General features: G+C 56.4%; 49 protein-coding genes, 1 tRNA gene and 3 rRNA genes (1 of these 53 running past the window's edge). 15 read left to right on the top strand and 38 right to left on the bottom strand.

Annotated features, from left to right (window positions below):
* A protein-coding gene (locus ABVR31_RS00265) for a 4'-phosphopantetheinyl transferase superfamily protein (RefSeq protein ID WP_031279602.1) crosses the window boundary here: on the top strand, positions 1-623 show its 3' portion. It extends 142 nt beyond the left edge of the window; only the last 623 of its 765 coding nucleotides appear in the window; its start codon lies beyond the left edge, outside the window; it ends in the stop codon at positions 621-623.
* Positions 624-650: 27 nt separating this feature from the next.
* Here ABVR31_RS00265 and ABVR31_RS00260 read toward each other — a convergent pair whose 3' ends face one another.
* Positions 651-1964, bottom strand: a complete 1314-nt coding sequence (locus ABVR31_RS00260) for an NCS2 family permease (RefSeq protein ID WP_021506921.1) — start codon at positions 1962-1964, stop codon at positions 651-653.
* Between the two features lie 151 nt (positions 1965-2115).
* Here ABVR31_RS00260 and yieH point away from each other — a divergent pair, with 151 nt between their 5' ends.
* Complete coding sequence (gene yieH / locus ABVR31_RS00255; RefSeq protein WP_372771683.1) at positions 2116-2778, top strand: 6-phosphogluconate phosphatase; 663 nt, start codon at positions 2116-2118, stop codon at positions 2776-2778.
* 309 nt (positions 2779-3087) lie between these two features.
* Here yieH and ABVR31_RS00250 read toward each other — a convergent pair whose 3' ends face one another.
* The 15 genes from ABVR31_RS00250 to ABVR31_RS00180 all read right to left on the bottom strand — a co-directional run bounded on the left by ABVR31_RS00250 (position 3088) and on the right by ABVR31_RS00180 (position 16497).
* Positions 3088-4326, bottom strand: coding sequence for an MFS transporter (locus ABVR31_RS00250; protein WP_264441832.1), 1239 nt, complete (start codon positions 4324-4326; stop codon positions 3088-3090).
* A gap of 119 nt (positions 4327-4445) precedes the next feature.
* Entirely contained in the window at positions 4446-5180 is a 735-nt protein-coding gene (phoU, locus tag ABVR31_RS00245) for a phosphate signaling complex protein PhoU (RefSeq protein ID WP_021506924.1), read from the bottom strand.
* Between the two features lie 14 nt (positions 5181-5194).
* A complete protein-coding gene (pstB, locus tag ABVR31_RS00240) occupies positions 5195-5968 on the bottom strand; it encodes a phosphate ABC transporter ATP-binding protein PstB (RefSeq protein ID WP_021506925.1) in 774 nt (257 codons plus the stop codon).
* 44 nt (positions 5969-6012) lie between these two features.
* Positions 6013-6900, bottom strand: coding sequence for a phosphate ABC transporter permease PstA (gene pstA / locus ABVR31_RS00235; RefSeq protein ID WP_372771682.1), 888 nt, complete (start codon positions 6898-6900; stop codon positions 6013-6015).
* Positions 6897-7859 (bottom strand): phosphate ABC transporter permease PstC, encoded by a 963-nt coding sequence (gene pstC, locus ABVR31_RS00230; protein ID WP_058770723.1) that lies wholly within the window; start codon positions 7857-7859, stop codon positions 6897-6899. Before pstC ends, pstA begins: the two co-directional genes overlap by 4 nt.
* An 86-nt stretch (positions 7860-7945) precedes the next feature.
* Positions 7946-8989 (bottom strand): phosphate ABC transporter substrate-binding protein PstS, encoded by a 1044-nt coding sequence (gene pstS / locus ABVR31_RS00225; RefSeq protein WP_127833474.1) that lies wholly within the window; start codon positions 8987-8989, stop codon positions 7946-7948.
* A gap of 166 nt (positions 8990-9155) precedes the next feature.
* Positions 9156-9992 (bottom strand): hypothetical protein, encoded by an 837-nt coding sequence (locus ABVR31_RS00220; RefSeq protein WP_372771681.1) that lies wholly within the window; start codon positions 9990-9992, stop codon positions 9156-9158.
* Between the two features lie 16 nt (positions 9993-10008).
* Entirely contained in the window at positions 10009-10530 is a 522-nt protein-coding gene (locus tag ABVR31_RS00215) for a fimbrial protein (RefSeq protein WP_058758208.1), read from the bottom strand.
* Positions 10530-11012, bottom strand: a complete 483-nt coding sequence (locus tag ABVR31_RS00210) for a fimbrial protein (protein ID WP_072209953.1) — start codon at positions 11010-11012, stop codon at positions 10530-10532. Before ABVR31_RS00210 ends, ABVR31_RS00215 begins: the two co-directional genes overlap by 1 nt.
* A 1-nt stretch (position 11013) precedes the next feature.
* Positions 11014-11502 (bottom strand): fimbrial protein, encoded by a 489-nt coding sequence (locus ABVR31_RS00205; protein ID WP_072209954.1) that lies wholly within the window; start codon positions 11500-11502, stop codon positions 11014-11016.
* 20 nt (positions 11503-11522) lie between these two features.
* Positions 11523-12026, bottom strand: coding sequence for a fimbrial protein (locus ABVR31_RS00200; protein WP_058758209.1), 504 nt, complete (start codon positions 12024-12026; stop codon positions 11523-11525).
* A gap of 56 nt (positions 12027-12082) precedes the next feature.
* Positions 12083-12829, bottom strand: a complete 747-nt coding sequence (locus ABVR31_RS00195; RefSeq protein ID WP_058758210.1) for a fimbria/pilus periplasmic chaperone — start codon at positions 12827-12829, stop codon at positions 12083-12085.
* A gap of 24 nt (positions 12830-12853) precedes the next feature.
* Entirely contained in the window at positions 12854-15373 is a 2520-nt protein-coding gene (locus ABVR31_RS00190) for an outer membrane usher protein (RefSeq protein WP_372771680.1), read from the bottom strand.
* A complete protein-coding gene (locus ABVR31_RS00185; RefSeq protein WP_372771679.1) occupies positions 15373-15897 on the bottom strand; it encodes a fimbrial protein in 525 nt (174 codons plus the stop codon). Before ABVR31_RS00185 ends, ABVR31_RS00190 begins: the two co-directional genes overlap by 1 nt.
* Positions 15898-15963: 66 nt before the next feature.
* A complete protein-coding gene (locus tag ABVR31_RS00180; RefSeq protein ID WP_058758213.1) occupies positions 15964-16497 on the bottom strand; it encodes a fimbrial protein in 534 nt (177 codons plus the stop codon).
* Positions 16498-17088: 591 nt separating this feature from the next.
* On the opposite strand from ABVR31_RS00180, the gene ABVR31_RS00175 reads away from it, so the two are divergent.
* Positions 17089-17739, top strand: coding sequence for a LuxR C-terminal-related transcriptional regulator (locus tag ABVR31_RS00175; RefSeq protein WP_058758214.1), 651 nt, complete (start codon positions 17089-17091; stop codon positions 17737-17739).
* A 49-nt stretch (positions 17740-17788) separates the two neighbouring features.
* Here ABVR31_RS00175 and ABVR31_RS00170 read toward each other — a convergent pair whose 3' ends face one another.
* The 19 genes from ABVR31_RS00170 to ravA form a co-directional block, all read right to left on the bottom strand.
* The gene (locus ABVR31_RS00170; RefSeq protein ID WP_058758215.1) at positions 17789-18607 is read right to left on the bottom strand and encodes a winged helix-turn-helix domain-containing protein; all 819 of its coding nucleotides are present in this window, start codon (positions 18605-18607) and stop codon (positions 17789-17791) included.
* Between the two features lie 448 nt (positions 18608-19055).
* Complete coding sequence (gene glmS, locus ABVR31_RS00165) at positions 19056-20885, bottom strand: glutamine--fructose-6-phosphate transaminase (isomerizing) (RefSeq protein WP_372771678.1); 1830 nt, start codon at positions 20883-20885, stop codon at positions 19056-19058.
* 179 nt (positions 20886-21064) lie between these two features.
* Complete coding sequence (gene glmU, locus ABVR31_RS00160; RefSeq protein WP_031279605.1) at positions 21065-22435, bottom strand: bifunctional UDP-N-acetylglucosamine diphosphorylase/glucosamine-1-phosphate N-acetyltransferase GlmU; 1371 nt, start codon at positions 22433-22435, stop codon at positions 21065-21067.
* Positions 22436-22797: 362 nt separating this feature from the next.
* Complete coding sequence (locus tag ABVR31_RS00155; RefSeq protein ID WP_021508191.1) at positions 22798-23217, bottom strand: F0F1 ATP synthase subunit epsilon; 420 nt, start codon at positions 23215-23217, stop codon at positions 22798-22800.
* A gap of 24 nt (positions 23218-23241) precedes the next feature.
* Entirely contained in the window at positions 23242-24639 is a 1398-nt protein-coding gene (gene atpD / locus ABVR31_RS00150; RefSeq protein ID WP_021508190.1) for a F0F1 ATP synthase subunit beta, read from the bottom strand.
* 63 nt (positions 24640-24702) lie between these two features.
* Positions 24703-25569, bottom strand: a complete 867-nt coding sequence (atpG, locus tag ABVR31_RS00145; protein WP_021508189.1) for a F0F1 ATP synthase subunit gamma — start codon at positions 25567-25569, stop codon at positions 24703-24705.
* A gap of 52 nt (positions 25570-25621) precedes the next feature.
* Positions 25622-27163 (bottom strand): F0F1 ATP synthase subunit alpha, encoded by a 1542-nt coding sequence (gene atpA, locus ABVR31_RS00140; RefSeq protein WP_372771677.1) that lies wholly within the window; start codon positions 27161-27163, stop codon positions 25622-25624.
* A gap of 14 nt (positions 27164-27177) precedes the next feature.
* Complete coding sequence (atpH, locus tag ABVR31_RS00135) at positions 27178-27711, bottom strand: F0F1 ATP synthase subunit delta (RefSeq protein ID WP_021508187.1); 534 nt, start codon at positions 27709-27711, stop codon at positions 27178-27180.
* Positions 27712-27725: 14 nt separating this feature from the next.
* Positions 27726-28196, bottom strand: a complete 471-nt coding sequence (gene atpF / locus ABVR31_RS00130) for a F0F1 ATP synthase subunit B (RefSeq protein WP_021313757.1) — start codon at positions 28194-28196, stop codon at positions 27726-27728.
* A 108-nt stretch (positions 28197-28304) separates the two neighbouring features.
* The gene (gene atpE, locus ABVR31_RS00125; RefSeq protein WP_003849523.1) at positions 28305-28544 is read right to left on the bottom strand and encodes a F0F1 ATP synthase subunit C; all 240 of its coding nucleotides are present in this window, start codon (positions 28542-28544) and stop codon (positions 28305-28307) included.
* Between the two features lie 49 nt (positions 28545-28593).
* Positions 28594-29412 (bottom strand): F0F1 ATP synthase subunit A, encoded by an 819-nt coding sequence (gene atpB / locus ABVR31_RS00120; RefSeq protein WP_031279833.1) that lies wholly within the window; start codon positions 29410-29412, stop codon positions 28594-28596.
* A gap of 8 nt (positions 29413-29420) precedes the next feature.
* Positions 29421-29801 carry a F0F1 ATP synthase subunit I gene (atpI, locus tag ABVR31_RS00115; RefSeq protein WP_021508185.1) on the bottom strand — a complete coding sequence of 127 codons (381 nt, stop codon included), beginning with the start codon at positions 29799-29801 and terminating at the stop codon, positions 29421-29423.
* 713 nt (positions 29802-30514) lie between these two features.
* The gene (rsmG, locus tag ABVR31_RS00110) at positions 30515-31132 is read right to left on the bottom strand and encodes a 16S rRNA (guanine(527)-N(7))-methyltransferase RsmG (RefSeq protein WP_150361069.1); all 618 of its coding nucleotides are present in this window, start codon (positions 31130-31132) and stop codon (positions 30515-30517) included.
* A 48-nt stretch (positions 31133-31180) separates the two neighbouring features.
* Positions 31181-33070, bottom strand: coding sequence for a tRNA uridine-5-carboxymethylaminomethyl(34) synthesis enzyme MnmG (gene mnmG, locus ABVR31_RS00105; RefSeq protein WP_021508183.1), 1890 nt, complete (start codon positions 33068-33070; stop codon positions 31181-31183).
* A gap of 441 nt (positions 33071-33511) precedes the next feature.
* Positions 33512-33952 (bottom strand): FMN-binding protein MioC, encoded by a 441-nt coding sequence (gene mioC / locus ABVR31_RS00100; RefSeq protein ID WP_141496843.1) that lies wholly within the window; start codon positions 33950-33952, stop codon positions 33512-33514.
* Positions 33953-34106: 154 nt separating this feature from the next.
* Positions 34107-34568: a transcriptional regulator AsnC gene (asnC, locus tag ABVR31_RS00095; RefSeq protein WP_007893613.1), complete on the bottom strand. Its 462-nt coding sequence runs from the start codon at positions 34566-34568 to the stop codon at positions 34107-34109.
* Positions 34569-34673: 105 nt separating this feature from the next.
* Complete coding sequence (ovoA, locus tag ABVR31_RS00090; protein WP_372771676.1) at positions 34674-36812, bottom strand: 5-histidylcysteine sulfoxide synthase; 2139 nt, start codon at positions 36810-36812, stop codon at positions 34674-34676.
* Between the two features lie 71 nt (positions 36813-36883).
* Positions 36884-38344 (bottom strand): ATPase RavA stimulator ViaA, encoded by a 1461-nt coding sequence (gene viaA, locus ABVR31_RS00085; RefSeq protein ID WP_058770715.1) that lies wholly within the window; start codon positions 38342-38344, stop codon positions 36884-36886.
* On the bottom strand, positions 38341-39837 hold the full coding sequence (gene ravA, locus ABVR31_RS00080) for an ATPase RavA (protein WP_031279831.1): 1497 nt from the start codon (positions 39835-39837) through the stop codon (positions 38341-38343). The genes viaA and ravA overlap by 4 nt, the downstream gene beginning before the upstream one ends.
* Before the next feature lie 299 nt (positions 39838-40136).
* On the opposite strand from ravA, the gene kup reads away from it, so the two are divergent.
* Complete coding sequence (gene kup / locus ABVR31_RS00075; protein WP_021508177.1) at positions 40137-42005, top strand: low affinity potassium transporter Kup; 1869 nt, start codon at positions 40137-40139, stop codon at positions 42003-42005.
* A gap of 11 nt (positions 42006-42016) precedes the next feature.
* On the opposite strand, the gene qseC is transcribed toward kup, so the two are convergent.
* Both qseC and qseB read right to left on the bottom strand, forming a co-directional pair.
* Positions 42017-43348, bottom strand: coding sequence for a quorum sensing histidine kinase QseC (qseC, locus tag ABVR31_RS00070; protein ID WP_372771675.1), 1332 nt, complete (start codon positions 43346-43348; stop codon positions 42017-42019).
* Positions 43345-44007: a quorum sensing response regulator transcription factor QseB gene (gene qseB / locus ABVR31_RS00065; RefSeq protein ID WP_372771674.1), complete on the bottom strand. Its 663-nt coding sequence runs from the start codon at positions 44005-44007 to the stop codon at positions 43345-43347. The genes qseC and qseB overlap by 4 nt, the downstream gene beginning before the upstream one ends.
* 170 nt (positions 44008-44177) lie before the next feature.
* Between qseB and ABVR31_RS00060 the strand changes: the two genes are divergently transcribed.
* The 7 genes from ABVR31_RS00060 to rbsR all read left to right on the top strand — a co-directional run bounded on the left by ABVR31_RS00060 (position 44178) and on the right by rbsR (position 50543).
* Positions 44178-44573: a YgiW/YdeI family stress tolerance OB fold protein gene (locus ABVR31_RS00060; RefSeq protein ID WP_372771673.1), complete on the top strand. Its 396-nt coding sequence runs from the start codon at positions 44178-44180 to the stop codon at positions 44571-44573.
* A 172-nt stretch (positions 44574-44745) separates the two neighbouring features.
* The gene (rbsD, locus tag ABVR31_RS00055) at positions 44746-45165 is read left to right on the top strand and encodes a D-ribose pyranase (protein ID WP_021313542.1); all 420 of its coding nucleotides are present in this window, start codon (positions 44746-44748) and stop codon (positions 45163-45165) included.
* Between the two features lie 7 nt (positions 45166-45172).
* Positions 45173-46681, top strand: a complete 1509-nt coding sequence (gene rbsA / locus ABVR31_RS00050) for a ribose ABC transporter ATP-binding protein RbsA (protein ID WP_058758228.1) — start codon at positions 45173-45175, stop codon at positions 46679-46681.
* On the top strand, positions 46678-47649 hold the full coding sequence (gene rbsC, locus ABVR31_RS00045; RefSeq protein WP_021508172.1) for a ribose ABC transporter permease: 972 nt from the start codon (positions 46678-46680) through the stop codon (positions 47647-47649). Before rbsA ends, rbsC begins: the two co-directional genes overlap by 4 nt.
* A gap of 27 nt (positions 47650-47676) precedes the next feature.
* Positions 47677-48552: a ribose ABC transporter substrate-binding protein RbsB gene (gene rbsB / locus ABVR31_RS00040; RefSeq protein WP_021508171.1), complete on the top strand. Its 876-nt coding sequence runs from the start codon at positions 47677-47679 to the stop codon at positions 48550-48552.
* Positions 48553-48616: 64 nt separating this feature from the next.
* The gene (gene rbsK / locus ABVR31_RS00035; RefSeq protein WP_058770712.1) at positions 48617-49546 is read left to right on the top strand and encodes a ribokinase; all 930 of its coding nucleotides are present in this window, start codon (positions 48617-48619) and stop codon (positions 49544-49546) included.
* A 4-nt stretch (positions 49547-49550) separates the two neighbouring features.
* Complete coding sequence (gene rbsR, locus ABVR31_RS00030; protein ID WP_369597187.1) at positions 49551-50543, top strand: ribose operon transcriptional repressor RbsR; 993 nt, start codon at positions 49551-49553, stop codon at positions 50541-50543.
* Here rbsR and mdtD read toward each other — a convergent pair.
* Positions 50540-51943, bottom strand: coding sequence for a multidrug transporter subunit MdtD (gene mdtD / locus ABVR31_RS00025; RefSeq protein ID WP_021508168.1), 1404 nt, complete (start codon positions 51941-51943; stop codon positions 50540-50542). The genes rbsR and mdtD overlap by 4 nt on opposite strands.
* A 542-nt stretch (positions 51944-52485) precedes the next feature.
* Here mdtD and ABVR31_RS00020 point away from each other — a divergent pair.
* The 4 genes from ABVR31_RS00020 to rrf all read left to right on the top strand — a co-directional run bounded on the left by ABVR31_RS00020 (position 52486) and on the right by rrf (position 57623).
* Positions 52486-54027 (top strand): 16S ribosomal RNA (locus tag ABVR31_RS00020).
* Positions 54028-54115: 88 nt separating this feature from the next.
* Positions 54116-54190, top strand: a tRNA-Glu gene (locus tag ABVR31_RS00015).
* Between the two features lie 215 nt (positions 54191-54405).
* A 23S ribosomal RNA gene (locus ABVR31_RS00010) occupies positions 54406-57310 on the top strand.
* 197 nt (positions 57311-57507) lie between these two features.
* Positions 57508-57623 (top strand): 5S ribosomal RNA (gene rrf, locus ABVR31_RS00005).
* Together the 16S, 23S and 5S rRNA genes with 1 tRNA gene alongside form the textbook arrangement of a ribosomal RNA operon.
* Positions 57624-57671 lie beyond the last annotated feature (48 nt).

The raw sequence follows: 57671 nt of genomic DNA, 5'->3' as shown, positions 1-57671 counted from the left end.
CCCAGCTGATGTTGCGCGTCTATGGTATTCGTGACCTGCCACCGCTGATCGCCAGCAGCAGCGGTCGCCCCTGCTTTGCCGATCCTAATCTGCCTGACTTCAGTATCTCCTATGCCGGTAACATGGTCGGCGTGCTGCTGGCGGAAGAAGGCGGGCGCGCTGGCCTGGATATGGAAATCGTTCGGGCGCATAGCCGCCAGGCGCAGGATGCCCTCACGCAGGGGCTGTCATCGGGTGAAAAGGCGTGGATTAACGCCCAGCAGGATTTTATGGAAGCGGTGACGCAGATCTGGACGCTACGCCAGAGCATCCTCAAACTGACCGGCGAAGCCAACAGCGGTATTGATGCGCTGCGGCTGCATCCGGCGGCCGGCCGGCTGCGATCCAGCGTCTATCCCGATATTCAGGCGGTGTGTGATGCCGAGCCGACGCTGGTGTGGTCCTGCGCGCTGTCGCCCGGCACTGAACGTTTACGGCTGTGGGAGATTGATGCGCAGCAGCAGTGGCAGTCGCTGCGCGATGTGGAGATGAGCAAACCCAACATCGGGCCGCGCACCCTGCGCCTCACCAGCCTGCCCGGCGAGCGTGTCGCCAGCCAGCCGGAAGTCAGGCATCCCGGATAACCAGGCCACACCCGCGGCCTGTTGCGTTTAGTGCGCGTCGATAAAAGCGATTTTCAGCACAAATAGCAGCGCCACCACCACCACGCACGGGCTGATTTCACGCCAGCGTCCGGTACCGAGTTTCATCACGCAGTAAGAGATAAAACCGAGCGCAATACCTTCGGTGATCGAGAAGCTGAACGGCATCATCGCCGCCGTGACAAACGCCGGCACCGCTTCGGTGAGATCGTCCCAGCGCACGCGCGCCAGCGAAGCCGTCATCAGTACGCCAACATAAATCAGCGCGCCAGCCGCCGCATAGGCGGGCACCATGGCAGCCAGCGGCGACAGGAACATCACCAGCAGGAACAGGATGCCGGTCACTACCGCCATCAGGCCGGTACGGCCACCAATCGCCACGCCGGATGAGCTTTCGATGTACGCCGTCACCGAAGAGGTGCCGATCAGCGAACCGGTGACGGAGCTGATGCTATCCACGTACAGCGCCTGTTTCATGCGCGGAAAAGTACCTTTCTCATCGGTCAGGCCCGCTTTATCGGTTACGCCAATCAGCGTACCGGATGAGTCAAACAGATTGACCAGCATGAAGGCGAAGATCACGCCCGCCATGCTCACGTTGAACGCGCCTTTGATATCGACCTGGCCGACCACCGAGGTGATGGCCGGCGGCGCGGCGAACAGCCCGGTAAACTTCACGTCGCCCAGCAGCAGACCGATCGCGGTGGTCACGACGATAGAAACCAGCACCGCCGCGTGGATGTTGCGCGACGCCAGAATCGCAATGATAAAGAAGCCGAGCGCGCCGAGCAGCACGTTGTGCGAGGCCAGGTTGCCGACGGTCACGATGGTGTCCGCGTTGGGCACAATAATACCGGCGTTTTTCAGCCCCATCATGGCGATGAACAGACCAATACCGGCGGTGATGCCCACGCGCAGGCTGAGCGGAATATTGGCGATCATCCAGTAGCGTACGCGCAGCAGCGTCAGGATCAGCAGCCCCAGCGCGCCCCAGAAGATCGCGCCCATGCCAACCTGCCACGAGTAGCCCATCGCACCTACCACCACAAAGGCAAAGAAGGCGTTGAGGCCCATGGCCGGTGCCAGCGCCACCGGCAGATTGGCCACCAGCCCCATCAGGATGCTGCCGAACGCAGCAATCAGGCAGGTGGTGACAAACACCGCCTGGGTGTCCATGCCTGCGGCACCAAGAATCTGCGGGTTAACGAAGACGATGTACACCATCGTCAGGAAAGTAGTGAAACCGGCAATCACTTCGGTGCGTGCGGTGGTTCCGTGTTCCTGCAGCCTGAAAATACGCTGCAAAAGGCCCTGCTCGTTCATTTCGCTGTTCCGATGAAAAATTTATCGCCGCGTATCCTATAGACTTTAGCGCCGCAAAACACTGATTTTTCGCAACCGGTTGCCTGGGGTCGCTTTCTGCGCTGAGTGCGCTAGAGTGACAGCTTATTGTTTACTAAAAGGATGAGGCGCGATGTCAGTTGAATGTATCTTTTTTGATTGCGACGGCACGCTGGTCGACAGCGAAGTGATCTGCACGCAGTCCTACGTCAACACCTTTGCCCGTTACGGTATCGAACTCTCGCTGCAGCAGATGTTTGAGCAGTACAAAGGGGTGAAGCTTTACGACATCATCCGCGATGTGACGGCACAGCATCAGGTGACGCTGCCGCTGGCTGAGGTGGAGAGTGCCTACCGCGCGGAAGTGGCGCGCCTGTTTGATCTTGATCTGCAGCCGATTGCCGGCGCCAGAGCGCTGGTGGAGCGCGTGAAGGTGCCGATGTGCGTGGTGTCGAACGGTACGGTGAAGAAGATGGAGCATTCACTGGGGCTGACCGGCATGCTGCCGTATCTGATCGGACGCCTGTATAGTGGCTATGACATTAATCACTGGAAGCCGGATCCGGAGCTGATGTATCACGCGGCGGAACAGATGCAGGTGCCGATTGAAAAGTGCATTCTGGTGGATGATTCAGAGGCTGGTGCGCGGGCTGGCATCGCCGCTGGCATACCGGTGTTTTACTACTGTGCCGATGCACACAATCCGGTGATTGATCACCCGCTGGTGACGCGTTTTGACGATATGGCGCAGCTGCCAGCGCTGTGGCGTGCACGTGGCTGGGATTTGGTCAGGTAAGTGCGCGCAGCCCCCTCATCCCAGCCTTCTCCCGCCAGCGGGAGAAGGGGCCGATCGAGCGGAATTGAACAAAAGTGCCCACCCACATACCGCACCAGACAGTTCCCTCTCCCGCAAGCGGGAGAAGGGGCCGATCGAGCGGGTGTTAAGGTGAAGCACAGGTTTGTAAAACCGCACTGAACGGTTCCCTCTCCCGTTTGCGGGAGAGGGGCCGATCGAGCGGGTGTTAAGGTGAAGCACAGGTTTGTGAAACCGCACTGAGCGGTTCCCTCTCCCGTTTGCGGGAGAGGGTTAGGGTGAGGGGAAAAATCACCCAATCGCGCCCAGCGAATCCTCATTGCCCTGGTTTTTTGGCAGCAGGAACAGCGTGGCGACGATATCCAGCAGATAAATCAGCGCCAGCAGCGTAATCGCAGCGGTGAACGAAATATGCGTGGCCAGCATGCCGATCACCAGCGGGCCGAAACCGCCGACGCCGCGGCCGAGGTTGAACAACACATTCTGCGCGGTGGCGCGCGCCTGCGGTGGGAAAGTGTCCGAGATCAGCGCGCCGTAGCCGCCAATCATGCCGTTAACAAACATCCCCATGATGGCACCGGTAAACAGCATTACCGTCGGGTCGCGCAGCTGGGCGTAAACCACCACCATCGCCACGGCGCCAAACTGGTACAGCAGGAAAATCTTCCAGCGCGCAAAGCGGTCCGCCAGCACGCCGAACAGCCAGATGCCGAACGTCATGCCCACTACCGTAACGGCCGTCCACAGGCCGGATTTGGTCAGGCTGAAGCCGAAGCTGGAAGAGAGATAACTTGGCATCCAGATCATCAGGCCGTAATAGCCAAAATTCTGCACCGAACAAAGAATCAGAATGCCGAGGCTGGCTTTGCTGGTGGCGCGATCGGCAAACAGCAGTTTAATGCGCGCGGAAAAGGAGAGCTGCGGGGCTTTTTCCACATGGCGGGTGAAGGCTTCCGGCTCGCCCATGCTGCGGCGAATCACAAACGACACCAGCGCTGGCAGCAGGCCAACCAGGAACATACCGCGCCAGCCAATCACGCTCAGCAGCGGCGGCGTGATAAAGGCCGCCAGCAATACGCCGAGCTGCCAGCCGATACCGACCCACGCCGAGGCGCGGTTACGCTTCTCCTTCGGCCAGGCTTCGGCAATCAGCGCCATGCCGATGCCAAACTCACCGCCCAGTCCCATGCCGGCCAGCGTACGATACGCCAGCAGATCCCAGTAGCCCTGCGCCACGGCGCACAGCCCGGTGAACAGTGAGAACATCAGGATCGTCACGGTCAGAATGCGGATGCGGCCATAGCGATCGCTCAGATGACCAAACACAATGCCGCCGACCACCGCGCCGATCAGCGTCCAGGTCACCAGCGAACCGGCCTGCGACGCATCCAGCGCCAGCGACACGCTGATCGCCGGCAGCATAAATCCCAGAATCAGCAGATCAAATCCATCCATGGCATAGCCGCTGACGGCAGCCACCATCGCTTTCGCCGGCGTAACGGCGGTTTTGTTGTTATTTGCAGAGGACATAAAACAGCACCTGGCAGAAAAATGTGCGCCAAGTATAAAGAGAGCGGCAGGTTGAGAACAGGCAGAAATCAAGCGCACTGCCTGTCAGCCTCAGCGCTAACAGGCAGTCATCACGTCAATCAGGAGGGTTTATTGCTGCCGTCGTCGCCCGACAGCAGTTCATCCAGCTTGTCACCGCCCACGTGTCGGAAATCCTGACCTTTCACGAAATAGAAGATAATTTCGCAGATGTTCTGGCAGCGGTCACCGATGCGCTCGATGGCGCGCGCGCAGAACAGCGCGGTGAGCACGCTGGGAATGGTGCGCGGATCTTCCATCATGTAGGTCATCAGCTGGCGCACAATACCTTCGTACTCTTTATCCACCTTTTTGTCTTCGCGGTAGATCTTGATGGCTTCGTTGAGATCCATGCGCGCGAAGGCATCCAGCACATCGTGCAGCATCTGCACGGTGTGATGCCCGAGCGACTCGAGGCTCACCAGCAGCGGCAGATGCTGCTGACCGAACTTCTCCAGCGCGGTACGGCTGATCTTCTCCGCCACGTCGCCGATGCGTTCCAGTTCCGAAATGGTTTTGATGATCGCCATCACCAGACGCAGGTCGCTGGCGGTAGGCTGACGCTTGGCGATGATGCGCACACAGGCTTCATCGATCTCCACTTCCATCATGTTGACCTTCTGGTCACCGTCGATCACCCGGCGCGCCAGTTCGCCATCCTGGTTATGCATCGCGGTGATGGCATCGGTAAGCTGCTGCTCCACCATGCCACCCATGATCATCACCTGAGTACGAATGTGCTCCAGCTCCGCGTTGAACTGACCGGAGATATGTTTGTTCAGATTTAAATTATCCATGTTTCTCTCCTGAATCAGCCGTAACGACCGGTGATGTAATCTTCTGTCTGCTTCTGCGCTGGCTTGGTAAACAGCGTGTCGGTGTCGCTGAACTCAATCAGCTCGCCCAGATACATAAACGCCGTGTGATCGGAACAGCGCGCCGCCTGCTGCATGTTATGAGTCACGATGACCACGGTGTAATCCTGCTTTAGCTCGGTGATCAGCTCTTCGATGCGTCCGGTAGAGATCGGGTCCAGCGCCGAACATGGCTCATCCAGCAGCAGCACTTCCGGGCGAATCGCGATGCCGCGCGCGATGCACAGGCGCTGCTGCTGACCGCCGGAGAGACTGTAACCGCTCTGGTGCAGCTTGTCTTTGGTTTCATTCCACAGCGCGGCTTTGCTCAGCGCCCACTGCACGCGCTCGTCCATATCGGCACGCGACAGCTTCTCAAACAGCCGCACGCCAAAGGCGATGTTGTCATAAATCGACATCGGAAACGGCGTCGGCTTCTGGAACACCATGCCGACGCGCGCGCGCAGCAGGGCAATATCCTGATGCGATGCCAGAATGTTGTCGCCATCCAGCAGAATTTCACCCTCAGCACGCTGCTCCGGATAGAGCGAGTACATTTTGTTGAAGGTGCGCAGCAGGGTGGATTTGCCGCAGCCCGACGGACCGATAAACGCCGTCACCTGGTTTTTGGCGATATCCAGATTAATGTTCTTCAGCGCGTGGAACTTACCGTAGTGGAAGTTCAGATTGCGCACCTGAATTTTACCGGCAGAAGGAGTTGCCATACTCATTGCTCATCTCTCATGTGCAGCGCCGCCGAAGCCGCGCCGGAAAATTAGTGTTTGCCTTTGGCGAAAATCACGCGCGCCACGATGTTCAGCAGCAGCACGCACAGCGTAATTATCAGCACACCCGCCCACGCCAGGCTCTGCCATTCGGCAAACGGGCTCATGGCGAATTTGAAGATGGTCACTGGCAGGTTGGCCAGCGGCTGCATCATGTCGGTGCTCCAGAACTGGTTCGACAGCGCGGTGAACAGCAGCGGTGCGGTTTCACCGGCAATGCGCGCAATCGCCAGCAGCACACCGGTAATGATGCCGGAGACCGAGGCTTTCAGCGTAATCGCCGAGATCATCTTCCACTTTGGCGTGCCCAGCGCATAAGCCGCTTCACGCATGCTGTCCGGCACCAGCCGCAGCATGTTCTCGGTGGTACGAATCACGATGGGCACCTGCAGCAGCGCCAGCGCTATCACACCGGCCCAGCCGGAGAAGTGCCGCATCTGCGCCACCACGATGGTGTACACGAACAGGCCGACCACAATTGACGGTGCGGACAGCAGGATGTCGTTAATGAAGCGAATCACTTCCGCCAGCCAGTGCTTGCGGCCATATTCTGCCAGGTAGATACCCGCCAGAATGCCCAGCGGCGTGCCAAAGAAGGTGGACCAGAAAATCAGCAGGCCGCTGCCCGCCAGGGCGTTCGCCAGACCACCGCCCGCGGTGTTGGGCGGCGGCGTGGATTCGGTAAACAACGTCCAGCTCAGGCCGTCGATCCCTTTCGTGACGGTGGTGAACAGAATCCAGATCAGCCAGAACAGGCCAAACGCCATGGTCAGCAGCGAGAGCGTCAGGGCAATTTTGTTTTTGGTGCTGCGCCACGCCTGCATTTTACGGCGCGAGGCTTCCAGCTCGGCGCGCGCCTGCATTTCAATTGCTGTCATGAACGGGCTCCTTCACTCTTCGCCAGACGCAGGATCATCAGTTTGGAGATCGCCAGAACGATAAAGGTAATCACGAACAGAATCAGGCCCAGCTCCATCAGCGCCGCCACGTGCACGCCGGATTCGGCTTCGGCGAACTCGTTCGCCAGCGCTGAGGTGATACTGTTGCCGGGCATAAACAGCGACGCGCTGTCCAGCTGGTAGGTATTACCGATGATAAAGGTGACCGCCATGGTTTCGCCCAGCGCGCGGCCGAGACCCAGCATCACGCCGCCGATCACGCCGTTTTTGGTGAACGGCAGCACGATGCGCCAGATCACTTCCCAGGTGGTACAGCCGATGCCGTAGGCCGACTCTTTCATCATCACCGGCGTCTGTTCGAACACATCGCGCATCACCGAGGCGATGTAAGGGATGATCATGATGGCGAGGATCACGCCCGCCGCCAGAATGCCGATGCCGAAGGCCGGACCGGAGAACAGCGCGCCGACGATCGGGATATTTGCCAGCACCTCGCCAACCGGCGTCTGGAAATACTCCGCGAACAGCGGAGCAAAGATAAACAGGCCCCACATGCCGTACACGATGCTGGGAATGGCCGCCAGCAGCTCAATCGCGGTACCCAGCGGACGGCGCAGCCAGTTTGGCGCCAGTTCGGTCAGAAACAGGGCGATACCGAAACTCACCGGCACCGCAATGATTAAGGCAATCAGTGAGGTTACGAGGGTGCCGTAAATCGGCACCAGCGCACCAAATTCTTCGTTTGGCGCATCCCAGGTTTTGGTCCACAGAAAGGAGAAGCCAAATTTCTGGATGCTCGGCCAGGAGGAGAAAATCAGGGAGACGATAATGCCACCCAGCAGCAGTAACACAATCAGCGCGGAGAGCTTCACCAGCGCGCCGAATATCATGTCGCCCTGCTTGCCCGGTGCTTTAAACGTCGGCTTAGTGGCAGCCATAGAATTCTCGATCTCAGAGGGTAATCAGGGCGGCAACAAGGCCGCCCATCAGGCTGGCCAGCGCGGGCGCTGGCCGGGTCATACACTTACTGGTACAGCGCTTTACCGGAACTGTCTTTGATGTTGGCTTTCCAGGCAGCACGAATCTGATTCGCTACGCTCTCTGGCAGCGCTGCGTAATCCAGCGCCGTGGCAGTTTTGCTACCGCCTTTGTACGCCCAGTCAAAGAACTTCAGCACTTCACTGCCCTTCTCCGCATTCGCCTGCTCTTTATAGATCAGGATGAAGGTGGTTGAGGTGATCGGCCATGCATCGTTGCCTTTCTGGAAGGTCAGATCCTGGGCAAAGGTTTTGCTCCAGTCAGCGCCTTTGGCGGCGTTAGCAAAGCTGGCTTCGCTCGGAGCCACTGGTTTGCCGTCGGCATCAACCAGTTTGGTGTAAGTCAGGTTGTTCTGTTTGGCGTAGGCATACTCTACGTAGCCAATCGAGCCCGGCAGACGCTGTACAAACGCGGCCACGCCGTCGTTACCTTTACCGCCCAGGCCGGTTGGCCAGTTGACGGTGTTGCCTTTACCGATTTTGCTGTTCCAGGTCTCGTTCACTTTAGACAGGTAGCTGGTGAAGACGAAAGAGGTGCCGGAACCATCCGCGCGGCGCACCACGTTGATGTTGGTGTCTGGCAGCTTCACGCCCGGGTTCAGTTTGGTGATCGCCGGATCGTTCCACTTTTTGATGGTACCGAGATAGATGTCGCCGACCGTTTTACCGTCGAGCGTCAGCTCACCGGATTTAACGCCGGGAATGTTCACCGCCAGCACCACGCCACCGATCACCGTCGGGAACTGGAACAGGCCATTTTTCTGCAGATCTTCCTCTTTCATCGGCGCATCGGACGCACCGAAATCCACGGTTTTGGCGATAATTTGCTTCACGCCACCCGAGGAACCAATACCCTGATAGTTGATTTTGCTACCGGTGGCTTGCTGATACTCTGCTGCCCACTTGGCATAAACCGGTGCCGGGAACGTCCCGCCTGCGCCTGTCAGGTCGGTGGCTGCAAAAGCAGAAACCGCGCTTACTGCGAAGGTGGCGGCGAGAATTCGGGCTACGGTGCTACGCATCAGTGTCATGTTCCCTCCAGGGGATTAAAAATCAGGCTTGACGCCGTTTTAGTAAGAGTCAGTGATTGCTGCTGGAGGCAAAATAGGACAGTTTGATGACAGTGAAATGTACGAATTGTGACAGTAATATGACAATCGCCGGCACGGCGATTGTCATCACTATAAAGGAAGCGGGTTACTGAATGGTGGCCTGCAGCAGGTAAACCTTGTCAAAGGTGCCGGCTTCGGGCGTCCCGATAGTTTGCAGTTTTGAGGCGAATACCAGCGGGCGGCCCGGTGCTGTAAAACCCAGCTGTAATCCGTCCGGCTGTTGTCCGTCCAGCGTTATTTGACTGACAATATTCTGGCCGAGATCCAGCTCGTTGGGCGCCGTAAAGGTCAGGGTGGCATCCTCGCTGCAGGTGACGTTAATGTTGACGCGCGCTTCGTTACCGTTGACGTCGTAAACGTCCATCGAACCATGGCTTAAATAATAGGGGCCGCCGAGATCGCAGCTGCCGGGGTCCGGTTCAGGATCGGGGCCGGGACCGGGACCGGCAGTTCCACATTCATTACCAAATTCCGGACGTGTCCAATAATCATGAGTAACTTCACTAATGCTAAAACAAATTTTATCAATAGGATCACTAGAATACGTGGCTATATTCGAATATCCAAGCCCCCATGATTTAATTGCCAATGCAGCTATTTCATTTACCGTGCCTTCTTTTTCGTTAATAGCTTTACTATCTACTCGAATAATATCACCATGTTTATACACTACCACCACCACAATATAAAAATAACCATGGGTGGCTTCAATATATGTATCATCGCTGCCGATAATCCCAGTAGGGGTAATATTAAAGCTACAGTACCCACTTCCTGGTTTATTATTGTTATTATTATCTGGGAAGCTATCGTAAGGACAGTACTCGCGAGGAGTAACAACAATGGGTATTTTAACACCTGCTTCCGTTCTTAACGGAAATAAAAAAACCAGAAAAAACAAACAACAAAAATTTATTTTCATTATGACTACCTAAAATCTAATGATACAGGATGGCAAAGGTGCCGGACGCCGTAAATAGCCCCCTGACGATATTTTTATTTTCGACAGCATCAGGTTCTGCGGCGATATAGCTGACAAAATCCAGCTGAGTCGTCCCCGCCTGCACGGCAAAGCTGGCCGGCTGGTTAAACGGCAGCGCCTGGCCCTGCGGCGTTTCCAGCCCGATGGCGATGCCACGCGCCTGGCTGCCGGCATCCGGCGTCAGCAGTCCGGGCAGCGCCGCGCTCTCGTTACCGCTGAAGGTGATCTCCAGTGTATTGCCGAGCGCGGGATCGCAGTTCTCGAGATGCAGGCTAAACGGCTTACCGCGCGTGCGCTGATTGAGATACAGGTATTTATCCGGCATTGCGCCGAGATCGATCTGTAGCTCTTCATCACCCGGCCGGATGGTGCAGGCTTCCTGCACCAGCGCGCCGGTGAAATGCAGGTTATCCGCCGCCTGCGCCGCTGCGTGCCCGACCAGCAGCCACAGCAGCGCCACGTTGATTAAAGGATTCATTACTGATACTCCGCCAGCAGGGTGGCGCTGGCTTCAAACGCCCCTTCCTGCAGGATGCCGTTAGGATCTTTCACCGGCACCGCCCACAGTGCTGGCGGGCGCAGCGGATCAAGGGGAATGCGCGTGTTGAGCGGCAGCGGCTTATCGTCAGCGGTCAGCCGCAGGCCCAAATCGGCCACGTTAGTTTGCAAAGCCGCGTTGTCAAAGGCAGTGGCCACGCCGTTCACCGCCAGCTGCAGCTGCATGGGCGGCGCCTCAGGATCGAGCGGCGGACACTCCAGCTGGTACTCCACCTGTTTGCGGTAGTTGACGCCGTCGATTTTGTTGACGCCGAGCTTATCGCCAAAATCAATTTCCAGCGTATTGCCGCCGCTGATGGTGCACTGCGGCGGCGGCACCAACACACCGTAAAAGCTCACCTCCTCTGCGCGCGCAGAGCAGGCGAGCAGCGCCAGCAACATTAGAAGCGTCAGCGGTTGCATATCAGATGAATTCCACTTTTAGCGTGGCGTTGCCGTTGAACGCGCCGGCCGTCAGCGTGCTGCCGGTTTTTTTCACCGGCACCGCCTGCAGTACCGGCAGCGTCGGATAGGTAAAGCTGAGCCAGGTATTGAGGCTCAGCTGGGTGCCGGAGCCGCTGCCCTGCAGCAGTTTGATCCCCAGGTTAGTATTATTGGTGGTCAGCACTTTGGTATCCCATGACGGCGCGGTGCCGCTGAACTGCATGCGCATGGTATTTTTCGGGTTATTTTTACAGTCCAGGGTAAAAGTCACCGGCTTGATATAATTGACGCCGTCAACTTCGGTAGTGACCACCTGGCTACCAAAATCCACATCGATCGGTTTGGCTCCATTCACCTCACACGAAGGGGGTTCAACCAGCGTACCGTGAAACTGAGCCTGAATATCGAACGCGTGAACCGGTAATACAAACGCGTTAAACAAGATCGCCAGCAAAATCAATTTATTCATTAGTTATCCTTTAACTGTGGTTATTGTAATTCAATTACCAGCAACGCCGTTGCAGTAAAATCCCCACTGGTTAACGTCGCACTCCTTCGCTTATAGGGCGCAGCCGTAATTTTCGGTACATCAGGATAGGTGAAACTGTACCAGCTATTATTCACCGCAAGGTTGTAATCATCAGGATCATAAAAAGCAATCCCGAGATTCGCTTTTGTAGTTGCCAGCAGGCTGGGATGAAAGCTCGAGATCGTCCCGGTAACCTGAATCCTCATACTATTACTGGGTATCTCATTACAATTCATAGTAAACGGGACCGGCTGCAGATAATTAAACCCATTTATTTCATCGATATTTACCCGGCCAAATTCAACGGTAATCGGCTGATTATTATTAATGACGCAGCCCGACCCGGCCTGAACGGTTCCACTGATTCTTATTTCGGTGGAAGCCGTCTCGGCGTGGCTGAATAAAGGCCCAGTCGCGTTCAGTGCGGCCAGCATCAGGGTCAGGCCCGTTAATTTACGCTTCATAATTTCGCCTGCTGCGCTCTGCGGTGATGAACGGCATCGTTTTCTCGTCCGCGTGATTACTGCTGGCGCTTTTCCGGCACCACACGGCAGTCGCTGGCGCAGCGGAAGGTCAGCGCCGGACGGCCACCGTAGTCGTTGATGTAGGTTAACACCGGCGCGTTGCCCAGCGCGCTGGCGCTGCCGCCCAGCTTAATGCTGCCCTTCGGCGGTACCATCAGCGGCGCAAAGCCCGCCACCGTTTTGCCTTCCTTGTGCGTCGTGGCATCAACCAGGGTAATGTAATACGGCGTCGGGTTGTGTGCCATGTAGCTATCGCCCTGACGGGTCAACGTCAGCTGTTCCTGCCACGGATTCTCCATCGCCTTACGGTCCGGCACGATTGCCGCCGGCCGGTAGAACAGCTTCACACGGGTTTGGAGCGCAATCTGCAGCACGTTGGGCTTTTCACTGCGCGGTGGGATTTCGCGCAGATTAAAGTAGTAAACGGTCTCACGATCCTGCGGCAGCTGTGCCGCCGCCGGCAGCGCCTGCACCTTCATCTGGCTCTTTTCACCCGGCTCGATGCGCTGCACCGGCGGCAGCAGCACCAGCGGGCCATTCAGCTTATTGCCCTGCTCATCTTCAATCCAGCCCTGCGCCAGATAGGGTAATTTCTCGTTCTGGTTACGAATGGTCAGGCTGACCGCCTTTTCATTACCGTTATAGATCACCCGGGTACGATCCAGCGCCACCGCGGCCAGCGCCTGCTGTGCGGTCGCCAGCGTGAGCAGCGTCGCCAGAACTGTTTTTACTGAGGTATGCATGGTTAACTTTGCCCCTTTAAAGAATTAAATTTTTTCGTCTTCCCGCAGGCACGGTAAAAGTAATCCGCTGTACAGGTCATCAGGCAGCGTGGCAGGCAGCGTGACGGAACACTGCACCTGGCCATTCCAGCTAACGTCCATCCGTTCCGCCGGATGGACACCGCTCAAATAGATGTTGCCCTGATCGTAAATGATGCCGGTTTCCTGCTTTTTACTGTTCATCACGCTGGCACCGAACGGCGGCACCGAGCCGTCTGCCAGGCGAATGATCGCCATCGCTTTAGCACCGGCAATTACGTTAAAGCGACGGTAGCCTATGGCGCCTTCAGTCAGGGTGGTTTGCACCACCGAACGGGTGGCTTCGGCGTTGTCATCCAGTTTGCCAAAGTCAATGCGGGCGCTGCTGCGGTAATAGCTGTTGACATCGCTGATCACCGCTTTACCAAAGCGGTTGGTGTATACCGGTGCACCAAAGCCGCGCACCGGCACGTCAGGCACGCCGCTGGTATCCACTAACAGTCGGGTTCCGCCCAGCATCATGTTGCGGTGCAGCGCGCCGCCTTCAGGGGTCAGCACCGCGCCGCCCTGGGCAGACACGCTCAGGCTGCTGTACTGCCCTTCCTGATAGTTGATGCTGGCGGTGGTATCAGCGATATCGCCGTGATGCGACACGTAACCGCCCATGCTGTTACCGCGCCGGCTGTGGCCTGCGCGCAGCTGATAACTGCTGTTTTCGTTAACGCGATCGTAATAACTGACGTCGTGACTGGTGTCATCGCGCTTCACATCAGCGCTGTAGCTGATATTGCTGCTGTTGCCGAACGGGAACGACAGCGAAATATAAGCGCCATCATCGGTGACTTTATTAAATTTGTTGCGATAGGCCGCCAGCGAAACGCTGACGTTTTTCAGGCGGCCAATGTCAAAGTAGCGCGACATCGACAGGCTGAAGTTATCGCTCGCCGGACGGTTCCAGTAGCTCTGATGGGTGTAACTGAGGTAAGCGGTAACACCCAAATCACGAAACGATTTGTTCAGCGTCACGGTGTACATCTCTTTGTTGCGCCCGTTACGGCGCGCATCACGCTGCGCATTGAGATAATCGCCCATGGTCATAAAGTTGCGCTGTGAGAAGCGGTAGCCGGCAAACGTCACCTGGCTGTCATACTCTTCAAACCGCTTGGAGTAGCTCAGGCGGTAGGAGCGACCGCTCTGGGTACCAGTGTGCGGCAGCTTTGCCTGCGACTGGGTGGCGTCAAACGACAGCGCGCCGAGGAACAGCAGGTCACGCCCCAGCCCCACGGAAACCGCGCCGTAGCGCGCACTGGCGATACCGCCGCCGTACAGCGACCAGCCGTTATTGATCCCCCACGAATACTCACCGGCAGCAAAGGTTGGGCCGTTAATGTGATGGCGGAAATCCGACGGTCTGCCGGTGGCTAATTTGTAGCGCACGCGTCCCGGGCGGGTTAAGTACGGCACCGACGCCGTATTGACGGTAAATTTCTGTACCGTGCCGTCCTGCTCCTCAACGCGCACGTCCAGCGTACCGTTCACCGCATCGTTAATGTCCTGAATGCGGAACGGTCCGGTGGCGACGTGCGTTTCATAAATGACACGTCCCTGCTGGCTGATCACCACTTTGGCATTGGTTTTGGCAATCCCGGTTACCTCGGGCGCATAGCCACGCAGGTTCGGTGGCAGCATATTATCGTTGGAGTTCAGGCTGACGCCGGTAAAACGGAAACTGTCAAACACGTCTGAATAGAGGTAATTCTCGCCCAGCGACAGCTGCGCACGCAGGTGCGGCAGCGCGCGATAGGCATAAAAGCGGCTCCAGTCCCAGCGGGTGTCTGACATGCCGGTAGAGTTCTGCACGTGCGACGCCTGCCAGTCGGCGCGCACGCGCCACGGCCCAACGTTAGCGCCACTGGTGCCGTTACCGCTCAGGTTGTAATATTTGCTGCCGCTGGCCTGCTGACGGCTGGCCTGGGCATACAGGTTGTAATCAAACAAAACGCCGGGCACGCCCTCATCCCAGCGCGCAGGCGGATCCCAGTCTGGCGAGCTGTATTCCAGATAAGCCTGTGGCAGGTTGATGCGCAGCGCCGAGTTACCCAGATCGCCGCGTGCTTCTGCGCCTTCCAGGCTGCTCAGGGTCAGGCACTGGCCGTTATGCCACCAGCTGAGTTTCTTTTGCGCATCCGGGCGCAACCCCCACTGTTCCACCAGCGCAGGGGTAATACAGGCTTCACTGCCGGCAGGATCATTTTCGGGAGCTAAAAAGATGATGTCCTGTTCTGGCAGTTCACTCTGGTTGAGATACACCACCATCGGGTAAGTACCCGGCAGAATATAACCTTTCTGCGAAAACTGCTGAATATTGATATTCTCGCGTTCCTTAATATCCAGCATGTCGGTGTTAAATTGCAGTTCGGCGCTCAGAGCACAATCCGGCCGGAATAGGGCAACGCTGATTAATACGCTGAGAATGTGCGCACCAGATAAGCGGAAGCGCGGGCTATTATTCGCAACCTGATGCATTAGTGATAATCCATTTTCATGCGTACTGAGCTGTAATAATCACCCGCTTCAACCAGCGCTTGATGATTATGCTGAAAGTGTACGATATAGTTCAGCGCCATACCGGAATCATCCACGGTGTGGCTGCTTAAATAGTGCTGAAGTTGATGGGATTGCGCATCATCAATGCTAAAAGCAAGGCCGCGGCTTTTGCCGCTGACATTAAATAGCCCGTCACGCTTTTCACCATCAAAAGAAATGTCAAAGTTGCGCTTATTATAATTAATCAGTGTATCGCTCAGGATACAGTTGGTCAGGCGCAGCGAAAATACCTGCGTGGCATTACGCTGATCGCGCACCACATCGGTAATTGAGGTCTGTTCAAAATCAACCGTCTGATCCTGATTACCTGCATCAATGGTACAGGCGGAAACAATGATCGCGCCGCGCATTTTTACCCGACCATTATCATTATCACTTTCAGTGGCAAATACCGGAAGAGACAACAACGCTGAACTGAGGGCAAAAGTGATAAACGCTTTCATAATTTCCGCCTGATTATATCGGGCGTGTGAATAACCACACGCCACACCCCAGCTAAGGGTGCTGAATTACTGGTAGGCCAGAGAGAAGTCAGCGATAGACTGGAATTCACCTGGATTGATGGTGGCAGAAGCACCGCCGCCCTGCAGGAAGGCTGCGAAGCTCAGGGTGTTGTTACCATCCTGTAAAGTCTGTGCATCCGTTGCCTGGCCCAGTGCGATTTTCTTACCAGAACCGTCGGTGATGGCGATGCTGGCGCCGGTAGCAGTACCGGTCATGCCCAGCAGGTCTTTGTCATACTGTGAGCTGGCACCGGTGAAAGTGGTGGTAACGGTTTTCAGCGTCGCGGTATCGCAGTTTTCCAGTTTGATCTGGAAAGGACGCGGGTTAGAGCTACCGGTTTTGTTCGCGGTTTCCAGCTGAGCTTTAGATACCTGACCCAGTTCTACAGTCTGATCAACGGTTTCAGGGGTGATTGAGCAAGGCGCATCAATAATAGAACCGGTGAAGGTTACGGTACCTGCACCATTACCTGCAGCCTGAGCGCCTGCTACTACACCAAATGCCATTACAGAAGCCAGCATGATTTTGTTCAGTTTCATTTTTATAAATTCCCGTTTAAGTAAAGTGAGTCATCAAGTTTTATTTAAATCGCAACAGCAATGCCGTTTGCTTCGGCGCCCATTTTCGATAAACGAGAAAGTTAAGCAATACACATCCCAGATCAAAAACAACTATTCACAAACTCAGAGAGCAAAAACAATTATTGACAAAATTAACAACTTAACCGCCTGTTTTTATAGTGTTTTTACAATTTGTGATTCACAACCCCACAGGAATGGAATGATGCAGATCAGTTATGAGGGCATTAATCGCGCTGGGTTTTTTCGGAATTAAGCGGGGATATGTAAATAATAATCAAATTAATATTATCGCATTGTTAATTGCAACAAAAAACAAACACAACTCACCATAACATAAAACACGACAGGTCTGTTTTGCGGGTAATAACTTTAGTTACCTAAGGTGCAATTCTGGCAAAAAGACCAAACCGGTTCTGACTACTTTTTTTTATAGATGTGTACCCGGGCAAATGGATTTCCCGGCGCTTCAGCATTTATCACAGCTATTAACTTGTGTTAATTGCCGGGCAAAAACACTATGGAGCGGTAATTTCACCAAAAGGAATCCAGATGAAAAATTACCGCGTTGCTATCGTTGATTTCAGTGGTTATATGGCACCAGCCTTATATACCTTCACCAATAGCCACTTAAAGCACTGCAAAGTGAATATCTGGCATCATCCGGTTGAATTGATCGAGCTGATTGACTACTGCCGCAAATCGCGCAATCGACCGCATGCCGTCATCTTTTATTTTTCTGATGAAGCGAAAAACTTCGCGAAAGAGAAGAACTTCATTTTAAGCTTCTCAACGGCATGCCCGAGCATCCGGGGCGTCGTCTTTACCTCGATTGATAGTTTTGTTGCACGTAAGATGAGTGAACGCACCTTTTATTCTGTCATCTCCAAGCGCGAGCCGCTGACCACCGTCAATGAGATGTTGCAGAGCAGTATTCAGGGACAAACCGCACTCAGTCCGCGCCTGGAGCAGCAATTAAATGCCGATCCGCATCAGGATGCGCTGGCCCGCAAGATATCCAGCCTTTCCCGCCGGGAGCATACGGTGATTCGCGAACTGTTAACCGGTATTTCACTGAGCAAGATCGCCTATAAACATGCTATCAATGTCAAAACGGCAGCCAGCTATAAATACTCAGCTTTCAGAAAGCTGGGAATTGAGGGCAATTCAACGCTGGCCAAAATGAAATTAGAATGGTTTTGAGAGGAACTGCACACAGCTCTTCCCGCTGTGTGCAGTAAAAACGGGCTGGTTACTGATGCTGCAATATGATGATGTTCTGGCAAAGCGCCCTGACGCGATGAATATCGCTATCACAAAGAAAATAGCTAAATGCGTTAGCTTCTATCGCATCTTCAACGTAGACCTTCTTCATCTCTTTTTTGTTTTCCAGCAGGTGATTAAACGCTTCGTTCTGGTGTATTAACGACTTAGCCTGCGCGATTTTTGTACTGTCTCTGATGATCTTTTCGCTGACGTACAACTCTACATCATTGATTAAAAAGCCTTCCCGGATGAACACCTGCTCTTCGGCAACCCAGCGGTGAAAAGGCTGACTGTCCCACAATAGCCCTAGCGTTCCCAGCAATAAAACCGTGACCAGACACAGCTTTAATTTATTACGCTGAGCGGACTGGCGATACTGCTCGCAGTTACTGTCGGGTATTGCCACCGTCACTTTCTGCGCATCCCCGACGCTGACGCGCTGCAGGGTTTCCTCGTGGCGCTGTTTATCCAGTAGCTCCACGCTGACACCATAGCTGAACTGGTAGCCCACCCGCGGCACCGTTACAATCAGGTTTTTATCCTGATGGAGCTGGGTAAAGCTTTTACGTAACAGGGCAATAACCTGATTCAGGCTGTTGTCCGACACAAAAAATCCGCGCTGGTGCCATGCTCCTTCAAGAAGCGTGCTTTTTTTAACCGGCTCTCCCTGGCTAACAAGCAGTAACTCAAGACAGCTGACGGCAGATGTCGGCAGCGTGATGTCATTTTCTGGCTGAGATATCGATTTCAGTATACCCGCTGCACTATCAAAAATGACGTCATCATTAATAAGATAGATATTCACAACAGCTCCTTTTTAAGCACGAGGCTTTATAAGAGACCCTCGCCTCCGCGTGGATATAAAGCTGGGCCATCCTATACGCGATAAGTTGCGTGAAGGAAATAAAAACAGTTGTGAATATTCCTTATTTTTTATCAAGAAAAAATTAAACCTTTACAATCATAAGGTTATTGGAAGGGTGTTTTTATGAAAAATTATCTGTACTGCGAAGGGGAATTAAAACATGAGAACAATAAACCGGTGGTAAGCGGCCTGAAAAAGGAGTTTTAGCACAGACGGTTAAATAATTATGCAACCGTCAGGTAATAAATCGTAAAGTCACTTCCTTTTATTGCAAGCCATAGTGCATGAAACATATTGCAAAAAAATGAACGCGGAAGATTTTTTTCTAAAAAAAAGCCTGCCGCTCATGCTGGCAGGCTGTGGTTTGTATTGACTGACGATGCGGCGCTTATTCCACCGTCACCGATTTCGCCAGGTTACGCGGCTGGTCGACGTCGGTGCCTTTGATCAGCGCCACGTGGTAGGAGAGCAACTGCAGCGGCACGGTGTAGAAGATTGGGGCAATTACCTCTTCAACGTGCGGCAGCGGGATGATTTTCATGCCTTCGCTGTCGCTGAAACCGGCATCCTGGTCGGCAAACACATACAGCAGACCGCCGCGCGCGCGCACCTCTTCGATGTTGGATTTCAGCTTCTCCAGCAGTTCGTTGTTTGGTGCCACCACAATCACCGGCATATCGGCATCAATCAGCGCCAGCGGACCGTGCTTCAGCTCGCCCGCCGCATAGGCTTCGGCGTGGATGTAGGAGATCTCTTTCAGCTTCAGCGCCCCTTCCATGGCAATCGGATACTGATCGCCACGGCCGAGGAACAGCGCGTGATGCTTGTCAGAGAAGCCTTCGGCGAGGTTCTCGATCACTTTATCCTGCGCCAGCATCTGTTCAATGCGGCTCGGCAACGCCTGTAGTGCATGGACGATCTCGTGCTCGGTGTCAGCGCGCATGCCGCGCAGACGGCCCAGCTTCGCCACCAGCATCAGCAGTACCGTCAGCTGAGTGGTGAACGCTTTGGTCGAGGCCACGCCGATTTCGGTGCCGGCTTTGGTCATCAGCGCCAGATCTGACTCACGCACCAGCGACGAACCCGCCACGTTGCAGATGGCCAGCGAACCGAGATAGCCCAGCTCTTTGGACAGGCGCAGCGCTGCCAGCGTATCGGCGGTTTCACCGGATTGCGACAGGGTGATCAGCAGGCTGTTTTTACGCACCGCCGATTTGCGATAGCGGAATTCGGAGGCGATCTCCACGTCACACGGGATGTTGGCCAGCGACTCAAACCAGTAACGCGACACCATGCCGGAGTTGTAGGAGGTGCCACAGGCGATGATCTGGATATGTTCCACCTGGCTCAGCAGCGTTTCCGCGTTAGCGCCCAGCTCGCTGAGATCAACAATGCCGTCATGGAAGCGGCCGGCCAGCGTGTTTTTGATGGCGTTCGGCTGTTCGTAAATCTCTTTCTGCATGTAATGGCGGTAGACGCCTTTGTCGCCGGCATCGTACTGCGCATTAGATTCGATCTCTGCGCGCTGTGCCTGGTTACCGTGGCGATCGATAATCGCCACTTCGCGGCGGGTAATTTCGGCAATATCCCCCTCTTCGAGGTAGACAAAGCGGCGGGTCACCGGCAGCAGCGCCAGCTGATCGGAAGCGATAAAGTTTTCGCCCACGCCGCGGCCAATCACCAGCGGGCTGCCGGAACGCGCAGCCACCAGCACTGACGGATCGCGGCTGTCCATGATCACCATACCATACGCCCCGCGCAGCTGCGGGATCACCCGCAGTACCACTTCGCGCAGCGTACCGCCCTGTTTCTGCTCCCAGTGCACCAGGTGTGCCACCACTTCGGTGTCGGTTTCGGAGGCAAAGCGGTAACCGCGTGCGATCATCTGCTCACGCAGCGGTTCGTGGTTCTCAATGATGCCGTTGTGCACAATAATAATATGCTCTGAGACGTGCGGATGCGCATTCGCTTCCGACGGCTCACCGTGCGTCGCCCAACGGGTGTGCGCGATGCCGGTTCCGCCAATCAGCGGCTGCTGCTCCGCCGCTTCTGCCAGATTGGCCACTTTACCCAGACGACGCAATCGCGTCATGTGGCCCTGGCGATCGACGACCGCCAGACCGGCAGAGTCATAACCGCGATACTCAAGACGACGCAGCCCTTCCAGCAGAATTTCTGCGATATCACGCTGCGCTACTGCACCAACAATTCCACACATAGTAATTTCCTGACGTCATGGCTTTCGGCCATTGCGTTGTCATCTGACCTGATTGTTCCCCGAGCCTTGTAGAGAGTGGGGAGATCCCTTCCTATTCCAGGTTGCAGGTGCGTTAGCTGCCTGAAAACCGGAATATGTCGGGTTTTTAATACCGGGCCGATCTTTGCCGGCCCTGACATTTATTTTTTCTTAACCGGACGCTGCCAGCCAGACTTCTGATTTTGCTCTTTGCGGTTATAGACCAGATCGGCAGCGGTAACGTCTTTCATCACCGTCGTGCCGGCGGCGATGGTGGCGCCCGCCGCCACGCTGACCGGAGCCACCAGCTGGGTGTCCGAGCCGACAAACACGTTGTCGCCGATAATGGTTTTAAACTTATTGGCACCGTCGTAGTTGCAGGTAATGGTGCCAGCACCGATATTTACGCCCGCGCCAATCTCCGCATCCCCGAGATAGGACAAATGGCCGGCCTTCGAGCCTTTGCCCAGCGTCGCTTTTTTCATCTCGACGAAGTTGCCGACGTGCGCCTGTTCGGCCAGTTCGCTGCCCGGACGCAGGCGCGCAAACGGCCCGACGGTGCAGGCGGCGGCCAGCGTGGCATCTTCAATCACCGAATAAGGACTGATTTCGCAGTCATCGGCAATCACGCTGTTTTTGATGATGCAGCCAGCGCCAATTTTTACCCGATGGCCCAGCGTGACGTTACCTTCAATGATCACGTTGGTATCGATATCAACATCACGACCGTGCTGCAGCGTACCGCGCAGATCGAAGCGCGCCGGATCGCGCAGCATGACGCCAGCCAGCAGCAGCTTTTCTGCCTGCTCGCGTTGATAAGTGCGCTCCAGAGTGGAAAGCTGCAGACGATTGTTCACGCCGTCGGTTTCGCTGATACGCGCCGGGTGTACTGCGTTGATCACGCGGCCTTCCTGATGCGCCATAGCGATGATATCGGTGATGTAAAATTCGCCCTGCGCATTGTGGTTGTTGAGCTGCGCCAGCCAGCGCTTCAGATCGGCACCGTTGGCAATCAGGATGCCGGTGTTGATCTCCTGAATCTTCAGCTGTTCGGCTGACGCATCTTTTTGCTCCACGATGCCGGTGATGGTGCCGTTTTCACGCACAATGCGTCCGTAGCCGGTGGGGTTATCCAGCACCACGGTGAGCAGCCCGATGCCGCCCGCGGGTTTGGCGTCGCGCAGACGCTGCAGGGTTTCCTGGGCGATCAGCGGGACATCGCCGTACAGCATCAGGATATCTTCGTCATCGGCGAAGAACGGTGCCGCCTGCTGCATGGCATGGCCGGTGCCGAGCTGTTCCGCCTGCAATACCCAGTTCAGCGGGTTATGCGCCAGTTTCTCCTGCAGCAATTCACCGCCGTGGCCGTAGACCAGATGCACCTGCTGTGCGCCGAGGCCGGTAGCGGCATCAATAACGTGTTGCACCATCGGTTTACCTGCCAGGCTGTGCAGCACCTTGGGCAGATCGGAATACATGCGGGTGCCTTTGCCAGCGGCGAGGATCACCACGCTCATTGCGCTTGTCGACATAACTATCCTGACTCAATTTAGCTTTCGAAAGTGTAAGGTTTACCCCTGAGATTACTACATTTTTCTCCGTGCGAAATTAGCGGAAGAGGATGAGCGGCGGTGAGTGGCCAGCACGGGTCGCCGGGGAGGGCATAAGGTAAGGGCGTTGTGCCATTTTCGGTCGCCATCAATGGCGCCCCTGCGGGTAATTGTGCGGTTTTGGACAGCATGCGCATTTATGCGCACCGACATTTGGTCGCCATGAATGACGATCATACAGGGCACCAGCAAAGCTATTCGTAGGGTGCGCATTTATGCGCACCGGCAGCAGGCAAAAAAAATGCCAGCCCGGGGGCTGGCATTTCGTGACGCATAAAGCCTGATTACATCGCTTTTTTGGTCAGCTCGATGACGCGCAGTTTCGCGATAGCTTTCGCCAGCTCCGCAGAGGCCTGAGCATAGTCCACGTCGCCGTGGCTGCTGTTCATGTGCTCTTCTGCTTTACGTTTCGCTTCCAGCGCGCGCGCTTCGTCGAGGTCTTCACCGCGAATTGCAGTGTCGGCCAGAACGGTCGTGCTGCCCGGCTGTACTTCCAGCACGCCGCCAGAGAGGTAGATATACTCCTCTTCGCCGTGCTGTTTAACGATGCGAATCATACCAGGCTTGATGGCAGTCAGCAGCGGGGCGTGGCCCGGGTAAATACCCAGCTCACCTTCGCTACCTGACACCTGGATACGCTGCACCAGACCGGAGAACATTTGCTGCTCCGCGCTGACCACGTCCAGATGATAAGTCATAGCCATACCACTCCTCCTGGGAAACCGTTATTACAGTTTCTTCGCTTTTTCGACAGCTTCTTCGATCGCGCCGACCATGTAGAACGCCTGCTCTGGCAGGTGGTCGAATTCGCCTTCCATGATGCCTTTGAAGCCACGGATGGTGTCTTTCAGCGTCACGTATTTACCCGGAGAACCGGTGAAGACTTCTGCTACGAAGAACGGCTGAGACAGGAAGCGCTGAATCTTACGCGCACGTGCCACCAGCAGTTTGTCTTCTTCAGACAGCTCGTCCATACCAAGGATGGCGATGATGTCTTTCAGCTCCTGGTAACGCTGCAGCAGCGACTGAACGCCACGCGCGACGTCGTAGTGCTCCTGACCGACGATCAGCGGATCCAGCTGACGGCTGGTAGAGTCCAGCGGGTCAACGGCCGGGTAGATACCCAGTGACGCGATCTGACGGCTCAGCGTAACGGTTGAGTCTAAGTGAGCAAAGGTGGTTGCTGGTGACGGGTCAGTCAGGTCATCCGCAGGAACGTAAACGGCCTGTACGGAGGTGATTGAACCGGTCTTGGTGGAGGTAATACGCTCCTGCAGCACACCCATCTCTTCAGCCAGCGTTGGCTGATAACCTACCGCCGATGGCATACGACCCAGCAGTGCAGAAACCTCTGTACCGGCCAGGGTGTAACGGTAGATGTTGTCGATGAACAACAGAACGTCACGGCCTTCATCACGGAATTTTTCCGCCATGGTCAGACCGGTCAGTGCCACGCGCAGACGGTTACCCGGCGGCTCGTTCATCTGGCCATACACCAGCGCTACTTTATCGATAACGTTGGAGTCCGTCATTTCGTGGTAGAAGTCGTTACCCTCACGAGTACGCTCACCCACGCCGGCAAAGACCGAATAACCTGAGTGCTCAGCCGCGATGTTACGGATCAGCTCCATCATGTTTACGGTTTTACCCACACCCGCACCACCGAACAGACCGACTTTACCGCCCTTCGCGAACGGACACATCAGGTCGATAACCTTGATGCCGGTTTCCAGCAGTTCCTGCGAGTTTGACTGATCTTCATAAGAAGGCGCTGCGCGGTGAATAGAGGAAACCTCTACAGCGCTGCCGTCTTCTTCTTTCAGGTCGCCTTTCATGTCGATTGGCTCACCCAGCACGTTCATGATACGGCCGAGTGTTGCTTTACCAACCGGAACCTGGATAGGTTTTTTCAGGTCGGTGACTTCCAGACCGCGCTTCAGGCCGTCAGAAGAACCCATGGCGATGGTACGCACCACGCCACCGCCCAGCTGCTGCTGAACTTCCAGCACCAGACGAGCATCACCATTTTTTACCTCGAGAGCGCTGTATACCTGCGGTACCGCGTCCTGAGGGAATTCGACGTCAACTACGGCGCCGATAATCTGGACAATCTTTCCAGCTGCCATCTTGAATCCTCTACCTAATACGAGAATATCCGGCCGCGCTCGCGCGACGGGATATATGCCTGGTTAAACCGCGGAGGCTCCCGAGACGATCTCGGTAAGTTCCTGAGTGATGCTGGCCTGACGAGCTTTGTTGTACACCAACTGCAGCTCTTTGATCAGGTTTCCGCCGTTATCGGTTGCCGCTTTCATGGCCACCATACGTGCAGCCTGCTCACTGGCCAGGTTTTCCACCACACCCTGATAAACCTGCGATTCGACATAACGACGCAGCAGGGTATCCAGCAGCGCTTTCGGATCGGGTTCGTACAGGTAATCCCAGGTCTTCGCCTTCATCTCTTCTTCACCTTCCGCTGGCGGTAACGGCAGCAGTTGGGTAATGGTCGGAGTCTGAGACATGGTGTTATTAAACTTATTGCTGACGATATACAGCTTGTCGATGCGGCCTTCATCATAAGCCTGCAACATCACTTTTACCGGGCCGATCAGGTCGGACAGCGCAGGCTTATCGCCCATGCCGGTAACCTGAGCCACGACGTTGCCACCTACAGAGCCGAAGAAAGAAACGCCTTTGGAACCGATAATCGCCAGATCGCTCTGCACGCCTTTATCAGACCAGCCTTTCATTTCTGCCAGCAATTTTTTGAACAGGTTAACGTTCAAACCACCACAAAGCCCGCGGTCAGTCGAAACGACCAGGTAGCCGACGCGCTTAACGTCGCGCTCATCCAGGTAAGGGTGCTTGTATTCCAGATTACCCAGAGCAAGGTGACCAATCACTTTGCGCATGGTATCTGCATACGGACGGCTGGCCGCCATGCGTTCCTGCGTTTTACGCATTTTGGAGGCGGCGACCATTTCCATCGCTTTGGTGATCTTCTGCGTGTTTTTCACGCTTCCGATCTTGGTACGTATTTCTTTTGCGCCGGCCATTAGCTTCTCCTCAAAGCCTTGCGGCCTGCCTTTTCAGACAAGCCGCCAGACATTACCAGGACTGGGTTGCTTTAAACGTTTCGAGGAGGCCTTTCAGCTTCTCTTCGATTTCGTTGTTGTAGTTACCCGCCTGGTTGATTTCAGCCATCAGCTCCGCGTGTTCGCGATCGGCGAACGCCAGCAGAGCGGCTTCGAAGCTGCCGATTTTCGCCAGTTCAATGTCGTTCAGGAAGCCGCGCTCGGCAGCGAACAGTACCAGACCCTGTTGTGCAACAGACATCGGTGCATACTGTTTCTGCTTCAGCAGCTCGGTCACTTTCTGACCGTGGCTCAGCTGTTTGCGCGTTGCATCGTCCAGATCGGAAGCGAACTGAGAGAACGCTGCCAGTTCACGATACTGTGCCAGCGCGGTACGGATACCACCAGACAGTTTCTTGATGATCTTGGTCTGTGCAGCACCACCAACACGGGATACCGAAATACCCGGGTTAACGGCTGGACGGATACCGGAGTTGAACAGGTTCGATTCCAGGAAGATCTGACCATCTGTAATCGAGATTACGTTGGTCGGAACGAACGCAGAAACGTCACCCGCCTGGGTTTCGATGATCGGCAGCGCGGTCAGAGAACCGGTCTGGCCTTTCACTTCACCGTTGGTGAAACGCTCAACGTAGTCAGCGCTAACGCGTGATGCACGCTCCAGCAGACGAGAGTGGAGGTAGAACACGTCGCCCGGGAATGCTTCACGACCCGGCGGACGGCGCAGCAGCAGAGAAATCTGACGGTAAGCAACAGCCTGCTTAGACAGGTCATCATAAACGATCAGCGCATCTTCACCGCGGTCACGGAAGTATTCACCCATCGCGCAACCGGCATACGGAGCCAGGTACTGCAGCGCAGCGGATTCAGAAGCGGAAGCGACAACCACGATGGTGTTAGACAGCGCACCGTGCTCTTCCAGCTTACGTACCACGTTAGAGATGGTAGAGGCTTTCTGACCGATCGCGACGTAGACACACTTGATGCCAGAATCGCGCTGGTTGATGATGGCGTCGATGGCCATCGCAGTTTTACCGGTCTGACGGTCACCGATGATCAGCTCACGCTGGCCACGGCCGATTGGAATCATCGCATCGACAGATTTGTAACCGGTCTGAACAGGCTGGTCGACTGACTGACGGTCGATAACGCCTGGTGCAATCACTTCAACCGGTGAGAAGCCATCGTTGTCGATAGCGCCTTTACCGTCGATCGGTGCACCCAGGGTGTTAACCACGCGGCCCAGCAGGCCACGGCCAACCGGCACTTCCAGGATACGGCCAGTACACTTCACCTTCATGCCTTCGGCGAGGTCAGCGTACGGACCCATCACTACTGCACCTACAGAGTCACGCTCGAGGTTCAGTGCGATAGCGTAACGGTTGCCCGGCAGAGCAATCATCTCACCCTGCATTACATCGGCCAGGCCGTGTACGCGGATGATACCGTCACTTACAGAAACAATAGTACCTTCGTTGTGAGCTTCGCTCACGACATTGAACTGAGCAATGCGCTGCTTGATCAGTTCGCTGATTTCGGTGGAATTCAGTTGCATATGCTCCAGTCCCCTTAAGACTGCAAGACGTCTGCCAGACGGTCAAGACGGCCGCGCACGCTGCCATCAATCACCAGGTCACCCGCACGGATAACCACACCTGCCATTACAGACTTATCAATTTTGCAATTCAGCTTAACTTTGCGTGACAGACGTTTTTCCATCGCGGCGCTGATTTTACTCAGCTGGCTGTCACTCAGCGCACTGGCGGAGATCACATCAACTTCGGCTGTCGCTTCATAAGCGTCACGCAGTTGAATGAACTGTTCCAGTACCGCTGGAAGCGCTGTCAAACGTCCGTTCTCCGCCATAACCTTAATCAGGTTCTGAGCGTGTTCATCAAGTTGATCACCACAGACTGCGTTGAAAGAAGCAGACAAGGCTTCCGGTGCTAATGCACCGGAAAGGAGTTCTGCCATCTGTTCGTTGCGAGCCACTTCTGCGGCAAACGCCAGCATGGTCTGCCAGCGGTCGATACTTTGATGCTCAACAGCAAAGTCAAAAGCTGCTTTGGCGTAGGGGCGAGCTACAGTAATCAGATCAGACATCAGCCCCTCCCTCCTTACAGTTCAGCGACCAGTTTATCAACGATGTCGCTGTTAGCAGCTTCATCCACGGAACGTTCGATGATCTTCTCGGCGCCAGCTAAGGCCAGCAGCGCGACTTGCTTACGCAGCTCTTCACGTGCACGTGAGCGCTCGGCTTCGATTTCTGCCTGCGCCTGAGACACGATGCGGTTACGTTCAGTCTCAGCTTCAGTTTTGGCTTCGTCCAGAATCTGGGCACGGCGTTTGTTCGCCTGCTCGATAATGACCTGAGCTTCTTCTTTGGCTTTTTTCAGCTGGTCGGTCGCATTGGCCTGCGCGAGATCCAAATCTTTCTTCGCGCGTTCAGCAGAAGCAAGGCCTTCAGCAATTTCTTTCTGGCGCTTTTCGATGGCAGCCATAATCGGCGGCCATACGTACTTCATGCAGAACGCGACAAACAGGATGAACGCGATGGCCTGGCCGAGGATTGTTGCATTAATGTTCACAGCACAATGCCTCTTATTAAGTTAACTTGCTCTGCCGCTATCAGCGATAAACGGCAGAATCCGTTCCTCATCACACTGCGTGCCATGAGTGAACCACGGCTACAGGCTTTAGGCGACAGCAAACATCACGTAGAGACCCAGACCAACAGCGATCATTGGGATTGCATCCACCAGACCCATTACAACAAAGAACTGCGTACGCAGCAGAGGAATCAGATCCGGCTGACGCGCTGCGCCTTCCAGGAATTTACCTCCGAGGATGCCGATACCGATCGCAGCACCGATTGCCGCCAGACCCATCATCACAGCGGCAGCCATGTACAGCAGATCCATATTCAGGTTTTCCATGACAGTCTCCAGTTTGTTTCAGTTAAAAGCTAAGTTGTTGAGATAAAAATCAATGCTCTTCAGATGCCATCGACAGATAGACAATCGTGAGGACCATGAAAATGAAAGCCTGCAGCGAAATAATCAGGATGTGGAAAATGGCCCATGGCACATTCAGCACCCACTGCGACCACCACGGCAGCAGACCGGCAATCAGGATAAAGATCAGCTCACCCGCATACATGTTGCCGAACAGTCGCAGACCGAGCGAAACCGGTTTAGACAGCAGGCTAACACCTTCAAGAATCAGGTTGATGGGGATGAAGATCGGGTGATTAAAAGGCTGCAGCGTCAGCTCTTTGGCGAAGCCACCTACACCTTTCATTTTGATGCTGTAGAACAGAATCAAAATAAATACGCCCAGCGCCATAGACAGCGTGATGTTCACGTCTGCAGACGGCACGACGCGCAGCGCCGGCAGGCCCAGATAGTGCTCGCCGATAAACGGCAGCAAATCGATAGGCAGCAGATCCATGAAGTTCATCAGGAAGACCCAGACGAAAATCGTCAGAGCCAGCGGGGCGATAACTTTACTCTTACCGTGGTACATGTCGCGGACGTTGCTATCAACAAAGCCAACGACCAGCTCGATAGCCGCCTGCATTTTCCCTGGCACACCGCTGGTGGCGCTTTTTGCCACTTTACGGAACAGCACCAGGAACACCAGTCCCAGTACAACAGAGAAAAACATGGAGTCCAGGTTTAACGTCCAGAACGTTGCTGGCGCGTCGTGTGCATTCACCAGCTCGAAAGTACGCAGGTCCATCTGAAGATGTGTCAGATGATGACCTATGTATTCCTGCGGCGTTGAGATCTCTCCTGCGGCCATGATGCCTCTTACCCTTTGTTGTTAATTACAGCCGGCGCGACGATTTGTACCACCAGCACCGATAACCAGGTGATTGCGAGTGGCCAGAAGACCGCTCCAAATCCACCTAACGCCACAACGAGAAAAACAACGGTGGCAAACACCTTGAGCACTTCACCAAAGGCGAAGCTCCAGGCGACACGCCCTTTTGCCGGAGTTTGATCCTGCAGGCGCCAGGCTAAAAACATAAACAGTACGTTTGGCAGCCAGGCTGCCGCACCACCCGCGATGGCAGAGGCGCCCCAGGTGACATCTTTCAGGGCAAACAGCGCACCGATTACGACAAAGGTCACCAGCTGGATCACCAGCACGGTTCGGGCTAATTTCACACTGTAAAGAGACACTGACATGACGCTTAACTCTCCTGCCCCGAACGGGGTATGTCGCGTGTCGTATAAGACTGCCTTTACTCTTTTGAGTCAAGCAGCAAAAGCCGTGCAAATTATACGGGCCGCACCTGCGATTTCAATCGGTAAGTAGCGAAAAGGTGAACAATTATTTAAATTTCTTTCTGGAGGGCTATTTTTCAAAACATCCGCTTCGGCCTGCCTGACGAAACAGGCTTGAAATTGCCCGGCAGACTTGCTTTTAAAGCGTGCTTCAGATCACATTATAAGCACCCCCGGCAGCGATAATTTGCTTTTTAACCCCTGCCGCGCAATTAATCAAACCCGTAATTTACTTTTCTATCAGTGAGATAGAATTATTGTTCCAGGATTAGCGCCAGATTTTCGATAAAAACACTCTATTGACATCACCCACCGCAATAAAAACGTAAAACTGATATTACGTCCGCCGATTTATTGCAGAGTTATATTTTCCGCCGTGACTATTCGGCACAGTAAATATAGCGGTTAAAGTGATGTAACTGATAATGAAATGTGAATTATTCGTTAAATGTAACAGAGGTTTTCGGATAATTTCCGCGGCGGATGTTAACCCGCTTCCCCTGCCCTGTTGAATAAAAGCGTTTATCGTGACGCGTTCAACCGCTGTTTTTTTAGCCGGCTGCTGCGCTAAGCCAAACGGCATGAATCACGATAAATCCACACCGTTTGCGCGACTATTGCCGCCTGATCACCACCAGATGACGCTCACCTTCCAGTTCCGGCACCCGCAGTGGCTCAATTTTTTCGATGGCGAAGCCGGCAGGCAGCGCGGCAATTTCGTCATCCGGCCTGACGCCTTTCAGCGCATAGAAGTGGCCTGTTGCTCCCGGCAGATGGTGGCACCAGTTCAGCATGTCCTCCAGCGATGCAAAGGCGCGGCTGATCACCCCGTCAAACGGCGGCTCAGCCGGGAACTCTTCCACCCGGCTCTGCACCGGCGTGACGTTAGTAAGCCCTAACTCATGTTGCACCTGACGCAGGAAACGCACGCGTTTCCCGAGGCTGTCCAGCAGCGTAAAGTGCGCCTGCGGGCAAACAATCGCCAGCGGGATCCCCGGCAGGCCCGGTCCGGTACCGACATCAATAAAGCGCTCACCCTGCAGGTGGGGTTCTACCACGATGCTGTCGAGAATGTGGCGCACCAGCATCTGCTGCGGATCGCGCACCGAGGTCAGGTTGTAGGCTTTATTCCACTTGTGCAGCAGTTCGACATAACCCACCAGCTGCTGTTTTTGCTGATCGGAGAGGGAAATGTTTGCCGCTTGCAGCAGCCGGGAGAGTTTATTAATCACGACGAGAATTCCATTAACAGGGGCGAGCGTGCCCGCCCCGGGGGTCGATCAGGCGCTTTTACGCAGCAGGCCCTGTTTTTTCAGGTAAATCAGCAGAATTGAAATCGCCGCCGGCGTGATGCCGGAAATACGCGATGCCTGGCCGATAGAGGTCGGTTTGTGGTCGTTGAGTTTGGCGATCACTTCATTCGACAGTCCATTTACCTGGCGATAGTCGAGGTCGGCCGGGAGTAAGGTGTTTTCATTGCGCTGCTGGCGATCGATCTCCTCCTGCTGACGCGCGATGTAACCTTCATACTTCACCTGAATCTCTACCTGCTCTGCGGCCTGCTCATCCGCCAGCGCCGGACCGTAGCTCGGCAGCGACATCAGCAGTTCGTAGGTCATCTCCGGACGACGCAGCAGATCTTCCGCGCTGGCCTCTTTGGTGAGCGGCGCGCTGATTACCGTGTTCACTTCGCTGACGTTTTCAGACTTCGGATGCACCCACAGGTCACGCAGACGCTGACGCTCCTGCTCAATCGCTTCCAGCTTCTGGTTATAGCGAGCCCAGCGCGCGTCGTCGACCAGGCCGAGTTCACGTCCGGTTTCGGTCAGGCGCAGATCGGCGTTATCTTCACGCAGCATCAGACGATACTCGGCGCGCGAGGTAAACATGCGATACGGCTCTTTGGTGCCCAGCGTACACAGATCGTCGACCAGCACGCCAAGATAGGCCTGATCGCGACGCGGCGCCCAGCCCTCTTTGTCCGCAGACTGACGCGCAGCGTTAAGGCCGGCCAGCAGCCCCTGCGCTGCCGCTTCTTCATAACCGGTGGTGCCGTTGATCTGGCCGGCGAAGAACAGGCCGTGGATAAATTTACTCTCCAGCGTCGGCTTGAGATCGCGCGGATCGAAGAAGTCATACTCGATGGCGTAGCCCGGACGCACGATCTTCGCGTTCTCCAGACCTTTCATCGAGCGCACGATCTGCATCTGCACATCAAACGGCAGGCTGGTGGAGATACCGTTCGGGTAGATTTCGTTGCTGGTGAGCCCTTCCGGCTCAAGGAAAATCTGATGCGCGTTACGATCGGCAAAGCGCATCACTTTGTCTTCAATCGACGGGCAGTAGCGTGGCCCGATCCCCTCGATGATCCCGGCATACATCGGGCTGCGATCGAGGTTATTGCGGATCACTTCATGCGTCTGCTCGTTGGTGTGGGTGATCCAGCATGGCACCTGCTGCGGATGCTGTCCGGCATGGCCCATAAACGAGAACACCGGCATCGGGTCATCCCCGTGCTGCGGCGTGAGCACCGAAAAGTCGATGGTGCGGGCATCGATACGCGGTGGCGTACCGGTTTTCAGGCGGTTTACGCGCAACGGCAGCGCACGCAGACGTTTAGCCAGCGGAATCGACGGAGGATCGCCTGCCCGACCACCGCTGTAGTTATCGAGGCCGATGTGGATTTTGCCGTCCAGGAAGGTGCCCACCGTCAGAACGACGGTTTTCGCCCGGAACTTCAGGCCCATCTGGGTCACGGCGCCGACAACGCGATCGTTCTCCACAATCAGATCGTCAACCGCCTGCTGGAAGATCATCAGGTTCGGCTGGTTTTCCAGCGCAGTGCGTACCGCCTGGCGATACAGTACCCGGTCTGCCTGTGCACGCGTGGCACGCACCGCCGGGCCTTTGCTGGCGTTTAGTATCCTAAACTGAATACCGGCCTGATCGATCGCGCTGGCCATCAAACCGCCTAAGGCATCCACTTCCTTAACCAGGTGTCCTTTCCCAATGCCACCGATCGCCGGGTTACAGGACATTTGTCCCAGCGTATCAATATTATGGGTGAGTAACAGGGTTTGCTGACCCATTCGGGCAGCGGCCATCGCGGCTTCTGTGCCCGCATGACCACCACCGATTACGATGACGTCAAAAGGATCTGGATAAAACATGAAGTGGGTCCTCGTTAGTGTTCGGACAGGGATCGTTGCCCTGGGCGGTGGATTCTACTGAAATTCTGTTCAGGGCGAAAGTCGCGGGATCCTGCGGTTTAAAAGAAAGGATCTTAAGTCTTTTATATGATCTCTCTGTTAGATCTCTTATTAGGATCGCCCCTGTCTGTTGATAACCCGGAAAAGCGCTGTGGCAACAGGGGATTAGCGAGGATCGTTTACTGTGAATGATCGGTGACCCTGATCCGTATAAGCTGAGATCAACTTTGCTACTTATGCACAGCGTAAAAAAGCATCAGCGGTTGTTCTTTGGATAACTACTGGTTATACGCATGAAATAACGGATCTTATCCACAGAGCGACGCAGGTAAAAGGCGATAAAACAGCGGAATCAACTGGGGATCGACACAAATACCCGATCCCCGACCAGCAAAGATCGTCTTAAATCTGCGGGTGCCAGCTGGCAACCCACACTTCCGCCGGATCTTCCGGAATCTCATGTTCCAGCACGTCGATCTCCAGCCGATCGCCAATACGTTTGGCGCCCAGCTGCGTTAACGTCGTGTCCAGCAGTTTGATCGCACCGCAGAACAGATCGTATTCATGATTACCGATACCCACTGCGCCAAAGCGGACGCCTGACAGATCCGGCTGGCTCTCCTGCAGCGCTTCATAAAACGGCAGCAGGTTGTCCGGCAGTTCGCCGGCACCGTGCGTTGAGCTGACAATCAGCCAGACGCCTTCCTGCGGCACCTCATCCAGCTCGGGTCCGTGCAGCAGTTCGGTTGAAAAGCCCGCTTCCTGCAGTTTCTCTTCCAGATGTTCAGCGACATATTCGGCGCTGCCAAGGGTACTGCCACTGATTAAGGTAATATCGGCCATGATGCTCTCCCGCACTAAAGGCGAGCATTGTACGCTGTGATCAAGCGGTGATCCACCTGTGGAAAACAGGGTTAATCGCCGATAGCATCAGGCGACAAGGCGCATCACAAAAGCGATCCGCCCGGGATAAGGTTATGCACAGCGGGGAAGCCGATCACGGCTTGATGGTGCGCATGATCGGGTTTTGCAGGGAGATCAGCGTTTCGGTGGACTGGATTTCATCAATGGTCTGGATCTTGTTGATCAGCACCTGCTGCAACGCATCAATGGAGCGGCACATCACTTTAATAAAAATGCTGTAGTGGCCGGTGGTATACCAGGCTTCCACCACTTCATCCAGCGCTTCCAGTTTGCTGAGCGCTGCCGGATAGTCGCGCGCGCTTTTCAAAATGATGCCGATAAAACAGCAGACATCAAATCCGAGCTGCCGTGGATCGATCTCCACGCGCGTACCCAGAATAATCCCCGCCTGACGCATTTTCTCGACGCGCACGTGAATCGTGCCGGGGCTGACGTTGAACTGCTTGGCGAGTTCGGCGTACGCGGTGCGCGCGTTTTGCAGCAGCGCATTTAAAATGCCGCGGTCGAGATTATCCAGTTGCAGGTGTTCCGCCATCATCCATCCTCATTAGGTTCTTCTTCTCTGAACAGGGAGAATGTGCAGCAAATTAGCGGGACAGGCAAGGCGCAGACAGCGGAGCTGCCGCTGTCTGCACGCTTTTTAGCGCTTACGCCACAGCGTCAGCTGGGCCTGTGTGTGCTGGAATTTACGCGCGGTTTCGCGAATCACAAACGGCACGTCCTGCGGCGGCGCAACTTCCTCAAAGGCATCACGCAGCAGCCGTTGCAGCGCCTGCCAGGTGGTGAGCGCTTCACCGTTTTCACGGAAACCGCCCAGCCAGTTCTCCTTCGGTGTGAACTCTTCCAGCCAGGTGTAAGGTGAGGAGATGGCCAGCAAACCGCCGGCGCGGATCATCGGCGTGATGTCCTGCAGGAAGCGCTTCGGCTGGCGCAGGCGATCGATCAGGTTAGAGGCCAGTACCAGATCGTAGCCATCGGGCTGCGGTTTCAGGTTACAGGCATCGCCCTGCACAAACTGAATGCGCTGCGCCAGGGTCTCATCGAAACCAAACTCTTTCAGCCGCACCTGGCGATACTCCACCAGCTCTCCCTCTTCCGGCACCACGTAACGGAAATCCTCGCCCGAGGTCAGCTGCAGCGCCACGTCGATAAAGCGCGCCGAGTAATCCATGCCGGTGACCGCAGCAAAATGGCGCGCCAGTTCAAAGCTGGCACGACCGGTGGCGCAGCCGATATCCAGCGCGTGGCCGCGCTGCGCGCAGTGCGGCAGCACGATGTCGACCAGCGCCGCCGCGTAGTTCGGCACACCGTAATAGCCGGGGCCGTACTGGAAGTCGAGGTACTGCGACACCATGCTGTCGGTTTCATACGGATTCAGCGCCATGCTCTCCTGATGCGAGGAAACCACGTAGCGGAAACCGGCATGCTGGAAGAAGTGGCGCCGGAAGGCGTAGCGTGAGGATTTCAGCGCTTCGTTGCCGGTGGAGATCCAGCTGCCGCCTTTGATCAGCGCATGTTTGCCGTCAAAGGTGGGCGTGGAGAAATCGTCATACAGCGGATGTACCCTGAAGCCTTCAAAGCCGTTGGTCGGCGTGGTGGTCCACTGCCAGACGTTGCCGACGATGTCGAAGAAGTCACCCTGGGCAAAATGGTCTACCGGGCAGGAAGAGGCCCAGCGGGCAAGGTTGATGTTGCCCGGCGCGTCGATCCAGTCCGGCTGATCGCCGGCAACCTGCTCGCGCAGCTGCATCCACTCGGCTTCGCACGGCAGCTGGATCGCTTTGCCGCTTTCTTCCGCCAGCCAGCGGCAGAACGCCGCCGCTTCCAGCTGATTCACTTCGGCGGGCCAGTCCCACGGCATCGCCACTTCTTCGGTCATCAGGCGCAGCCGGAGATCGTCAGGTTGCGCGATGTCACCCACCCAGAAAGTCGGCATCTGCGCCTGGGCAAACTCGCGCCAGCCCCAGCCTTCGTCATCCCACCAGCGGCGTTCGTTATAGCCGTTGGCGGCAATAAAATGAAAGAACTCGGCGTTGCTCACCAGCATTTTGCTGGCTTTGAACGGTTTCAGCTCCGTTGAGAGGCTGCCGTATTCGTTGTCCCAGCCGTAGGTATCATCGGTTTTACCCTGCGTGACGCGTCCGCCTGGCATCGCCACCAATGTATTGGCCGGTACCGAGGCACGATCGTGGCGCGCCAGCGGACACGCCGGCCAGTGCGGCTGCGGTTTTACCCACTCAAGCGGCAACTGGCGGATCAGCACGCTGGAGGTTTCGAGGTGAATACGCTCATGCTCAATACCCATCAGAATCACCCACGCCGGGCTGTCCCAGTCAATCGGCAGCTCCAGCGGCATGGTGCGGATAAATTCACTTACCACGGTTTTCACTTTGCCGCGGTAGTCGCGCACTTCGGCTACGTCCGGCCAGCTGTAATGGCTGTCGTCGAGATCGTCCCAGCTCATCTCATCCACGCCGATCGCCATCATCGCCTCGATGCGATCGTCAATGCGCTGCTGCAGATAACCGCCCGCCATCAGCTTATTAATGTAGAAAGTAGCGGTATGGCCAAAGTAGAAGATCAGCGGATGGCGCAGGGTGATGGCTTTATTAAAGTACGCGCGCTCATCAGCGAGGCAGTCGAACAGGCTTTCGTACAGCTCCCAGGTCTGGGTGAAATAGGCCAGCAGTTCGGCGCGTTTGGCGTCGCTGCTGCTGCCGGAAAGCCGGACGGTGCGGGTGGGCGCAGGCAATTGATCGTGAAGATGAGCGGTTGTCACAGTGAACTCCGTAAGCTGATTAAACACAGCGGGTAATTCACTATAGCAAATTAGCATTTCTGCCTGATGAATTAGCGTTTCCAGCGGCGCAGCAGGCGGCTTTTCAGGCCGGTATCGAAGCGCCAGATGTGATCGAAAATGCGCAGAATGCCGGGTTTGCCGTGCGCCGACATCGCCACGGCGTGGAAGCGTTGCTGATGGTGACGCTGGCGCTGTTTAATGGTGCTGACGATGTCGTCCGGCAGACGCTGGGCGATAAAATCGGAAACGATCACCGCATCGGCTTCCTGCCACTGACTGCCCTCCATACGCGTGACCACCGCAGACAGGCAGGCGGCCAGATCGGTGCCGCCGCGAAAACGCTGGCTGAGAAAACGGATTGCCTGCTCGATGCCGTTATCAGCGGTCAGCTCGTAGCCAATCACTTCGTGAGCGAACAGCATGATGTAGCAGCGCCGCCTGTCGGCCAGCGCCACCTTCAGCAGCGCCAGACAAAACGCTTTGGCGCAGCGTTCATTGAAACCGCCCATCGAACCAGACGTATCCACGCAGACGATGAACGGGCCGCGCGGCTGCGCTTCGTGCTGCTGATGGCTGGCCGGGCGCAGCGTCACTTTCTCGTGCCAGGCATCGCCCTGTAACCGGTAGGTCAGCAGGCGTTTCTCCACCAGCCGGCGATAAAACTCCAGCTCCAGTTCGCTGATGCTCAGCGCCGCCAGCTCCGGCGGCAACAGACGCAGCACATCGTCGCTCTGATGGATGCCGCTGACCTCTTCCGGCACGTTGTCCGGCTCGCGCACCAGCTGATGAAACGCTTCCAGCGGCGCATCCTGGGACGGTACCGATTTCGCTTCGCGGCTGCGTCCCAGCTGCTGCGCCAGTTTCATCAGTTCCGGCTGCTGGGCGAGGAAATCGCCGTACTGCACAATCAACTCATAGTCGCCATGCTGCAGCGGCGCTTTGCTCAGATCCCACAGGCGTCCGGCGGCGGCTTCGTCGTCATCAGTCAGAATCGGCGCCAGCTGGCCGCTGATGGCCATGCGCTGCTGCAGCTCGGCCATCAGGCGTTCCCGCTGCTCTTCCAGCAGGGTTTCGTTCAGCGTCAGGGTTTGCAGCGTCAGGCTCAGGCGCCAGCGCTGCAGGAACAGCGTGTGCTGCGCATTGCTCAGCTGGGCGCTGTCGGTATGCAGCAGCAGTTTGCTGGCTTCTTCGATAAACGGGGACGGCAGCGCTTTCAGCTGCGTCATGATGGCGGGCAGTTGCTCACTGAAGGCGTGGCTGCTAAGCAGCTGCATCTGCTGGAAGAGCTGAAATTCGCGCGCCAGCGCGTCCGGCACCGGCGTGGTTTTCATCTGGGCGGCAATCTCGGCGCGCCAGCGCGGCAGCTCGCCCATCATCGCCTGTTTCAGGCGCGGAAATTTTTCAAAGAACAGCGCCAGCTGCGGCGAGGCCAGCAGTGCCACAATCAGCTCTTCGATCAGCTCGGTTTCGCCAATCGACAACAGCGTGCTGAGCGTCTCCAGCGAGATCATTTTCTCGCCTGTTTCAGCTGTTCCGCCACATCCTGCAGGCTGGTTTCGACGCGTGCCAGCCAGTCGTCGCTGATAAACAGGCAGCGCTGGTGCTGGCTAAACAGCGTGCGCTGCGCGCGCAGCTGGGCCTCCAGCGCGTCGTACTCTTCAATGATTTCCTGCGGCACGTCGCTGCTGCTTGCGGCACCCGGCAGCGTCAGGCGCGTGGACTGCAGGCTGACGTCGCGCAGCGTCAGACAGTGGTGCGCATCCACCAGCAGGTCGAGCGTCTGGCCAAAGCCGATGCCGTTGAGCTTGCCGCGGATCTCGCCCGCTTTCAGCAGCCACTGATTGAGCGCATCGCGTGCCACCACCACGTGCGTGACCTGCATGTCGTGCAGCATCAGCGGCTGCTGCAGCATCAGAGTCAGTTGTTCGTCCGTGATCGAGGCCGGTAATTCATAGTGCGGTTTGCGGCTGAACATGCCGCTGTGCTTCTCCAGCGTCAGCGCCTGCGCCACGCTCTGCTGCTGTTGCAGCGCCAGCCGGCGCGCTTTGATCTGCTGCAGCGTGTGCAGCATCGCCTGCTGCTGCCACGCGTGCTGCGTCATCAGCGCATCGATTTCACGATCCAGCAGCTGCATGGAAGCCACGTCGTGCCACAGGCAATCTTTCAGCAGGATCAGATCAAGCGGGGCAATCGCCACGCGGCCGCTGTAAAACGCGCTGGCCTGCAGCAGATGGATGGCTTTTTTCCAACGGCGATCGGAGATATACGGCGCCTCTGGCAGGTTCTCCAGCTGCTGGCGCAGCTGATAGATCAGTTCAAACACATGATCGGGCAGGCTGACCTGGCTGATGCCTTTCTGCCACTGCTGATACTCTTCATCGCTGATGCACAGCGATTCCGCCACCGGGTTGGCGTTTTCATCCTGCTGGTGGGTCAGCATGCTGCGGAAGTTCTGCTTTTCATGCACGTTGTCGAGCCACAGCCGAATCAGCATACGGTCGTACAGCGCTTCCAGACCGCTGTCAGCCTCCGGCAGTTCGTTGGAGGCGGTGACCAGCAGACGCATCGGGATCGGCTCTTCGCTGTCGCCGTTGCGGAAGCGACGTTCGTTGATGGCGGTGAGCAGCGTATTGAGAATCGCCGGACCGGCTTTCCAGATCTCATCCAGAAAGACAATTTCGGCATCCGGCAGATAGCCTTTGGTCAGACGCTGATAGCGTCCTTCATCTTTCAGCGCCTGAATCGACAGCGGGCCAAACACCTCTTCAGGCGTGGAAAAACGGGTCATCAGGTATTCAAAGGCACGGGCGTGCTGGAAGGCGTATTTCAGGCGGCGGGCAATCAGACTCTTGGCGATGCCCGGTGGCCCAAGCAGAAATACGCTTTCGCCGCTCAGCGCTGCCAGCAGGCAGAGACGAATGGCATGATGCCGTTCATACAGCCCTTTCTCCAGGGCATTGCTGAGGCGAGAAATTCTTTCTGCCAAAAGATGGGGTTGAGCCATAATCACATCATTGTCCTTCTGATCCTGGTGCCGTCATATTCTGGCGAGCGCAATACTCTACTGTTTATCATGCGTGAAAGCGTTGATAGCCGTCAGCTTTTTTGTTTCAGAAGGTTGAGGTGAGGCAAATCGCGGGTTTTCAGCGCATTTCGCGCCGATTTTCGGCGAAAAAACGCTGCACAGACGGCGTAATGCCAGACGGTAAAAGTAGGTTTTTTCGGGAATATGTGCATACTGTGCGCTTTTTGATGATCTGAGCGCCGGGCTGAGGCCTGCGCGGCTCCAACAAAAGACAACTTATGAGCTCGGATAAGAAACAGTCCCTTGGCGCAGTCACTCTGGCGGCGATCGGCGTGGTGTATGGCGATATCGGCACCAGCCCGCTCTATACCCTGCGCGAGTGTCTCTCTGGTCAGTTCGGCTTTGGCGTGGAACGCGAGGCGGTGTTTGGCTTTCTGTCGCTGATCTTCTGGCTGCTGATTCTGGTGGTTTCGCTTAAATACATCAGTTATGTGATGCGCGCCGACAACGCCGGTGAAGGCGGGATCCTGACGCTGATGTCACTGGCGGGCCGCAATACCGGCGCACGCGCCACGGCGATTCTGGTGATCATGGGGCTGATTGGCGGCAGCTTCTTCTACGGGGAAGTAGTGATCACGCCAGCGGTATCCGTGCTTTCGGCCATCGAAGGGCTGGAGATCGCCGCACCGAGCCTTGATAGCTACATTGTGCCGCTGGCGATTGCGGTACTGACGCTGCTGTTTGTGATTCAGAAACACGGCACCGGCATTGTCGGTAAGCTGTTCGCGCCGGTGATGCTGCTGTGGTTCATCATTCTGGCGGTGCTGGGCGCGCGCAGTATCATCAATAATCCTGAGGTGCTGCACGCCATGAACCCGTACTGGGCGCTGCACTTCTTCATTCAGTACAAAACGGTATCGTTCTTCGCGCTGGGCGCGGTGGTGCTGGCGATCACCGGCGTTGAAGCGCTGTATGCCGATATGGGCCACTTTGGTAAGTTTCCGATTCGCCTGGCATGGTTTGTGGTGGTGCTGCCGTCGCTGGTGCTCAACTATTTCGGCCAGGGCGCGCTGCTGCTGGAGCATCCGGAGGCCATCAAAAACCCGTTCTTCCTGCTGGCACCGGACTGGGCGCTGATTCCGATGCTGATTCTCGCGACGCTGGCCACGGTGATCGCCTCGCAGGCGGTGATCTCCGGCGTATTCTCGCTGACGCGCCAGGCGGTGCGTCTTGGCTATCTGCCGCCGATGCGCATCGTGCACACGTCCGAAGAGGAATCCGGCCAGATTTATATTCCGGTGATCAACTGGCTGCTTTATTTCTCTGTGGTGATTGTGATCGTCGGCTTTGAGCACTCCAGTAATCTGGCGGCCGCCTACGGGATTGCGGTGACCGGTACCATGGTGCTGACCGCCATTCTGTGTTCAACGGTGGCGATTCAGAACTGGCACTGGAATCGCTATCTGGTGGTGCTGATTCTCATCGCGATGCTGTGCATCGACGTTTCGCTGTTCTCCGCCAACCTGGTCAAAGTGTTCTCCGGCGGTTGGCTGCCGCTGACGCTGGCGCTGATGATGTTTATCGTGATGACCACGTGGAAGAGCGAGCGCTTCCGCCTGCTGCGTCGTATGCATGAGCATGGCAATTCGCTGGAGGCGATGATCGCCTCGCTGGAGAAATCGCCGCCGGTGCGCGTGCCGGGCACGGCGGTCTACATGTCGCGGGCGCTCAATGTCATCCCCTTTGCCATGCTGCATAACCTGAAGCACAACAAGGTGCTGCACGAGCGCGTGGTGCTGCTGACGCTGCGTACCGAAGATGCGCCTTATGTGCACAACGTGCGTCGCGTGACCATTGAGCAGCTGTCGCCCACCTTCTGGCGCGTGGTGGCAAGCTACGGCTGGCGCGAAACGCCGAACGTCGAGGAGATTTTCCACCGCTGCGGCCTCGAAGGGCTCAACTGCCGCATGATGGAAACCTCGTTCTTTATGTCACACGAGTCGCTGATCATCGGCAAACGCCCGTGGTATCTGCGTCTGCGCGGCAAGCTATTCCTTGCGCTGCAGCGCAACGCCCTGCGCGCGCCGGATCAGTTTGAAATTCCGCCGAACCGGGTAATCGAGCTCGGTACTCAGGTCGAAATCTGACGCATCGCGCGTCACCAGCTGAGGGTGACGCGCAGCCCCTGCGGCTGCACCGCGCTGAAGGTCAGCCGGATGCCGTGCAGCTGAGCCACATTTTTCACAATCGACAAGCCAAGCCCGCTGCCGGTTTGCGCCTGCCCCGGCGGTCGCCAGAAGCGTTCACCCAGCCGCGCCAGCTGCTCTGCGCTGACGCCCGGTCCGTTATCCACCACCTCCAGCCTGCGCGCGCTGAGCTGCAGCTGAATCTCACTGCCGGACGGCGTGTAGCGCAGCGCGTTATCCAGCAGATTGCGCAGCAGTAAACCCAGCAGCAGTGGATGACCGTTCATCACCGGTTCCGCGTCAGACGTCAGCGTCAGCCTGGTGTGCTGCGCTGCCGCCTGTGCCTGATGTTCGGTCACCAGCTGGTGCAGCAACGGCGCGAGGGGGACCGGCTGAAATTCGCTGCGCAGATCGTCTGCTTCGACGCGCGACAGCGTCAGCAGCTGATCGACCAGCCGCGTGGCGCGCAGGATGCCGCTATCGAGCTGCTGCAGCGCATGGTTACGCATCGCCTCGTCATCGCCGGCCAGCTGAATCACCTCGCTCTGTACGCGCAGCGCCGCCAGCGGGCTGCGCAGCTCGTGCGCCGCATCGGAGGTAAACCGTCGCTCGCGCTGGACCAGCTGTGCCATGCGGGCAAACAGGCCATTCAGCGCCGCCACCAGCGGCTTCACCTCCAGCGGCAGGCGTTGCGGCGTCAGCGGGGTGGCATCATCCGGCGCGCGTTGCTGCAGCGATGCAGTCAGGCGTTTCAGCGGACGCAGCTCAAACCACACCAGCGCCAGCAGCAACAGCAGCATCAGCGGCATGGCCACCAGCCACGGCAGCAGGCTGCTCAGTGCCAGATCGCGCGTCATATCATCACGATATTCCCACTCCTGTCCGACCACCACGCGCCACTGCTTATCGGCTGACGTCAGCCACAGCAGCCGCCAGCGATCGTCATCGCCACGCAGGCGACCATCGTGGAAGCCGTCACGATCCGCTGTAAACAGCAAATCGCGGCCGTTTTCGCCGTCGTTCAGCAGCGGTTTGCCGTCGGCGCTGAACAGCGCAAAGGCCAGCGCGTCGTCATCCTGATCGCCGCGATGGTGGCGCAAAATCGCTTTGGTTTTTGGCAGCGAGGCGGCCTGCAGGCGACTGGCATCCAGCGCCAGCAGGCGTTTGGCGAACAGCATCTGCTGGGTATCAAACAGCTCATTAACGGTGTCGCGCGTCTGCTGCCATGCGCTAAAGGTGGCGCTGGCACCACACAGAATTATTAACAGCAGAAAGCCGATGGCCAGTCGCAGGAACAGACTCATTCTGCCGCTCCCAGCGTGTAACCAATGCCGTGCACGGTGCGGATGAACTGACTGCCAAGCTTTTTACGCAGATGGTGGATGTGCACTTCGACCGCGTTACTGGAGACGTCGTCGTCCCAGCTGTACAGTTTCTCCTCCAGCTGCGCGCGCGTCAGCACGCGACCGGGATTGCGCAGGAACAGCTCCAGCAGCGCCAGCTCACGGCTTTTCAGGCTGAGCGGTTCGCCATCCAACGTCACGCTGTGGCTGCCGGGAGCCATCACCAGCCTACCGTGACGCAGCTCTGGCTGCAGCTGACCGTGACGGCGACGAATCAGCGCCTGCAGACGCGCGGCCACCTCCGTCAGCGCAAATGGCTTGCACAGATAGTCGTCGGCACCGAGTTGCAGGCCCTGCACGCGCTCGTCCAGCGCATCGCGTGCGGTGAGGATCAGCACCGGGACATCCGCGCCCTGCTCACGCCACTGGCGCAGGATGTCCAGCCCGTCACGTTGCGGCAGCGACAGATCTAGCACCACGGCATCCCATGGCGCCGCGTTGAGCGCCTGAAATCCGGCTTCGCCGCTGACAAACCAGTCGACGCTGAAACCCAGTTTGGTCAGGCCGACCTTCAGGCCATCGCCAATCAGCGTATCGTCTTCAATTAATAAAATGCGCATGCGTTTCTCCCGGTTATCTGGGGGTTTATACGAAGCAGATGCGCGCTTGTACAGCGTCATTCGCCTGTGTTGGCTTATTTTTCTCCTCTTTTTTTCCCTTAAGATCCTGTTAAGAACCCTGTGGTGAAATAGCTCCCGTAATCCGCACAGACATGGAAATGAGGTGAAAAATGAAAAAAAGTGCAGCGCTGTTCGCCATTATCGCCCTGGCGGCAACCCCGGTGTTAGCCGCCCAGCAGGGTGGCTTTGTCGACCCTAACGCGCCAGCCGTTCAGGCTAAAGCCGGCGGTTTTAAGGCCGATAACAGCAGTGTGGTGACGGTAAAACAGGCCGAAGAGATGAAGGATGACAGCTGGATCACCGTGCGCGGCCAGCTTGATAAGCAGATCGGCGATGAAGATTATCTGTTCCGCGACAGCAGCGGCAGTATGAAAGTGGAGATCGACCACAAACGCTGGAACGGCCAGACCATTACGCCGAAGGATCAGGTCGAGCTGACCGGCGAACTGGATAAGGATTTCAATTCGATTGAACTGGACGTTAAACAGGTGCGTAAACTGCCTTAACCTCCCCTGCGGAGCCACGTCGCGGGCTCCGCCATCCCGCCAAACTCAAATTTTCCCCGGCCCAGGCGAAACGTTTCGATGGCGATCACATTTCCGTGATGCCGTCATTGAGTTGCCATGTACATTTAATACACTGCCTGACAGCGAAACGTTTCGCTGTGGAGTGGAATAAATGAAAAAAGGTCGCCTGTTAAACGCTGAAGTCTCTCATGTGATTGCCCGCCTCGGGCATACCGATACGCTGACGATTGCCGATGCGGGCTTGCCGATCCCGGCCGGTCCACAGCGCATCGATCTGGCGCTTACGCCCGGTACGCCCGATTTTTTACAGGTGGTGGAGGTCATCACGCAGGAGATGCAGGTTGAGAGCGCCCTGATAGCGGAAGAGATCCAACAACACAATCCGCAACTCCACAGCCAGCTGATCGCCGTGCTCGAAGCCTTGCAACAGCACCAGGGGAATGTCATTAGCGTTCGTTACACCAGCCATGAACAGTTCAAACAACACACTCAGCGCAGTCAGGCGGTCATTCGCAGCGGAGAGTGCTCTCCGTATGCGAATGTCATCCTGAGCGCGGGCGTCACTTTCTGAGGCCGCTATGCAACCGTTATTGCAACTCAGGGGAATTGAAAAATCATTTCCCGGCGTGAAGGCGCTCAACGGCGCGTCGCTGGCGGTTTATCCCGGGCGCGTGATGGCGTTAGTGGGAGAGAACGGCGCGGGCAAATCCACCATGATGAAGGTGCTGACCGGCATCTACAGCATGGACGCCGGTTCGCTGCACTGGCTGGGCAAAGAAGTGACGTTCTCCGGGCCGAAAGCGTCTCAGGAAGCCGGCATCGGCATCATCCATCAGGAGCTGAACCTGATCCCGCAGCTGACCGTTGCGGAGAATATTTTCCTCGGCCGTGAATTCGTTAACCGCTTTGGCCGCATCGACTGGAAACAGATGTATGCCGCGGCGGATGCGCTGTTAAAGCGCCTCAATCTGCGCTTCAGCAGCCACAAGCTGGTGGGTGATCTGTCGATTGGCGACCAGCAAATGGTGGAGATCGCCAAAGTGCTCAGCTTCGAGTCGCAGGTCATCATTATGGATGAACCGACCGACGCGCTGACCGATACCGAAACCCTGTCGCTGTTCCGCGTCATCAATGAGCTGAAAGCGCAGGGCTGCGGCATTGTTTATATCTCCCACCGCATGAAAGAGATCTTTGAGATTTGCGATGACGTCACCGTGTTCCGTGACGGCCAGTTTATTGCCGAGCGCGCGGTAGGCGATCTCAGCGAAGAGGGCCTGATCGAAATGATGGTCGGCCGCAAGCTTGAGGATCAGTATCCGCATCTCGATCAGACACCGGGCGAGGTGCGGCTGCGGGTCGAGCACGTTAGCGGACCGGGCGTAGAAGATGTCAGCTTTACCCTGCGTAAGGGCGAAATTCTGGGCATCTCCGGTCTGATGGGCGCGGGCCGCACCGAATTAATGAAGGTGCTGTACGGCGCGCTGCCGCGTACGCACGGCAAAGTGACGCTCAACGGCCGCGAGATTGTCACCCGCTCGCCGCAGGACGGCCTGGCCAACGGCATCGTCTATATCTCGGAAGACCGTAAGCGTGACGGACTGGTGCTCGGTATGTCGGTCAAAGAGAACATGTCGCTGACCGCGCTGCGCTACTTCAGCCGCGCCGATGGCGGCCTGAAGCACGCCGAAGAGCAGCTGGCGGTGGGCGATTTTATCCGCCTGTTCAATGTGAAAACGCCGTCAATGATGCAGCCGATCGGTCTGCTGTCTGGCGGTAATCAGCAAAAAGTGGCGATTGCGCGTGGCCTGATGACGCGCCCGGATGTGCTAATCCTCGACGAGCCGACGCGCGGCGTCGATGTCGGGGCGAAAAAAGAGATCTATCAGTTAATTAACCAGTTTAAAGCCGAAGGGCTGAGCATCATCCTGGTGTCGTCGGAAATGCCGGAAGTGCTGGGCATGAGCGACCGCATTCTGGTGATGCATGAAGGCCATCTGAGTGGCGAATTTTCCCGTGAGCAGGCTACCCAGGAATCCCTGATGGCAGCGGCGGTCGGTAAGCAACACAGCGAGGAGTTAGTTGTATGAGTACCCAAACCTTACCTGCCAGCCGTCGCTGGTTCAGCAAAGCCTGGCTGCTGGAGCAGAAATCGCTGATCGCACTGATTGTGCTGATCGCCGTGGTCGCCAGCCAGAGCCCGAACTTCTTCACGCTGCCCAACATGTTCAACATCCTGCAGCAGACGTCGGTCAACGCCATCATGGCGGTGGGCATGACGCTGGTGATTCTGACCTCAGGCATCGACCTTTCGGTCGGCTCGCTGCTGGCGCTGACCGGCGCGGTAGCGGCATCAATTGTCGGGCTGGAAGTTAATGCGCTGGTGGCCGTGGCGGCATCGCTGGCGCTCGGTGCTTTTATTGGTGCCATTACCGGCGTGATTGTGGCGCGCGGCAAGGTGCAGGCGTTTATCGCTACGCTGGTGATGATGCTGCTGCTGCGCGGCGTCACCATGGTTTACACCAACGGCAGTCCGATCAACACCGGCTTCAGCGATAACGCCGATCTGTTTGGCTGGTTCGGCATTGGCCGTCCGCTGGGCATTCCGACGCCGGTATGGCTGATGGCGGTGGTGTTCGCGCTGGCGTGGTACATGCTGCATCACACCCGCCTCGGCCGCTATATCTATGCGCTGGGCGGTAACGAAGCGGCTACGCGCCTGTCCGGCATCAACGTTAACCGCGTTAAAGTCATCGTCTATTCGCTGTGCGGCCTGCTGGCGGCGCTGGCGGGCACCATCGAAGTGGCGCGTCTCTCTTCCGCGCAGCCGACGGCGGGCACCGGTTATGAACTGGATGCGATTGCTGCGGTGGTGCTGGGTGGGACCAGCCTCGCGGGCGGTAAAGGGCGCATTATGGGCACGCTGATCGGTGCGCTGATTCTCGGCTTCCTCAATAACGGCCTCAACCTGATGGGCGTATCGTCTTACTACCAGATGATTGTCAAAGCCGTCGTCATTCTGCTGGCGGTGCTGGTGGATAACAAAAGCAGTAAGTAACTCTGACCTTCACACAGGATTAAAGAAATGAAAAAGTTAACTGCATTGGCCGTCATCCTTGGCGCCACCCTCAGTGCTGGCGCGATGGCTAAGGATACGATTGCGCTGGTGGTCTCAACCCTCAATAACCCGTTCTTTGTGTCGCTGAAAGATGGCGCACAGAAAGAAGCCGATAAGCTGGGCTATAACCTGGTGGTGCTCGACTCACAGAACAACCCGGCAAAAGAGCTGGCAAACGTGCAGGATCTCACCGTGCGCGGCACCAAACTGCTGCTGATCAACCCAACGGATTCTGACGCGGTCGGTAACGCCGTGAAAATGGCTAACCAGGCAAACATCCCGGTGATTACGCTGGACCGTATGGCGGCGCAGGGTAAAGTTGTCAGCCACGTGGCGTCTGATAACCGCTTCGGCGGCAAAATGGCCGGCGATTTCATCGCGAAGAAACTGGGCGACGGTGCGAAAATCATCGAGCTGCAGGGCATTGCCGGCACCTCCGCTGCCCGCGAGCGTGGCGAAGGCTTTAAGCAGGCCGCTGACGCGCACAAATTCAACGTGCTGGCCAGCCAGCCGGCCGATTTTGATCGTACTAAAGGCCTGAACGTGATGCAGAACCTGCTGCAGGCGCATCCGGACGTGCAGGCAGTCTTTGCCCAGAACGACGAAATGGCGCTGGGCGCGCTGCGTGCGCTGCAGACCGCAGGCAAAACCGACGTGCTGGTGGTGGGCTTTGATGGCACCGCGGACGGCGTGAAGGCGGTAGAATCCGGTAAACTCAGCGCGACCGTTGCACAGATGCCAGACAAGATTGGTATGATTGGCGTCGATACCGCAGATAAAGTTCTGAAGGGCGAGAAAGTGCAGGCGATCAACCCGGTTGACCTGAAATTGGTTACTAAATAAAACCCAAAGAAAAGCATGGCAACGCGCCACCCTCGTGGTGGCGCAACTTCCTGGATAACTCCCTATGAGCAAAAGCGCAAAACTGGCGGTACTCGGCAGCATCAACGCCGACCACATCCTCAACCTCGCCCATTTTCCCCGTCCGGGTGAAACGGTGATCGGGAAACAGTATCAGGTTGCCTTTGGCGGTAAAGGGGCCAACCAGGCCGTCGCGGCTGGCCGGGCCGGTGCTGACATTGCTTTTATTGCCTGCGTGGGTGCAGATGACATCGGCGAACGTATTCGCCAGCAGCTGCAGCAGGACCAGATTGATACCGCTCCGGTGGAAACCGTGGCGCAAGAAGCCACCGGCGTGGCGATGATCTTCGTGAATGGCGAAGGCGAAAATAACATTGGCATCTACTCAGGCGCGAACGCGGCGCTGACGCCAGCCTGTGTGGAGCGCCACCAGCAGGTAATTCGTTCGGCCGATGCGCTGCTGATGCAGCTGGAGTCGCCGCTGGACAGCGTGCTGGCCGCGGCCCGCATCGCGCGCGCCAGTCACACTCAGGTGATCCTCAACCCGGCGCCGGCGACCCAGCTCTCTGATGAGTTGCTGGCGCTGATCGACATTATTACGCCGAATGAGACCGAAGCGGAAATCCTCACCGGCATCGCCGTCAACGACGACGACGACGCGGCGCGGGCAGCCCAGGCGCTGCACGCCAAAGGCATTGATACCGTATTGATTACGCTGGGCCGGCGCGGCGTATGGCTCAGCGAGCAGGGCCAGGGACAGCGTATTCCCGGCTTCAGCGTGCAGGCGGTGGATACCATTGCTGCCGGTGATACCTTCAACGGGGCCTTCATTACCGCGCGGCTGGAAGGCGTGGCGATGCAGGATGCGGTCCGTTTTGCCCATGCGGCGGCAGCCATTGCCGTGACGCGCCCGGGCGCACAGCCCTCAGTGCCATGGCGCACTGAGATTGACGCATTCCTGCAGCAACAGGGTTAAGCGCTTGGCTACCATGAAAGATGTCGCCCGTCTGGCGGGCGTCTCCACCTCCACCGTTTCGCACGTTATCAACAACAACCGTTTTGTTAGCGAGCAGGTGCGCGACAGAGTGGAACAGGCGATTCGCGAATTAAACTACGCGCCGTCGGCGCTGGCGCGCAGCCTGAAGATCAAGCAAACACGCACCATTGGCATGTTACTGACCGCCAGCAGCAACCCGTTCTACTCGGAGGTGGTACGCGGTGTAGAGAACAGCTGCTATGAACGCGGCTACAGCCTGATTCTGTGCAATACCGAAGGCGATGAAGAGCGCATGAATCGCAGCCTTGAAACGCTGATGCAGAAGCGCGTGGATGGCCTGCTGATGATGTGCACGGAAACCCATCTGCCCTCCGCCGACATCCTTAATCGCTATCCTTCGGTGCCGATGGTGATGATGGACTGGGCGCCGTTTGAAGGGCGCGGCGATATTATTCAGGATAACGCGCTGCTGGGCGGCGAACTGGCTACGCAGTATCTGATTGATCGCGGTTACACCCGCATCGCCTGTATTGCCGGGCCGCTGGATAAAACCCCGGCGCGCCTGCGTCTGGACGGTTTTCATCAGGCGATGGCTGCCAGTGGGCTGGCGGTGCCGCCGGGCTATGTGGTGGACGGCGATTTCGAATTTCAGGGCGGTTTTAACGCCATGAATCAGCTGCTGGCGCTCGATCCGCCACCGCAGGCGGTGTTTACCAGCAACGATGCGATGGCGGTAGGCGTCTATCACGCCCTGTATCAGGCGGGACTGCGCGTGCCGCAGGATATGGCGGTGATGGGCTATGACAACATTGAGCTGGCGCGCTATCTGACGCCGCCGCTCAGTACCATTCATCAGCCGAAAGATGAGCTGGGCGAGCTGGCCATTGATACGCTGATTCATCGTATGAGCGATCCCGACGCCAGCCAGCAAACGCTGGTGCTGACGCCGGAGCTGGTGGAGCGCGGTTCGGTTTAACTGCTTTTACGCGTTTTCTCGCGGTTGGCGATCAGGTTACGGCCATCCCCCGGCCGTAACATCAGAAACGCCAGCGCCGACAGCACGGTAATCACGCCCATGGTAAAGAAGGTGGCGTGGAACTGCTGCACCGTGGTGCTCTCAAAATCCTGGTAAAAGCGCAGCACGGCGGCGCTGACCGCCACGCCAAAACTGATCGACACCTGCTGCGTTACCGCCAGCACGCTATTGCCGCCGCTGGCGTTCTCATCATTCAAATCCGCCAGTGTAATGGTATTCATGGCGGTAAACTGGGTCGACATCGCCATGCCCAGTACAAACAGCGCCACCAGCAGCATGATGATGCTTCCGTCCGGCGACTGCAGCGCGAAGCTGGCGACCAGCACGCCGATGATAACCGTAATGCCCACCAGCGTTTTACGATAGCCAAAGCGGCGCAGCACCTGAGTCACGGTGGATTTAGCCAGCAGCGAGCCAATCGCCGTGGGCCCCATCATGCAGCCGGCGATGATCGCCGGATAGCCAAATCCTACCTGTAACATCAGCGGCATTAGGAACGGAATACAGCCGGTACCGAGACGCGCGGCAATATTACCGATAATCCCGACGGAGAACGTGCGTGTCTTAAACATCGGCAGACTAATCAGCGGAGCCGGATGGCGGCGCGCATGCATAATATAGAGCAGCAGCAATACCACGCCGCTGACCAGCACCAGCACTGCCTGCCACGGCGATACGATACGCTCGCCAAACAGCTCAATACCGATGGAGATCAGCACCAGACCAAAACCAAACAGCATAAAACCGCCGAAATCGAAGCGGCGTTTTGGCGTGGTGAAGTCTGGCATATATTTGCGCGCATAGAAGATGCCGGCGATGCCGATAGGAATATTAATCAGGAAGATCCAGTGCCAGCTGGCGTAGGTGACCAGCAGACCACCGAGCATAGGGCCAAGAATCGGTCCGACCAGGCCGGGCATGGTGACAAAGTTGAGTACCGGCAGCAGTTCGCTGCGCGGATAGGCGCGCAGCAGCGCCAGACGCGCTACCGGCATCATCATTGCTCCGCCAACGCCTTGCACCACGCGCGAAACCACCAGCATGCTCAGCGATCCGGACAGCGCACAGGCCAGTGAGCCAAGCGTGAACAGGGAAACCGCCACAATAAACACCTTACGCGTGCCAAAGCGATCGGCCAGCCAGCCGCTGACCGGAATCAACATCGCGACCGTGAGCGTATAACTGATGACGGCGGACTGCATGGCGAGTGGGGAACGTTCAAGGCTGGTGGCAATGGCGGGAAGCGCGGTATTCAGGATGGTGGCGTCGAGAGCCTGCATAAAAAACGCCATGGCGGCGATCCAGGGCAGGCCGGCCATACTGCGCGCGGAGCGAATCATTGAAAATCCTTCTTGAAGAAAATCGGTCAGCAAAGAGCGTAAGTTAAACAGGATAGCATCGGTCGCTGCGACGATGGCGCTGATTTGTGCCGCTGTGAGAGCTGATTTGCCTGATTATTAGACGGGAAATGTCTGTTTTTACCGCGTTCGTATAAAAAAGTAGCTTTCGGTCAATTTTTTTCAGGAAATGCTTGTCACTTCAGATTAACTCCCTATAATGCGCCACCACTGAGACGGCAAAGCGGCAACGCAGGCGGCTCAGCAGGGCGTGAAGCGATTCACCCCGCCGGAGAAAAACGCTGAAAAAAGTGTTTGACTCTGAAGGAGGAAAGCGTAATATACGCCACCTCGCGACAGCAGGCCGAACGCCGCGTCGCACCGCTCTTTAACAATTTATCAGACAATCTGTGTGGGCACTCGCAGGATTGATATCAGCGTCTCCGGACGTAAAAAATATCAAGTCTTTGCTGAGTGAACACGTAATTCATTACGAAGTTTAATTCACAGAGCATCGCTGCACTCGTTGCAGCAAATCAAACTTTAAATTGAAGAGTTTGATCATGGCTCAGATTGAACGCTGGCGGCAGGCCTAACACATGCAAGTCGAACGGCAGCACAGAAGAGCTTGCTCTTTGGGTGGCGAGTGGCGGACGGGTGAGTAATGTCTGGGAAACTGCCCGATGGAGGGGGATAACTACTGGAAACGGTAGCTAATACCGCATAACGTCGCAAGACCAAAGTGGGGGACCTTCGGGCCTCACACCATCGGATGTGCCCAGATGGGATTAGCTAGTAGGTGGGGTAATGGCTCACCTAGGCGACGATCCCTAGCTGGTCTGAGAGGATGACCAGCCACACTGGAACTGAGACACGGTCCAGACTCCTACGGGAGGCAGCAGTGGGGAATATTGCACAATGGGCGCAAGCCTGATGCAGCCATGCCGCGTGTATGAAGAAGGCCTTCGGGTTGTAAAGTACTTTCAGCGGGGAGGAAGGCGGTGAGGTTAATAACCTTGCCGATTGACGTTACCCGCAGAAGAAGCACCGGCTAACTCCGTGCCAGCAGCCGCGGTAATACGGAGGGTGCAAGCGTTAATCGGAATTACTGGGCGTAAAGCGCACGCAGGCGGTCTGTTAAGTCAGATGTGAAATCCCCGGGCTTAACCTGGGAACTGCATTTGAAACTGGCAGGCTTGAGTCTCGTAGAGGGGGGTAGAATTCCAGGTGTAGCGGTGAAATGCGTAGAGATCTGGAGGAATACCGGTGGCGAAGGCGGCCCCCTGGACGAAGACTGACGCTCAGGTGCGAAAGCGTGGGGAGCAAACAGGATTAGATACCCTGGTAGTCCACGCCGTAAACGATGTCGACTTGGAGGTTGTGCCCTTGAGGCGTGGCTTCCGGAGCTAACGCGTTAAGTCGACCGCCTGGGGAGTACGGCCGCAAGGTTAAAACTCAAATGAATTGACGGGGGCCCGCACAAGCGGTGGAGCATGTGGTTTAATTCGATGCAACGCGAAGAACCTTACCTGGCCTTGACATCCAGAGAACTTAGCAGAGATGCTTTGGTGCCTTCGGGAACTCTGAGACAGGTGCTGCATGGCTGTCGTCAGCTCGTGTTGTGAAATGTTGGGTTAAGTCCCGCAACGAGCGCAACCCTTATCCTTTGTTGCCAGCGGTTCGGCCGGGAACTCAAAGGAGACTGCCGGTGATAAACCGGAGGAAGGTGGGGATGACGTCAAGTCATCATGGCCCTTACGGCCAGGGCTACACACGTGCTACAATGGCGCATACAAAGAGAAGCGACCTCGCGAGAGCAAGCGGACCTCATAAAGTGCGTCGTAGTCCGGATTGGAGTCTGCAACTCGACTCCATGAAGTCGGAATCGCTAGTAATCGTAGATCAGAATGCTACGGTGAATACGTTCCCGGGCCTTGTACACACCGCCCGTCACACCATGGGAGTGGGTTGCAAAAGAAGTAGGTAGCTTAACCTTCGGGAGGGCGCTTACCACTTTGTGATTCATGACTGGGGTGAAGTCGTAACAAGGTAACCGTAGGGGAACCTGCGGTTGGATCACCTCCTTACCTGAAGATACCTTCCCGCGAAGTGCTCACACAGATTGTCTGATAGAAAAGTAACGAGCAGGACGGCTGCGAAGTCGTGACACTTTGTGTCCCCTTCGTCTAGCGGTTAGGACTCCGCCCTTTCACGGCGGCAACAGGGGTTCGAATCCCCTAGGGGACGCCACTGCTTGGTGACAGGTGAAAGGTGTCTCCACAGAATATCTCAAAACTGACGGTAACGTCGTGTTTGAGATATTGCTCTTTAACAATCCGGAACAAGCTGAAAATTTGAAACGACGCGTCGTATTCATTCTCCGTAATAAGAATGAAATTTACGATGCGTTCGGGTCTCTCAAATGCTTACAACAGACAGCGTTGCAAAACGCCTGTGGGTTGTGAGGTTAAGCGACTAAGCGTACACGGTGGATGCCCTGGCAGTCAGAGGCGATGAAGGACGTGCTAATCTGCGAAAAGCGACGGTAAGGTGATATGAACCGCTACAGCCGTCGATGTCCGAATGGGGAAACCCGGTGCACTCTGTGCATCATCGTTAACTGAATACATAGGTTAACGAGGCGAACCGGGGGAACTGAAACATCTAAGTACCCCGAGGAAAAGAAATCAACCGAGATTCCCCCAGTAGCGGCGAGCGAACGGGGAGCAGCCCAGGACCTGAATCAGCTTGTGCATCAGTGGAAGCGTCTGGAAAGTCGCGCGATACCGGGTGACAGCCCCGTACACGAAGATGCATGAGTTGTGAGTCCGACGAGTAGGGCGGGACACGTGGTATCCTGTCTGAACATGGGGGGACCATCCTCCAAGGCTAAATACTCCTGACTGACCGATAGTGAACCAGTACCGTGAGGGAAAGGCGAAAAGAACCCCGGCGAGGGGAGTGAAACAGAACCTGAAACCGTGTACGTACAAGCAGTGGGAGCCTACTTGTTAGGTGACTGCGTACCTTTTGTATAATGGGTCAGCGACTTATATTCTGTAGCAAGGTTAACCGCATAGGGGAGCCGAAGGGAAACCGAGTCTTAATTGGGCGTTAAGTTGCAGGGTATAGACCCGAAACCCGGTGATCTAGCCATGGGCAGGTTGAAGGTTGGGTAACACTAACTGGAGGACCGAACCGACTAATGTTGAAAAATTAGCGGATGACTTGTGGCTGGGGGTGAAAGGCCAATCAAACCGGGAGATAGCTGGTTCTCCCCGAAAGCTATTTAGGTAGCGCCTCGTGAACTCATCTCCGGGGGTAGAGCACTGTTTCGGCTAGGGGGCCATCCCGGCTTACCAACCCGATGCAAACTGCGAATACCGGAGAATGTTATCACGGGAGACACACGGCGGGTGCTAACGTCCGTCGTGAAGAGGGAAACAACCCAGACCGCCAGCTAAGGTCCCAAAGTCATGGTTAAGTGGGAAACGATGTGGGAAGGCACAGACAGCCAGGATGTTGGCTTAGAAGCAGCCATCATTTAAAGAAAGCGTAATAGCTCACTGGTCGAGTCGGCCTGCGCGGAAGATGTAACGGGGCTAAACCATGCACCGAAGCTGCGGCAGCGACACTATGTGTTGTTGGGTAGGGGAGCGTTCTGTAAGCCGCTGAAGGTGTGCTGTGAGGCATGCTGGAGGTATCAGAAGTGCGAATGCTGACATAAGTAACGATAAAGCGGGTGAAAAGCCCGCTCGCCGGAAGACCAAGGGTTCCTGTCCAACGTTAATCGGGGCAGGGTGAGTCGACCCCTAAGGCGAGGCTGAAAAGCGTAGTCGATGGGAAACAGGTTAATATTCCTGTACTTGGTGTTACTGCGAAGGGGGGACGGAGAAGGCTAGGTTATCCGGGCGACGGTTGTCCCGGTTTAAGCGTGCAGGTGTGAAGACCAGGCAAATCCGGTCTTCTTTAACACTGAGGCGCGATGACGAGCCGCTACGGCGGTGAAGTAACTGATGCCCTGCTTCCAGGAAAAGCCTCTAAGCTCCAGGTAACACGAAATCGTACCCCAAACCGACACAGGTGGTCAGGTAGAGAATACCAAGGCGCTTGAGAGAACTCGGGTGAAGGAACTAGGCAAAATGGTGCCGTAACTTCGGGAGAAGGCACGCTGGCGCGTAGGTGAAGGGACTTGCTCCCGGAGCCGAGGCCAGTCGAAGATACCAGCTGGCTGCAACTGTTTATTAAAAACACAGCACTGTGCAAACACGAAAGTGGACGTATACGGTGTGACGCCTGCCCGGTGCCGGAAGGTTAATTGATGGGGTTATCCGCAAGGAGAAGCTCTTGATCGAAGCCCCGGTAAACGGCGGCCGTAACTATAACGGTCCTAAGGTAGCGAAATTCCTTGTCGGGTAAGTTCCGACCTGCACGAATGGCGTAATGATGGCCAGGCTGTCTCCACCCGAGACTCAGTGAAATTGAAATCGCTGTGAAGATGCAGTGTACCCGCGGCAAGACGGAAAGACCCCGTGAACCTTTACTATAGCTTGACACTGAACATTGAGCCTTGATGTGTAGGATAGGTGGGAGGCTTTGAAGCGCGGACGCCAGTCTGCGTGGAGCCAACCTTGAAATACCACCCTTTAATGTTTGATGTTCTAACGTAGGCCCGTAATCCGGGCTGCGGACAGTGTCTGGTGGGTAGTTTGACTGGGGCGGTCTCCTCCCAAAGCGTAACGGAGGAGCACGAAGGTTGGCTAATCCTGGTCGGACATCAGGAGGTTAGTGCAATGGCATAAGCCAGCTTGACTGCGAGAGTGACGGCTCGAGCAGGTGCGAAAGCAGGTCATAGTGATCCGGTGGTTCTGAATGGAAGGGCCATCGCTCAACGGATAAAAGGTACTCCGGGGATAACAGGCTGATACCGCCCAAGAGTTCATATCGACGGCGGTGTTTGGCACCTCGATGTCGGCTCATCACATCCTGGGGCTGAAGTAGGTCCCAAGGGTACGGCTGTTCGCCGTTTAAAGTGGTACGCGAGCTGGGTTTAGAACGTCGTGAGACAGTTCGGTCCCTATCTGCCGTGGGCGCTGGAGAATTGAGGGGGGTTGCTCCTAGTACGAGAGGACCGGAGTGAACGCACCGCTGGTGTTCGGGTTGTCATGCCAATGGCACTGCCCGGTAGCTAAGTGCGGAAGAGATAAGTGCTGAAAGCATCTAAGCACGAAACTTGCCCCGAGATGAGTTCTCCCTGACCCTTTAAGGGTCCTGAAGGGACGTTGAAGACGACGACGTTGATAGGCCGGGTGTGTAAGCGCAGCGATGCGTTGAGCTAACCGGTACTAATGACCCGTGAGGCTTAACCTTACAACGCCAGAGGCGTTTTGGTCTGAGAGACCGAAAGAATTTTCAGCTTTGTTCACCGGATTACGTCCAGTGGATTTTGTGCTGTGACAAGGCGGCACGCGAGACGACGTGAAGGAGCATACACGAGTATGTGACTGAGCGGCGCGAGCGGGGTAACGCAGTCAGAGCGCGAAAGACGCGGACGAAAACAGAATTTGCCTGGCGGCAACAGCGCGGTGGTCCCACCTGACCCCATGCCGAACTCAGAAGTGAAACGCCGTAGCGCCGATGGTAGTGTGGGGCCTCCCCATGCGAGAGTAGGGAACTGCCAGGCATCAAACCCGTGAAGAAGCCCCGGACGAGAGTCCGGGGCTTTTTTACG

The sequence above is a fragment of the Pantoea sp. WEP genome (assembly GCF_041678305.1).
GTDB classification, from domain to species: domain Bacteria; phylum Pseudomonadota; class Gammaproteobacteria; order Enterobacterales; family Enterobacteriaceae; genus Pantoea; species Pantoea dispersa.
The sequence above is the reverse complement of the archived record's forward strand: the minus strand, read 5'-3'. Positions and strand labels throughout refer to the sequence as shown.

Coding starts and splice junctions, on each gene's coding strand:
- qseB (WP_372771674.1), bottom strand. CDS start 44,007: ATGCGCATTTTATTAATTGAAGACGATACGCTGATTGGCGATGGCCTG.
- yieH (WP_372771683.1), top strand. CDS start 2,116: ATGTCAGTTGAATGTATCTTTTTTGATTGCGACGGCACGCTGGTCGAC.
- atpG (WP_021508189.1), bottom strand. CDS start 25,569: ATGGCCGGCGCAAAAGAAATACGTACCAAGATCGGAAGCGTGAAAAAC.
- atpH (WP_021508187.1), bottom strand. CDS start 27,711: ATGTCTGATCTGATTACTGTAGCTCGCCCCTACGCCAAAGCAGCTTTT.
- rbsD (WP_021313542.1), top strand. CDS start 44,746: ATGAAAAAAGGTCGCCTGTTAAACGCTGAAGTCTCTCATGTGATTGCC.
- atpI (WP_021508185.1), bottom strand. CDS start 29,801: ATGTCAGTGTCTCTTTACAGTGTGAAATTAGCCCGAACCGTGCTGGTG.
- pstS (WP_127833474.1), bottom strand. CDS start 8,989: ATGACACTGATGCGTAGCACCGTAGCCCGAATTCTCGCCGCCACCTTC.
- pstC (WP_058770723.1), bottom strand. CDS start 7,859: ATGGCTGCCACTAAGCCGACGTTTAAAGCACCGGGCAAGCAGGGCGAC.
- atpE (WP_003849523.1), bottom strand. CDS start 28,544: ATGGAAAACCTGAATATGGATCTGCTGTACATGGCTGCCGCTGTGATG.
- ABVR31_RS00220 (WP_372771681.1), bottom strand. CDS start 9,992: ATGAAAATAAATTTTTGTTGTTTGTTTTTTCTGGTTTTTTTATTTCCG.
- ABVR31_RS00250 (WP_264441832.1), bottom strand. CDS start 4,326: ATGTCCTCTGCAAATAACAACAAAACCGCCGTTACGCCGGCGAAAGCG.
- rbsA (WP_058758228.1), top strand. CDS start 45,173: ATGCAACCGTTATTGCAACTCAGGGGAATTGAAAAATCATTTCCCGGC.
- pstA (WP_372771682.1), bottom strand. CDS start 6,900: ATGACAGCAATTGAAATGCAGGCGCGCGCCGAGCTGGAAGCCTCGCGC.
- mioC (WP_141496843.1), bottom strand. CDS start 33,952: ATGGCCGATATTACCTTAATCAGTGGCAGTACCCTTGGCAGCGCCGAA.
- pstB (WP_021506925.1), bottom strand. CDS start 5,968: ATGAGTATGGCAACTCCTTCTGCCGGTAAAATTCAGGTGCGCAATCTG.
- ABVR31_RS00210 (WP_072209953.1), bottom strand. CDS start 11,012: ATGCAACCGCTGACGCTTCTAATGTTGCTGGCGCTGCTCGCCTGCTCT.
- ABVR31_RS00195 (WP_058758210.1), bottom strand. CDS start 12,829: ATGCATACCTCAGTAAAAACAGTTCTGGCGACGCTGCTCACGCTGGCG.
- rbsC (WP_021508172.1), top strand. CDS start 46,678: ATGAGTACCCAAACCTTACCTGCCAGCCGTCGCTGGTTCAGCAAAGCC.
- mnmG (WP_021508183.1), bottom strand. CDS start 33,070: ATGTTTTATCCAGATCCTTTTGACGTCATCGTAATCGGTGGTGGTCAT.
- ABVR31_RS00155 (WP_021508191.1), bottom strand. CDS start 23,217: ATGGCTATGACTTATCATCTGGACGTGGTCAGCGCGGAGCAGCAAATG.
- atpA (WP_372771677.1), bottom strand. CDS start 27,163: ATGCAACTGAATTCCACCGAAATCAGCGAACTGATCAAGCAGCGCATT.
- viaA (WP_058770715.1), bottom strand. CDS start 38,344: ATGATCTCGCTGGAGACGCTCAGCACGCTGTTGTCGATTGGCGAAACC.
- ABVR31_RS00175 (WP_058758214.1), top strand. CDS start 17,089: ATGAAAAATTACCGCGTTGCTATCGTTGATTTCAGTGGTTATATGGCA.
- glmS (WP_372771678.1), bottom strand. CDS start 20,885: ATGTGTGGAATTGTTGGTGCAGTAGCGCAGCGTGATATCGCAGAAATT.
- ABVR31_RS00185 (WP_372771679.1), bottom strand. CDS start 15,897: ATGAAAGCGTTTATCACTTTTGCCCTCAGTTCAGCGTTGTTGTCTCTT.
- ravA (WP_031279831.1), bottom strand. CDS start 39,837: ATGGCTCAACCCCATCTTTTGGCAGAAAGAATTTCTCGCCTCAGCAAT.
- ABVR31_RS00215 (WP_058758208.1), bottom strand. CDS start 10,530: ATGAATCCTTTAATCAACGTGGCGCTGCTGTGGCTGCTGGTCGGGCAC.
- qseC (WP_372771675.1), bottom strand. CDS start 43,348: ATGAGTCTGTTCCTGCGACTGGCCATCGGCTTTCTGCTGTTAATAATT.
- atpD (WP_021508190.1), bottom strand. CDS start 24,639: ATGGCAGCTGGAAAGATTGTCCAGATTATCGGCGCCGTAGTTGACGTC.
- ABVR31_RS00190 (WP_372771680.1), bottom strand. CDS start 15,373: ATGCATCAGGTTGCGAATAATAGCCCGCGCTTCCGCTTATCTGGTGCG.
- ABVR31_RS00260 (WP_021506921.1), bottom strand. CDS start 1,964: ATGAACGAGCAGGGCCTTTTGCAGCGTATTTTCAGGCTGCAGGAACAC.
- ABVR31_RS00200 (WP_058758209.1), bottom strand. CDS start 12,026: ATGAAGCGTAAATTAACGGGCCTGACCCTGATGCTGGCCGCACTGAAC.
- atpB (WP_031279833.1), bottom strand. CDS start 29,412: ATGGCCGCAGGAGAGATCTCAACGCCGCAGGAATACATAGGTCATCAT.
- rbsB (WP_021508171.1), top strand. CDS start 47,677: ATGAAAAAGTTAACTGCATTGGCCGTCATCCTTGGCGCCACCCTCAGT.
- kup (WP_021508177.1), top strand. CDS start 40,137: ATGAGCTCGGATAAGAAACAGTCCCTTGGCGCAGTCACTCTGGCGGCG.
- phoU (WP_021506924.1), bottom strand. CDS start 5,180: ATGGATAATTTAAATCTGAACAAACATATCTCCGGTCAGTTCAACGCG.
- ABVR31_RS00180 (WP_058758213.1), bottom strand. CDS start 16,497: ATGAAACTGAACAAAATCATGCTGGCTTCTGTAATGGCATTTGGTGTA.
- asnC (WP_007893613.1), bottom strand. CDS start 34,568: ATGGCGGAACACCTGCAACTGGATAATCTCGACCGCGGCATTTTAAAT.
- mdtD (WP_021508168.1), bottom strand. CDS start 51,943: ATGATTCGCTCCGCGCGCAGTATGGCCGGCCTGCCCTGGATCGCCGCC.
- ABVR31_RS00205 (WP_072209954.1), bottom strand. CDS start 11,502: ATGAATAAATTGATTTTGCTGGCGATCTTGTTTAACGCGTTTGTATTA.
- ABVR31_RS00060 (WP_372771673.1), top strand. CDS start 44,178: ATGAAAAAAAGTGCAGCGCTGTTCGCCATTATCGCCCTGGCGGCAACC.
- glmU (WP_031279605.1), bottom strand. CDS start 22,435: ATGTCGACAAGCGCAATGAGCGTGGTGATCCTCGCCGCTGGCAAAGGC.
- rbsK (WP_058770712.1), top strand. CDS start 48,617: ATGAGCAAAAGCGCAAAACTGGCGGTACTCGGCAGCATCAACGCCGAC.